Here is a 55,485-nt window from a genome sequence, read left to right as displayed (position 1 = left end):
GCCGTCTGCCGTGGCGCAAAGTTGAGCGATCTGTGAGGTGCCAACCGGTAGAACTGCTACGAATTCGGCCAGTCTGCCGCTGCTGTCGCATTGCACAAAGGCGGCGAGCAACTGCGCGGTCAACCCCTGATCACTGGCACTGGGACGCAACCAGTTGATATTGCCGGCCAGCAGACTTTCGAGTATTGCGCAGAACGCCAGTAACGGCGCATTGCCGGGGGTGATATGCACCACCAACCCTAATGGATGCCAGCTCTCGAAACATGGCTGTCGATAGTCGATACGTCGCAGCGAACGCGGTTGCAGGCCCAGCTCTCGCTCAAGTTTTGTGTCCAGGTTGCTGCGCTGGCAAAAATCGATCAGCCCCTGGCATTGCTCGTCGTCGAGGGACAGACCCAGGTCACGAGATTGCAACTTCGTGGCAAAGCGAGCGGCAGACTCGATAACGGTCTCACTATCGATCGGTGAAGAAAGCAGCCGAGACAATGGTTTCTGAAGGAGTTTGAGGGCGCTTTCCGGGGTGACGTCATCACGCAACTGGCCATTGATCAGATACATATCAAGCGCCTCCGATCAGTTCGGAAGCGGCCATGGCACAGCTGCGACTGGCGCTGGTGCCGGCACGGCCATGCAGCTCGAACCAATCGGTTGGCAGACCGCATCCGCAACTGGCGCCCCGATGTAGTGTTGCCAGATCGCCCATGACCACGGCATGGGCAGGGCTCGACGAAATGTACGGCGAGACGAATTCCAGCAAGCCGCGCTGGCCGTATGGCTGAACAGTGAAATCGGATGGGTTACGCACGAAAACCTTCGAATAGATCGGTACATGAAAATGATGGTGGGCGCACTGGATATAAGGCACTGCATGCTCTACGGCGCCATAGCCGTCCCGGCATCGGGGCAGGTCGATACCCAATTGCCGATTGATTCGGGCATACAACTGATGCAGGGGAATTTCCTGTGCCGCGTGGGTTTTCCAGCCCCCACCCAGAAACACCAATGACTGGGCAGGCAACTGCAAATCGGCCACGCAGGTGTCTTCCATGCACTGAAGGGCATGGGAAAGGAACGCCGGAAAACCGAGAATGCGAGCGGGCAATCCTTCCTCGGCAAACTCTTGCAAGGCTCGAATCACACCAAAAAGATCGAACTCGTGACCTTTGCCGGTAAGGCGCAAGCCATAAGCGACACGATTGACAGGGGCGTAGCTGCAAAGAAACTGATCGGTATAGGCAGTGCCCAAGGTGATGGCCACCTCCGGCTCATAGCTCAGGAGCAGATAATTGCAGGGGCTGTCCGGTGTATCCCAGCCGTAATGCCGGAAAATGTGGTTCACCATGCCTTGTGCCGCGGCCATGCTGCGATGGTCGTAGCGCATGCGACTCTTTTGGCCGCTGGTGCCGGATGATGTCAGTTCCAACGCGCCTTCGCCTGTGGGACCGAACACCAAATGACGTTTGAAGTAATTGGCGAAAATCGGCGGCAGCCTTGACCAGTCATCCAGTGTCTCGAGGGCGTTGGCGTCAAGATCATTAGCGTTCAACCAGCGTTCGTAGCCGGGCGTGTGATGACAATGAAACAGGCTGATTTCGCTCATGGCCTGGTCGAACAGGCCGTCCGGCACGGAATCCAGGCAATAGGGTTGCGTTAACGCACAAAGCGCATCGGTATGGGGTAGTTGAATCATCAAAAAACCTACTGGTTGGTATCAGATCGCAAGCGGGATGTGAGAACGACGCAGAAACAATCTCAAGGGCGCCAGGCACAATAGCCCCATGAGACAGGCCATCAGAGCGAAAGCCTCAAGGCTGTCACCGGCACCCAGGGCAGCGATAATCGAGCCCCCACCACCCATGACAGCGATGGAGATCATGCCGATCGCGGCTGAGACCAACCCTTTACTGTCATCGCTGGAAAACAGCGCGAGCCGGTACAGCGCGGCGTTGCTCATGCCAAGGCCGATGGCGTAAAGCGACAGGCAACTGACCAACAGGAGCGTCGAAGCACCGGTCAAAGTGATGGCGGCCAACGCGATAAGCCCACCGCAAAACGGCCAGAGCGCGTATCGAATCAGTTGCGGCAGTTCAGTGTTGGCAATCAATCGGTTGAGTATCAGATTACCGAGAATGACTGCCGCAAATACCGGGATCTGCCACAGGCCGTACTGCAAGGTGGAAAGTCCCTGGTTCTGGATCAGCAAGAGCGGCGCCAGCCCGATCCAGGCAATCAACGGCAGACTCATCAGTCCCAAGGCGACGGTAGCGCGCAGGAACTGCATGTTGGTGAGCAAAGCAGCGTAGCGGCGCACCGTGCCGCCCCATTCAAAGGGCACGGCAGCCAGGCGTTGACCGTCCTGACGCAAGGCGCCCACGGTTTCCGGCATGTACCAATAAAGCCCCAACCAGACCATCGTGCCGCCGACACCTAACAGTAGAAACAGCTCACGCCAGGAGAGCCACTCCAGCATCAGACTGCCGAGCAAGGGGCCCAGCAGTGGGGAGAGCAGCGCCACGTTGCCCAGCAATGCCATGATCTTTACTGCGTCGGCTTCACAGAAGACTTCTTGCAGGGCTGGATAACTGACCGCGATGACAAATCCCAATCCCATGCCCTGAATCAGGCGCAAACCATTGAAGACAAAGATGCTCTGCACGTAAAACGCCGCAACACAGGCTAGAGCGAATAGCGCACAGCCGATGAGCAGCATCCTGCGACGACCAAAATGATCGGACAGCGGACCGATAAGCCATTGCAAAAGAATGCCCCCGACCAAATAAAGATTGAAGGCGTAGGGAACATGACTCGCACTGGCATTCAGTTGATGGGTTACGGCCAACATGGCCGGCATGATCATATCGCTGGCCATATAAGTCAGCAGTTCGAAAAGAGTGATTGCAAGGCAAAACCCAAGTAGTCGAGGCGAATTTATATCTATTAAAGGTTTGTGCATGATGTTCCTGTTGGTGCCGAAAATTGGATAAGGCGGCAGAGCAAGAATAGACATGGCCCCTGAGGAATTTCACGTGCTTATTTGAGGCAAAAAGCTTCAGCGCTTTTTCATTGTGTGTCTGACTGGAGTTTCTAGGGGGAAGGTAAATAAAATCCCAGCGGAATAAGAATTGTCCTACACGAAAAATGCCCGCTATAAAGCAGGCATTTGTACGGGGGGTTGTAGGATAAGTTTTTTGTGTTGGGGTGAATAAGTCGGTTATTTATCCAGCCAAAAAACTATTTAATGTTCGATGCTGATAATGGTCCGGTGCGCCATGGTCATAATGGTGATCGTCATGCCAGCCACCCTGGGGGAAAACGATGCAGCCACTCAGGGGCAAGAGAGCAAGCAAGGGAATCAGCAGTGTGATTCGACGGAACATTTCGAAATCCTCATGGGTTATCGCCGCAATGAAGTCAAAACTCTTCATCGGCTGTAACATGAGACCCCGTTCGCAGCCCCTCATTCCCGCAAAACGGTAAGGGTTTGGCACGCCATCGGATACAAACCGGATACATTTTTTTGGTTCAGGAACCCGCAATGACCCAGTCGCAACGTTTGAAATACTCGATTCTGATTTCCCTGGTGGTACTGGGGATCATGTTCGGCCTGTCCTGGCTGCAAAACGCAGGGATCATCACAGAGAAACTGTTCCAGTACATCGCCATTGGGGTGGCGGTGGTCGTGGTGGTGATCAACGGGGTGATGCGTCGCAAGGTCAAGCCTTGAGCGACGCCTCGGGTTGCTCGCTATATAGAACAGCGGTGGCGTGTGGATGCAGGCAGTAGGTTTTGTCCGGATTGAGGGCGATCACGCCTTCAACGCACAAGCGTTTCAACACTTCCCTGACACTGAGAAAGGACAGAGGAATGTCCAGGTCCAGCAAGTGGCTGTGTACGCCGCGAACCCCCAGGCTGCGGTCGCTTTCGGCGGCTGTCAGCAAGGCATCGATGACTTTCAGGCGAATCAGACTGGTTCGCAGGCCAAAACTCTTGAGTAGAAACCTGATCCGTTCGTTGCCGTGACGTTCGGCCTGTTGATTGAAAGCGCCGGAACCCGCAGGGGTGCCCTTTGGCGCATGGCTACCGTCCGTTGGCAGTTGCGGGTTGTACATGCAAAAACTCCTTTACAGAGCCTGATCAGGAAAATGTGATGGGTGCTCTCAGTCAATACGACGAACGAGCAGGCAAATAATGAAGACCGCTATGTAGAAAATTCGTCGCCATTGCGTCAGTGGGCCGTGATCTGGGTGCGGGAACGATTTCTGGGGCCGTGCCTTGCGGCAAACGCAAGCAGCCAGCCAGAGCAGGTGATCGCTGACATTCGCCGGACAAGTTTGGAAAAAGTATCAACTGGAAATGGGAATTGATACTATTCATATAAATTCCCGCCGGACTCCTGATGTCCCGGTATCTTCTAAGGTTTGTATGTTGATGCGTCGAACTCTCGTTTCTCTGTGTGTGATCCAAGCCATCTCCCAGGCTGCCTGGGGTGAACAAGCATCGACCGGTCCTGCGTCATTGGAATTGCAAGCGATCGACATCAACGGCACATACGATGAACCGGCCCAAGGGCCGGTTCAGGGGTATCGAGCAACCCGTTCGGCCAGTGCGACGCGCACCGACACGCCGATTCATGAAACCCCACAATCCATCAGCGTTGTCACCAAGGATGTCGTGGAAGACCTCGGTGCCACCCGGTTGCAAGATGCTCTCGATTACGCCGGTGGCGTGGGCCGTGCGAACAATTTCGGCGGCCAGGGCCTGACCACTTTCACCGTGCGTGGCTTTACCACCGGTGAGTTCTACCGCAACGGTTTCCCGATCAACCGTGGTTATCCGAACATGCCTGATGCCAATACCATCGAGCGCCTGGAGGTCCTGCGCGGGCCGGCCACCACGCTGTATGGCCGTGGCGACCCGGGCGGCACCTTCAACGTGGTATCCAAACAACCCCTGGCCGAGCGCACGGTCACCTTGGGCAGTCAGCTCAACGATCAAGGCATGCGTCGCGGCACGCTGGATGCCTCAGGGCCGCTGGATGACGAAGGGCGCCTGGCCTATCGGCTGAACGTGATAGGCGAGGGTGGCGATACCTTCCGTGATCACGTCGAAAACGAGCGTTATGGTGTGGCGCCGGTGCTCGGTTGGCAGGTCAACGACACCACCCGTATCACCTTCGAAGGCGATTTCATGCGCAACAACGCGCCGCTCGATCGGGGTGTGACCCGCTATCGCAATCAGACAGGCGTCGCGTCGCGAGATACTTTTTTCGGTGAAAAGGATATCGGCAAGCTGCACAACGACAACAACATGGCGCAGGTGCGTTTCGAGCATTTCCTGAACGACGACTGGACCTTGGGCGGCGGCGGCCAGTGGCTCGACGGCAGCATGCAAGGCAATGCCATCGAAGGCAACGGTGTCGCTGCCGACGGCCGCACGCTGGGACGCAACTTCAACTACCGCAAGCTGGAGTGGCGCGACCGGGATGTGCAGTTGAACCTGACCGGGCATTTTTCCACGGCCGGATTCGACCACACGTTGCTGACGGGCATCGAATATGAGGATTACGACTACAAGTCGATCATCCGTCGCTCCAGTGGGGCGGTGGGTGCCTACCCCATCGATATTTTTGATCCGGTCTACGGCCAGCCGCGTCCGGCGCTGACTCGCACCACCACCCACGATCAGGAAAACCTCAAGACCTACGCCGCTTTCGTGCAAGACCAGGTGACCCTGACCGAGCGCTTGAAAGCCTTGGCAGGCGTACGTTTCGAACGCTTCGAACAGGATTACGACAGTTACCTCGTCAACGGTACAAGCTGGACCAACAGCGACAACGCAGTCACCCCGCGCCTGGGGTTGATCTACGACGTGACCCCGACCGTGGCGATTTATGCCGATACGGCACGGTCCTTCAAGCCCAACAGCGGTGCCAGTCGAACCGGTGGCGGCTTCAAACCTGAAGAAGGCAAATCCTACGAGGTGGGTGTCAAGTGGGAGGCCTTCGATCGCCAGTTGAGCGTGGATGCCGCGGTGTATCAGATCGAAAAACGCAACGTCCTGACGACAGACCCGGTGGACTCGACCTTCAGCGTGGCGGCGGGCGAAGTTCGTAGCCGTGGCTTAGATCTGAATGTGGCCGGCAACCTCACGCCGCAGTGGCGCATGATCGGTGGCTACGCCTATGTGGATGCTGAAGTCACCCAGGACAACGTGCTGAAGTCAGGCACGCGCCTGGTGAACATTCCGCGCAACAGTTTCAGCCTGCTGAACGTCTATGAGTTTCAGGACGGCGACCTCAAAGGGCTGGGCCTGGGGCTTGGCGCCAAGTACGTCGACGAGCGCGCCGGCCAGACCGCGGCCACTGCCTTCTCCATGGACAGCTACACGGTGGTCGACCTGCTCAGCTATTACAAAGTCAACGAGCACCTGCGGCTGAACCTTGACCTGAAGAACCTGTTCGACAGCCACTACGACGAAGGCGCCTTTGGCAATGTCTACGCCTATCCGGGCGCGCCGAGAACCGTGCAGGCGGGAATTTCATACACCTTGTAGAGAGGAAATTCCTGGGGCACGGGTGCATGGCGTGAGTGCGCAGGAGTCTCAAGACCGGGGCATGTAAGGCGAACGCGTCGGTGGCGACCGCCGAGGCATGGCACAACGTATCGTCATCGGCTTTTTTGATTTCGCCATTGCACTGTTCATCACGCGGGCTTGCTCGCGATAACGGTGTATCAGTCAACATCAAAGCTGAATGACACACACCGAATTCGCGAGCAAGCCCGGCCCCAGGTGGACTGCGCCATGTTGTGTTTCTCAGAGCTGCACCCGTCGCAGTCTGCCGCTCAACGGGACAACGTTGTTGTCTGGCGTGGGCAGTGGCCGGCCGATTAATCCCATGCCTTCGCTCACCAGTGCCGCATCCGGCAACAGGCACAGGTTGGACGGGGTATCCAGGCCTCGGGCGAGCACGGCGACCTGGGCGGTTTGCAGGTTGCAGCTCAGTAGCCGCCCGCTGAAACGGGTAAAGCCGCCATGCAGCGGTTCGCCGTTCCAGTCCGGCGGCAAGGGTTGCTGCAGGCGGTCGCAGAGTTCCAGGACCAGCACGTTGCCCTTCGGACACAGTGCCAGTCCGGTGGGCAGTTGCAGGCCGCGAATCAGGGGCTCGATCTGCCCGCTGGCGGGCGAGACCCGAATCACCTGGCCTGCCTTGTCGGCAAAGTCGATGCCCTTGCGCGTCGGGTCGCCATGTAATTCTCCAGAGAACAGACTGATCAGCACGGCGTCGGTCGCCGGTTCGTACACCAGGGTCACGGGAACGGCTTCCTGGCCTTGATCCAGTTCGGGCAACTGGACCAGCACGCGCTCACCGTGTTCGCTGCTGAATTCCACCAACTGATTGGTATCGGGTTTGACCGCCAGCCAACTGCGGCGAGTCGGGTGGTAACACAGCGTATTCAGATTGCCACGGCTGTGAAACACCGGCTCGGGCGGGGTGTATTGCAGGTCCAGCAGTTTGGAGCCCTCGACGTAATCGGTCTGGCTGACCAGGCAGCGCCCGTCACCGCAGGCGATGTCCGACAAGCCCATGATTTCATCGCGCAGCATGCGGGTCTGCATGTTCATGGCGCGAAAACCTTGCACCAGTGTTTCGCGGGGCAGGTAGGCGCCGGGTCTGTGCGGATCCGGTCGCAGTCGGCTGATGCGGCCGCTGAAGGGCTGGTCCGGCAGGCCTGAACCGGCTTCAGTCAGCAGCAGGCTGCCATCGGCCTGGATACAAAGGCCCCGAGGGTTCAGCAGGCCCTCGGCGATGATGGTGCTCGGGCACAACGTTTCAGTCGGTTGTGCCGGAATATGAACGGGAATGGACATAGGGTCTCTCTCCATGGACAAGGGGCACGATTACTGCGGCGGCTGCCACGGTTCACCAGTGAGGTAGGCCCGGAGCAGCGCCCGCTGGCAGGGCGACATCGAGCGCACCACGGGCATGAACAGGGTGGTGCCTTTGTAGGCGTCCGAGGTGCGGGCGAGGATGGGGTTCTTGGCGCCCTTGACCGCGTCGGGCTGATTGAGCGGGATGTAGCGCGACATGGCGGGGAAGGCCAGGTAGTGAAAACGCAAGACGTTCGGGTACATCCGCTCCCAGGTAATGGTGGTGCCCGCGGGGATGCCGAAGTCGGTCTGTGCGTATTTGCGAAAGCTGGTGAAGTAGCCACTGCTCGGAAGGCCATTGGCCGTACAGGTCAGGGCGACAAAACCCGCTTGGGCGGCGCTACCCGGTTTGACGGTGACGGGGACACTGATTTCGAGCTGGCCGGTGTTGACGGTCAGCGAGGAAGGAAAATCGAGGAAGTCCCAGTATTGCGGTTGATCGTACGCAGCAGGCGCAGCGGCCTGCAGGTCGATTTCGGTAGCGCTGGGGACCGGGCCGCCCAGATACCTCACCTGCAAAGTGATCGACAGGCCATTGGGGTAGTCCTCCAGGTAGACATTGCGCTGATCGGCATAGATTCGATAGGTCGATTCGGTGGCTTGAAGCGAGGTCCCGGCGACCTTGTTGGGTGCGTTGATGGCCAGCGCAGTGGTCCGCACCGCCTGCAGTTTATTGGCGGTCAGAGGCAGGTCGACGATGCCGCCATACACGTAGTAGTCGAGTAAAAAGCGGCTGGTCGGCTCCAGGGTGGTCAGTTCGGTGGTGCCTGCACTGAAGGTGACGGGGCCGTAGTTCGCGTTGGGTCCGATAGGGCTGGTGATGTCGTCCCTGACGGCCCTGAAGGTTTCCTTCGGAATGACGTTCACCATGTCGATGCTCAGGTAACCGTTGTTTTCGCCCAACTCTGCATAACCGGCATTGCCCGTACTCTGGTTGACCAGTTGCCGGCCCGCCTGGCAGTTCAGCGGCTCGTCGGCGAAGGCCGGGGCCAGTGTACCGATGACCCTGCCGATGCTCGGGTTGGGCGTGTACCTGCCGGCGGCGTAGTCGGCATCCAGTTGTTCGGTGGTCATCATGGGGCACATTTCGAACATGACGAAACGCAGGACGATGCCTGTCGCACCCGGCGCGTTGATGATCGAGCGCAGGCCACTGCTGTTCTGGTTCCAGCTGACGATGCTGCTCAAAGGGAAGGTCAGTTGAAACGTACCGCTGGCGTGGAAAGATCCCGGCGCATCCATTTTCGCGGGCAACAGCACACGTCCCGCCACGTCGAAACTGCTGCACACGGTATTACTGCGAATCAGCAATTGGATGTCGCTGTTACCGCCAATTTGCAGACCGCCGACGAAAATCTGGGTGGTCGTTGAGGAGGTGGGGTCCAGGTCTACCATCATCGGGCCGGAAACGGGCCCCTGTCCGGTCACCGGGTCCACCGAACCGAGCAGATAGACCGGCTGGCCCACCATATCGCCGGTGGTGTTGATGCTGCCCGGACTACCCTGCGAACTGATCAAGGCGTTCTGCATGTCGACGACGTGCTGCCCGTAGTGATTCCAGCCGCCGGCGGTGTAGTAGTCGCCGTCGGGCGCGTTGATCATGTTGTTCAACTGATCATCGGTGTAAGACTGGGCGCCCGGTGCCAGGGTCGAGGTGGTCAGGTCGAAGAGCGGCCATTCGTCATTGCCGTCGTATGGGATGGTGGGGGAGTTGTTCGGCAGGCTGACGTCCGTGCGTATGCCGCCCCAGAAATTCAGTCGTGGTCCATTGAGAATGCTCATGATCTATTCCTCGTCCTTGGTGGTTTTGCCGACGGGCGCATTGGCGAATTTGAACAGGTAGGAAAAATCGGCCTTGTAGGGGCTCTTGACCGGTGTCGCCATGGAGTGGCAATTCATGCAACTGCTGTTGGGCTGGATGTAGCTCTCCATGGTCACGTTGGCCGACAGGGCCGGTGTCGGCTGGCCCAGTGGGTTACTGGGGTTGTCCGGCATCAGCGGGCGTTGGGTGGTGATGAGCTGGTAGTACTTCAGTACGCTTCTTTGCAGGTCCGGATCGGTGCGGTATTGATTGTTGACTCCGTTGGTGACCTCGGCGATCGGGGTGTACCGGTTCAGCGGGTTCGGGGTCTGGAACGTGGTGCCGGGTTTGGGCACGCAGACCAGATGTGCGCCCTGAGTCTGCCAGTCGCAGGGGGACTGGTTAAGGCTGACGGCGGGGGCGGCGGGGTTGAAGTAGGAATAGGCCGTGCCGGATGTCGGCTGGTCGACCCATTTGCCGTTCACCAGCGCCTTGGGCGGAACGTTGTCGATCTGCTCGAACGTGGACCAGATCCACTGTGGGTAACCGTTCGCCTTGGTAATGATGTGCAGGCCCACCAGGCCCAGGTACGCCTCGGTGACACCGATGCGCTGGCCTTGGTCGTCGAACTTGGCCACGCGCGCGAGCATGGTCAGGTAGTGACTGGCATTGTCAGAGGTCGTGAGGATGCGCCAGCTCGATTTGACCTCGATGACCCCGTTGGGGAAGTTGATGTTGCTGGCTCTGGACACGACATCGGCGTTATAGAAGTTGTTGGCGACAATGTAGTTGTAAGAGGTCTCGTTGGCTGAGATGTCGTAGTAGGTCGGGTTGCCGGCCTGGTCGATCAGCCAGCCGCCGACGGCCTGGTCGACGGCATTCACCTGACTGCTGTTCTTCAGCGCGGCGATGTTGATGATGCCCAGGCTTTTTGCGGTCTGCGGGGTATTCCACGGACCAGGGTTGGCCCCTTGCGGCAGAAAGATTTCCTCCACGGTCTTGTAGGTCTGCCAGACGGTGTAGCCGGGATCCCCAGGCTGTTTGCTACAGTCGGGATCACCTCGCTGCCCGTTCTGTGCGGGCCAGTTCAAGGCGATGAACATCTGCCAGCTGTACTGATCGAACTGGTCCTGACTGGCCGAGGCGGCCGGCGCGGTGCCGGGAGGCTGGCAGTTCAGGCTGGTGGCCTGCGTCGACGGCATGGCCTGGTCCAGGGGCTGCTCCAGGGCTTGGGCCGGCAGGCTGGCCAGGCCGAGCAGCAGGGTTAGCAGCAACAATCGGTTCAAGATGCTGGCTTTCATATGACACTCCTGTGAAGTGCCGGGTGACAGGCTCGTCACCCGGTGGTCCTGAGTGAAGCGTTGTTGTTTTAGCCTTGTTCGTAATCGCTCATGTTGAGCGGGACGGGTGGGTAATTGCGTTTCACCAGCGACTGTGCCCAGAGCTCCAGCACAGCGCGTCGGCTTTGTGACATGTCGCGGGTGATGGGCATGGCGAGGGTGCTTTCCTCTTGGTACTCCTTGCTGATCAACACAATCAGTTGGTCGATGGCGCCTTCGATTCGCTCCAGGGAATTGAGTGGCATGTATTTGCTCATGATCGGGTACAGGTAATAGAAGGGCTGCAGGATGCGTGGATAGATGAAGCTTTCCCAGATCAGGACCCGGGCCTCGGTTTTCGAGTAGATCTTGTTCCACTCATTGACAAAGTCCACCTGCAGTTTCGGTTCCAGCGGCAGCACACGCAAAGGCGCCAGGAAGTCGGTATAGGCGTCGGTGTAGTTGAAACTGAAAGGGATTTCGGGAGGCTGTTCACCCTCCTGCACGAAGAAGCGCAGGGTCGGAAAGCCAGGGGCCCGACCTTTGACGGTCAATTGCGCGATGCCCTTGGCGTCAGTCTGTATCTGCGTCACGCAATAGTTCACGGTGCTGTTCTGCAGATCCTGCAGTTTTCCTTCCATGGCGATGGGATTGCTGAAGCCCAGGCTGGGGGCCAGGGAGACCGAGGCGGGTGTCGACAGGTATTGTTGATAGGTGACCGGGATCGGCACCTCGAAGGGAGCCTCGGCGTGCAACGCCATGAGCCGGCGGCCACTGCCCGTGCTTGCCTGGCTGTGTTCGCTGGGGGTATCGATAAATTGCGGCAGATTGGATTTGTTGCTTTGGCGGTTCAACGGATAGTCGTAGAACAGCGTGAAGTCGGCTTTGTTGCTGAACGCCAGGTAGTAGTTGCTGGTACTCAGCATGAAGGCGTTGTCGTACTCCGCCACCCAGAGCACGGTGCCGGCCGGAGCCGGAAGGCCGTCGTATTGCACCATGATCTGCAGGGTTCTGCTGTCGCCGACATCGATGAAGCTGGCGCTTTCGACAACCTCGGCGGTCCACATTTGCTGGGTGGCGGCTTGCACCGGAGTCGTGCCTTGCAGTTGCAATTCAAGCGATCCGGTTTGCAGCTTTTTCCGGGCTCCGGGGCTGAGCGTCAAGTCCAGGATGCCGGAGCGTTTGTCGAAGGCTGCCTGTCGATACTGTTCGAAGCCGAAACTGGCCAAGGGGCTGAACTGGCCTGCGTCGTTTATCCCCAGCACGTAATCGCCTGCCTGAAATTTTTCCGCCACTGGAATATCCGCCTTGCTGTCGAGCGGATAGAACGGGAAGGCAGTCGAGAGATCCAGCGACAGGGTATCGCTGTCGGGTTGGAGCTGGGTCGAGATCACTCCCAGTTGTATTTCCACACCCGGAGGAAGGTGGGTATCGCCCGGCGTTTTTTGGTAGATGCTGATGGCGGAGGCGGGGGCCAGGCGTCGTCCCGCCGGCGCGGTCGGGAACTCATCCTCAAACCACAAACCCAGGGTGCCGGCGGTGCGGCTGTAGGCCGGGTTGAAGAAAATATCGGCAACGTTATCCAGGCCTTTTTGATACATCGCCTGCACGTTGGCCTGTATTTGCGGGTCTGTGGAGTGGGTGTTGATGGGAGGGTAGTTGTTGAAAATGCCATTTTTGTCGTAGCAGGTCAGGTAGGTGGAGAACCTGAACATCAGCCCCTTGGCGTGTTGTTGCTCCATCTGTTCCTGGAGGTTTTTCAGCAGTTGCGAGTTGCCGATCACCCACTGCAGGTTCTCTTTGGGAAAGCAGGTCTGCCAGGTCGTGGTGACATAGATCAGGCCACCCAACGCCCCCCAGTTGAAGTTCAGGAAACGATCGAGCATCCGGTGTTGACGCTTGAGCGTCACGCCGCACTGATCGTCACCCAGCACCAGCTTGTCGAAGTACAACGCGGTGAAGGTGTTCTGCCAGGGGCTGACGTCGACGAAACGGGCGGGGGTGGGATTCGTGCTGCCAAGGGGGCTGCCGAACAGTTGATAACCCTTGTCGATCAGCGCGTCCTGGTCGACGTAACCACCGCCAGGAAGCTCGCCGCCAATGATCACGGAGCGGGTCTGGTCATAGCTGACAGTGCCGCAGGCGTTGTCACCGAACAGGTCCCATTCGGCGGGAATCATCGGGTAGTTACCCGGATTGGCATTGCCCGGTACTTGCTGGGCATAGGCCGGTACGTCGCTTAGCGGCAAAGGCGCGATGGTCCAGGGCATCAAGGTGCTGGCGGCATTCTCGGGATCGATGCCGTATTCAGCGAGAAACCGCCAGTTCATCTGCATCTTGACCGCGTCGTAGAGCGGCAGCACATCGTTGTTGTTGGCCGTCGGCGGGTTCCAGAACATATGGCCGTTGAGGTAGATGCGGGGGAAGTTCAATACGCTCATGTCATGCTCCTTAGCGTTGCCACTGGGCGCGTTTAAGCGACCAGACAAAGTCCAGTTTGTTGTAACCGGCAAAGGCCGAGTCCGGCAGAGGGGCGGTGGGGTAGACGATGCCGCCCTGTTCTTTCATGGCGAAGTTGAAATAGCCCTTTTGCGCCGAATACGCGGCGGTGTCGTGGCAGGCAAAGCAGGACGACTGGCTCTGGAAGGCTGACTCCAGCTGAGAGTTGGCCAGCAAGGTCGGGTTGGTCCTGGACTGGACGGCGATCAGTTCGTACTGCGACAACCCGGGATATTGGGCCTGGAATTGGCTGTTGACGGGCTTGGCAGCGGCTATCGGCCCGGTACTGTTGGTCATCGGGGTGGGCGGGATGGCGTTGGTGACGGTGTACTTGCTGTTGTTAATGTTTTCGAAAGTGGTCCAGACCCAGCCGGGATTCAGTTTGTTGATGATGTGCAAGCCGCTCAGCGCTGCGTAGCCGACCTGGTATTTGCCGTCTTGCAGGTAATAGGCCTGGGCGATGTAGTAACCGTCGTGTTCCAGTGTCTGTTTGTAGATCGCGTCGGAGCCGATCCACAGCCAGGCGGACTTCAATTCCCAGGCGATGGACGGGAACTCCAGGTTGCTGGTCAAGGCGGCCTGACCATTCATGTTGTAGACCTGGCGTTGAACGACGTAATCGAAAGTGCCTTCGCCCATCAGCAGCTGAAAGCGCACGGGTTTGCCTGTTTCTGCTGCCGGCACCGCACCGCCCATTTCCAGAATCATGCCATCCACCTGTTGCGTGGCATTGAGGCTATGGAAGATTCGGGACAGGTCCATTCCTTGCGCCTTGGCTTGCGTCAGCACCGCGTCCGGGGGCGGCACGGGCGTGCCATAAGGGGCGGGTTTGGCGCCATTGATCAGGAAGACCTGGTCGGAGGGCTTCATGGATTCCCACTCGCGGTTGGGGCTCCCCGCGGCGGCAGGCTGGTTCAAACAGACGAACCAGTTCCAGGCCAGGGTTTCGGGACTCTGGACAAACGCCGTCCGGGTCTTGTTGATGTCTCCTCCAAACTGCAGAAAGTTGCTGCAGTCGAAGGTGTTCGGGCTCTGAGCCTGAGCCAAACCGGCCAGGGTACTCAGAACTGTTATAGAAATGGCGCGCCGCATGGAAGCTCCTTGGCATTGGCCAGGTCGGTGTGTGGGTGCCCCAGGAAATGCTGCAGGAGCAGTTGTTTCACCGCCGTGGCCGCAAGGTGCTGCGGCAACGGCAGATCGCAATTGGTGATGAGCAGTGGGCCGGTCTGCTCGCTGGTGGGCAGGCGGCCATGGCTGCCGCGGATCAATCCGGTGTCCAGCGGAATCAGGTCCATGTAGTAGCGAAAACCGAGCTTCTTCTGCAGCAGACGGCGCGCCACTTTCAGCTTGGGGAAACGAATGGCCGGGTCGATGAACAGCTCCAGCGGGTCGTAGCCGGGCTTGCGATGGATGTCCACGGTGCGGGCGAAGTCGGGTGCCTGGCGATCGTCAAGCCAGTAGTAGTAATCGAACCAGTAACCCGGTGCCGCTACGGTCACCAGCTCGCCACTGCGGGGATGATCCAGCTGCCAGGCCCGTTGTTCGGTTTTATCCAGCACCTGCTCGATGCCGGGCTGGCGCTGCAACAGTGCTTTGACGCGCGGGACGTCTTGCGCCTGCTTCACGTAGACATGCGCGATCTGATGATCGGCCACGGCAAAGGCCGCGCTGGCGCCGGGGTCGAGCAACTCCCAGGTCAGCGATTGGCGCACCTGCAGCAACCCTTCCGAGCGTAACAGCCGGTTGATGGAGACCGATTGCTGTACCGCTTCGATCCCGTATTCGGACAGCAGCATCACCGCTGCGCCTTGTTCCTGGGCAAAGTCCAGCAGACGACCCACTTCACTGTCGATGGCCCGCACCTCGACGGCAATCGATGGATGATCGGGGCCCAGGCGCTGCAGGCTGTAATCCAGATGGGGCAGGTAGACCAATTGCAGGTCGGGTCGGTCGAGCTGGAATTCGGCGATGGCGCAGTCGACGATCCAGCGGCTCGACGCGATGCCGGCCGCCGGGCCCCAGAAACTCGGAAACGGGAATTCGCCAATCTGCTGCTCGATGCGCTCGTGCAACGAGGCCGGTGATGAATACAGACCGAACATTTTGCGGCCGTCGGCCGGGTAGTGAGGGCGTGGGGTGATGGCGGCGTCCACGTCCGCATACATGTTGTACCACCAGAACAGCTGGCTGCAGCGAAACCCCGGGATCTCACACTTGAGTTGCTGCCAGACCTTTTCTCCCTGGATCAATGCGTTGGGTTGCAGCCAGAAACGCACTTCAGCCTGGTCGCGAAAATACCAGCCATTGCCGACGATGCCGTGTTCCGACGGCGGCAGACCGGTGAGGATCGAGGCCTGCACCGTAGACGTGACGGCTGGAAACACCGGATGCAGGCTGGCCATTTTTGCCGTTTTCAACAGGGCATTGATGTGAGGCGTCGCCGCCCCCAGAAGCGCCGGTGTCAGTCCTACCACGTTGATCAGTAGCAGCGGTTGGCGCGGTTGATCAGAAGGCATCGGCGTATGCCTCCCGTGTTTGGGGTTGCAGCAATCGCCGCTGCCGCAGTTGATCTTCGACCCAGTGCAGTTCAGCGGCGATCCCGTGGAGTTGGGCGTGCTCGGTCGTGGGCCGCAGTGGGACGGGCAAGACACCCCAACTGTAGGTTTCCACTTCCAGTACAGGACGAAAATCCCCATGGTCTGCCAGGAAATCGAAAGTCTGCGACAGGGCAATCTGACTGCCGCTGAGTTCGGGCAGCAGCAAGTGTTCGCTGAACAGTGGAATGTGGAAATGAATCCTCAGTTCGGGGTAGTGTCCCGGGCGCTTCGCGCAATCGATGAGCGCGGCGGGAAGGTCCGCCCAGGCCAATAAGCGCTCCTGCGCATCGCGGGCTTTCACTTGATGCAGGTAGGTGGTTTCGGCAAAGTCGCTCAAGGTCTTGAGGACGTGTTCGCGCCGGTTGTCGTCATCAGGGGGCAGGCGACAAATCAAGGCGTTGGACAGCTGGATCTTGCCGACGGGCACCCGGGCCTGACGCAACCTTTTCAGCGATTGATAGCAGTCTTCGAACATCACTGCCTGGTGGCAGACATCAAAACACAGCGCCAAGTATTCATGGTGCGGGTCCGTGGCTTGGTAGCGGTGGAAGAAGGCGATGGTCTGCTCGGTGTTTTCCAGCACGCAGTCGGGCTCCATCTCCAGGCAGAACACGATCTTCTTGCCCGTCTCCAGATGCAGCCTGGCCAGTGCGGCCGTGAGCTGGCGCAGTAGATGCTCGGCACGCTGCTGTAAGGCTGGGTTCCAGCTGGCGGCATAGCCCAGCGGCACAGTGGAAATTACCCCCTGGCGACAGTCCGGCGGCAGGGCGTCCGCGAGGATCCGCGCCAGATTCAGGCTGTATGCCAGCCGTTCCGGATCGGCCCAACTGGGCAAATACACCTCGGCTTTCACCGCGCCCTGATGAAATTGGCCATAGGGAAAGCCGTTAAGCGAGGTCAGGCGCAGGCCGCTGCGTTGCAGCAGGCTCAGGAACTCCGCGCGAGCTGACGCCCGTTGTAATTCGGACGCGGCGAGGGCGCTGATCCACAGTCCACTGTCCTGCTCGTTCAACCCGCGCAGGGTTCGCACGCCCTGAAAATGCTGTTCGATGGAGGACCGTAGCCCAGCCAGGTCACGGGTCGGGTGCACATTGCTGCAATAACCGACCTGCGCGGCAGCCCAACCCGTGCCGGCACTCATTTGATCACCGGTTCCTGGCCCCGCAGGGCGGAGTTTTCCTGCCACTGCCGACGCTGATCTATGGGCAGTGGGGTGCTGACCAGGGCTTTGTCCAGTTGGCCGCTTTGGGCAAAAAAGTCCACCGGGTTGTGGAACAGCACCTGTTCGACCTGGGCTTCGGTGAATCCGGCAGCCAGCATCGCCTCGCCCGTTTTGGGCACCTTGAGCGGGTCGCTGATCCCCCAGTCGGCGGCGCTGTTGACCACCATTTTTTCGGTGCCGTACTCCTTCAACAGGGCGACCATGCGCTGTTCCGACATTTTGGTGTTGGGGTAGATGGAATGGCCGCGCCAGCAGTCGCTGTCCAGCACCAGCGGCAGGGTCAGTTCGTTGAGGTGGTCGATGATCACCAGGTGCTCGGCAATGCCCACTTCGCGAATCACCGCCAGGGTGCGTTTGGTGCCACCGATCTTGTCGCGGTGCGGGGTGTGCACCAGCACCGGCAAGTTGAACTGTTTGGCCAGTTCCAGCTGAGCGGCGAGAAAGCGATCCTCCTCGGGGGTGATGTCGTCGTAGCCGATTTCGCCCACCGCCACGACGCCGTCTTTCACCAGGTAGCGCGGCAATATCTCCAGCACTTCATTGGCCACCGAGAGGTCATTGGCCTCCTTGGGGTTGAGGCCGATGGTGCAGAAGTGATGGATGCCGAACATGCTGGCGCGAAAGCGCTCCCAGCCCAACAGGGTGTCGAAGTAGTCGATGAAACTGCCGACACTGGTCCTGGCCTGGCCCTGCCAGAAGGCCGGCTCGATCACTCCGGTGATGCCGGCGGCCGCCATGTTCTGGTAGTCATCGGTGGTGCGGCTGACCATATGAATATGCGGGTCGAAGTACTTGAGCATGGTGAATCCTCGTCAAGGGGAGGGAGCCGTTGAGCATCAGTTCAGAGAGGTGCGGTCAGGTGTTCTCGCCATTCCGGCGGCAAGCGTTGCTGCTGACTCAGGCCGACCAGGCGCTGGTGTTGCGCCGGGCTGAGCAGGTCGAAGGCAATCACCCGGGGTAGCCCGGCGGACACCGTTCGTTCGGCAGCGAGCTGTTCGTCCAGCAGGTCGAGGGCCAGCTGGTTGAGGGTGACGCTTTGTCGTTGCGTAAGGCCATGCAGGCGTCGTACGTCGAGCCCCATGCCCAGTGCCTTCAGCACCAGTTGATGGAAGGCCCGTTCGCTGTAATGACGCGACGGGTAGAGGGTGTCCAGGGCGAGGGCGGCAAACACCTGGCTGTTGCTGGTACGCCCGGCCTGCAGCGCCAACTCGACGCAGAGCCCACGGCTATCGAGCCAGTCGAGGGCCTTCAAGGTGGCGATCTTTTCCTGATCGTCGCCCCACAGAAACAGCTGGCGCAGCAAGGGCAACTGCCCGGCGAGGGGTTGTTGCTCCAGGACCTCAGCCAGCAGCAACGCCCGCGCCAGTTGGACAGTGCTCCAGCCGCAATTGTCGGGCAGCGCATGCTCCTTGAGGCTGCGCTTGCACTGGCTGCTCAAGAGCGCCGCCGTGTTGGCGTCCGGGCGTTGGGCAAGCCGCTCCTGTGCCTGACGCCACCACTGCAGCTCGGTGTCATCGAGCTGTTGGGTAAAGGCCTGGCGTTGTTCGGCGAGGCAGTCGTGGCGCATTTCGAGGGCCGCCGATGGCGGCGCTGTGACGTCCATGTTCATGTCGGTTTGATCCAGCGCTGGAAGTGTGGAAGCAGGAAAAACACCAGAACACATAACAAGCTGCCCAATGGCTGGTTGGCCACGGCCAGCACCAGCGCGTCGAACAACGGCAGGGCCGCCAGGCCAGCGCCGATAAAGGCGCGGACCTGGCGTTGCCGTGGGTTGGCCAGGTGGCGCCAGTAGTGCCAGCCCAGCCAGCCAAGCCAGAGCAGCAACACCGGCCAAAACCAGACGTTGTCGGCATAGATCGCCAGGGCCAACGGGCTCAGCATCAGGATCAGGGGGAGGCGACTGAGCAATTGATTGCGGTGTTCCTGACGGGCCAGGTAGGTCAGGCCGCTGATGTAGACGCCTAGCAAAATGGCGCAGAGCCAGATCGGCTCCGGTGGCACCGCCAGGCTGGCCGCCGCCGTGAGGTAGAGGGCCGAGCGGCAGGCGCCCATCAGCCAGACGCTGTGGGCGTATTTCTTGTGCAGCAGGTTGTAGCCGAGGATGCAGCCCACCAGCAGAGTGGCGCTGCCCAGCAGCCAGAGCGGCTGGTCGATCAGTCGGCTCAGGCCCAGTACCGAAGCTGCGGCCAGCACCAGCAACAGCCCAGTGGCCAGGCCCACTTGCTGTCGACTGACCAGACCCAAAGTGATAGGGCGGGGATTATGGTGCTGTTGGTCCCAGTCGGCGTCGAGCAGGTCGTTCAACAACATGCCGGCCAGATACAGCGACGACAGTGCGGCCAGCAGCAGAATCCACACCAGGGACGACGGCGGCGCCAGGGCACCGGCGCTACTGGCCAGCAGGGCGGCGGCCAAGGTGTTGGTCCACACAGTGGGCAGGTTGGACACCCGGCCCAGGGTCATCCAGGTCTTCAGGTTCAGCGGTGTCTGGCTCATTGCGCGCAACCCTCGCTCAAGGTGAGCGCCGGGCCGCTGTAAGTGGACAGTCGCTGCAGCGCCTGCTCCATCCTTGCGGCATCGATCTCATGCAGGTCCACCGACTCGCCGATCCGGCTGAGCATGGGGATGGAGAGTTGCCCGCCCAAGTGCTGGCGGAATTCCTCCAGTCCGAGCAGAGCCATCGAGCGTCCCTGTGCATCTTTCAAGGACAGTTCTGGTGGGTTCAGGCAGAAACCGAGTTTGAGCAGCAGGTTCAGAACCCGTTCGGTGTCGGCATCGCTCAACAGTCCCATGGCATTGGCATAGAGTCCATCCAGGGCCATGCCCACCGCCACGGCTTCACCATGGCGCAGTCGGTGCTGGCTGAGGTTTTCCAGTTTGTGCGCGGCCCAGTGCCCATAATCCAGTGGCCGTCCGTTACCGCGTTCGAAGGGATCACCGGCACCGGTGATGTGCGCCAGGTGCAGTTCGGCGCAGCGGCGAATGGCATAGCGGCTGGCCGAGTGATCGAAGTGGGCGAGGGCGTCGACCTGTTGCTCCATCCATTGGAAAAACGCCTGGTCCTTGATCAGTGCCACCTTGACCGCCTCGGCCAACCCGGCGATCTGGTCGCGACGGGTTAGGCTGGTCAGCAGCTGGAAGTCGTTGATCACCGCGGTGGCCGGGTAGAAGGCCCCCAGCAAGTTCTTCTGGCCGAAAGCATTGATGCCGTTTTTTACACCGATGCCGGCGTCGTTCTGGCCCAGTACCGTGCTCGGAATACGGATCAGGCGAATGCCGCGATGGAAGGTGGCGCAGGCGTAGCCCACCGCATCCAGCACCGCGCCACCCCCCAGGGCCAGAACATAACAATGCCGGTCCAGCCCATGTTGCAACATGTCGCTGTACAGCTGCTGCAACACGTGTGAATCCTTGCTCAGTTCGCCGGCCGGAACCGCAATCGGCGCGGCTTGCAAATGCAGCTCCGCCGCATGGGCGGCAAAGTAGGCATCGATCTGTTCCAGCAGTTGTGGGGCGCTGTGCAACAGGTGTTCATCAGCGAACACCAGCACCGTCACAGGGCCTATGTGCTGTGGGGTGAGTCGTGCAGTGAGCTGGCGGTGCAGGCAGGGGTTGGACAACTCGAACAGGTGATCGGTAAACACCACCGGGTAGTCATAACTGACCTCGAATCGGCCATGCAGTGGTTGCTCCACGTCGTGCCTGCGCAAGGTCTTGAGCAGGCTGTACCCGGCGATAAACAGCCCGGGCAACACCATGCTGGCGAGAAGGGTCACCAGCAACGCGTTCTGCTCGACGAGGAAGGTGCCGATGGCGCTATAGGCCAGTGCCAGGCCGGCATTGGCCAGGGTGGTGACCAGTAGAAACGCGCGCAATGGATAACGTTGCATGCCGGCGGCTACCACCGAGGTTTCCGCCAATACCGGTACGCCACGCAGGCAGATCAACGACAGCGTGCTCAGCCGATATGCCAGCTGTCCCGGTTGGCGTTGATGCAGGCCCAAGCGGCCGGACAGCAGACGAAAATAGCCGGCCCCTAGCGCATAACCCAGCCCCGCACCCAGGCACAGGCCAATGAAAATCACCAGATAGCCGCCGAGACTGCCCAGCATGGCCACGGCCAACAGCGCGACCATGCTCGAAGGCACCGGCAGCACCACGTCCAGCGCCAGCAGGGCGATCAGCAACATTGCCAAGTTGAGTTTCTGGGAGGGGGTAGTGGGCAGGTACAGATTGAGATGGGTCAGGAAGTCCTGGATCTGTTGTTCGAACAACAGAAAGCTGGCGATCACCAGGCCCGAGAAGCAAAGCAATGAAATCCAGAAATGTCCGGCTGGCCCTCTTTTCGAGAGCGCACGATACCCACGGCTGCGCTTCATCAAGCATCCCTCTTGATTTTTATGACTGATTCCGTGTCAGCAATTAAAAGCAGCGTCTAGTTTTTTTCAGGTCAATAGACTCTCTCGCCTGAGGGGCTGGTTAGGTACGGTTGATTGCGCTTGTGAAGATAGTCTTGAACTTAGACGGTCGCGGTGTTTTTGCAAGCTCGCCTGATGGCAATTTGATCTTTTCAACGCGCCCCCCGCCCCCCGCCCCCCGCCGTCCGCTGGGCATCGAGCACGTCGACGATGTTGCGCGTCCCCACCTGCGCCCATCATTCATTGACGCAACAGCTTGCAGAGCCGGCCGCTACGCAGCCCGGCGCGAGCAAGTTCGCTCGCCATAGTGAACGGGAAGACTATGCCGACATCGTGCAGCAGGCCGCATTCGCCGGGCGTCTGGTCGGCCATTCCATGGGCGGACTGACTGCACTGATGCGCCCGGACCGGATACTGAGCTTCGTCGACATCGAGGGCAATATTGCCCCGGAGGACTGTTTTCTCAGCCGGCAGATCGTCGATTACCCGGCGGACGATCCGGAGGTATCGCGATGTGGCAGCAGATCGCCGATTTTCAGGCGAGCGGCCATCGCGGATGAGCCCTGCACACAATGCACAGCACCGTTGTGAACTATTCTTTTCAAGTGGCCCCTGCAATGCCTTATTCAAGGATTTGATATAAATCAACGCTTAAGAGGCTTTAGTGGCGGAGTCGGGGCCTGATGCTGGATTCTCGAGCCGGCGTCGAGGATCTACCTGTCTGGAGTCAGATCATGAGCCAGTATCAAAGGTTATTACTGATCATCAACCCGCTGCTGCGTCATTCGCCTGCGATAAACCATGCCGCTGCCGTGGCCAAGGCCAGCGGGGCGAGTTTGCACATTGCAGCGCTGATTCCGTCGTTGGACATTCTGTCGCTGCTCGAAGAAGGCGACCGCAAAATGGCTCGAGCGAGCTACCTGCAGGAGCATCGCGACTGGCTCGATGAGCAGGCGGTAAAGATGCAAGGCCGGGGGATCGAGGTGACAACCGAAGTCGCCTGGGCCGACAACCTGCGCCAGGACATTCTTGACCACGTCACGCAAATGCAGCCCGATCTGTTGATCAAGCAAGTGCAGCATGAGCCCATGCTCAAGCGCGCGTTCTTCACGCCGCTGGATTGGCGTTTGTTGCGCCATTGTCCGGTCCCGGTTTATCTGGTGGGGGGTGAGTGCCATGCCTTGCCGCAGAAGGTGGTGGCCGCGGTTGACGTGTCAGACACCGAGCCCTCGAACAATGAGCTGAATGACCGGATCATCTTGCAGGCGTCGAGCCTTGCGCTGCAGTGCAATGCCGAGCTGCATCTGCTGTACGCGTGTGACATTTCGGCCGCTTTTCTGGCGGATATGGACGGCGGTCTGACGCTCGCGGAGCTTACCCGGGAGTTGCGTAGCGACCTGGAAAAGTCTTTTCTCCAGTTGGCCGCTCGGTTCGGTGTGACCGCTGACTGTCGGCATTTCATCATGGGGCACCCGGTCTCGGTACTGAGCGAATTCACCCATGAGCATCAAGTGGATGTGATCGTGATGGGCAGAGCTCAATACCGTGGCCTGGAGCGGCTGCTAGGCAGCACAACCGAACATATTCTGTATCAGGTGCCTTGCAGCATTCTGGCGGTCTAGGGGCGCACGCCCGGATTGGAATGATGGCCGCCGTCAAACGAACGCCCGTTTTTGGGGCTCCCGCCCCAGGGAGGTTTTCAAATGACCAGTCCTTCATTACAAACCATCTTGCATGACCGGGTGGATGCCGGCCGAGGCCTGGTGGAGCCGTTGCTTAAATACGCTAAAAGAGCTGACGTCATCGTCCTTGCCTTACCCCGTGGCGGCGTTCCGGTTGCCTATGAAGTGGCCACGGCCCTGGAGGTGCGCCTGGACCTGATGCTGGTGCGTAAACTGGGGGTGCCATTCCATCAGGAGTTCGCCATGGGCGCCATCGCCAGCGGCGGCATAAAAATCGTCAATGACGATGCGCTACGGGCTAACGGTATTGATCAGCGCACGCTCGATGGCGTGGTTGCAAAGGAAACGCAGGAATTGTCGCGTCGCGAGCGAGCATACCGGGCATCCCGCGCACCTCTGGCGCTCAAGGATCAGGTGGTCATTCTGATCGATGACGGCCTGGCGACAGGGGCTACGATGATGGCGGCGATACAGGCCGTGCGCCTGCAAGCGCCGTCGCGCACCGTCGTTGCCGTGCCGGTGGCACCGCTTGAGACGGCCGAGGCGTTGCGCGACGAAGTGGACGAGCTGATTTGCCCGCTGATCCCCGATTGGCTGATTTCGATCGGCCATTGGTACACGGATTTTTCGCAGACATCCGACGAAGAAGTCATCGATCTTCTGCACCGGGCCTGGCAGAGAGAGTCCGGTTCGGGCGACTCATTTCAGAACGGTTCCGGTATTTGAGCCGTTGCCTGGCGTGGAATAAACCACGTCAGGCCTTCAAGTAATCCTGACGTTCACGAATTGCCACGGATCGGATTCATCGGTCTGCTCGGGCATCAGCGAGTGACGTCCGGTAAGGGGCGTCCAGTCGGAATAAATGCCTTCTACATTCCCGAGGTAGGGCATGCAAATCTGCAAAATCTCCCTGAAGGGCAATTCATCCGGCTCGAGGATGCCGCGTTGAGGATTGCGAATGGCCCAGATCACGCCGGCCAGCACTCCCGCCGTCACTTGCAGGCTAGTAGCGCTGTTACAGGGGCACAGCGCTCGGGCTTGCTGGATCGATAAGCGTGAGCCGTACCAATAACTGTTTCTGGCATGCCCCATCAGCAGAACGCCGAGTTCATCATCGCCGTCCTGGATGTCGTCATCGAGCAGGCGCTCGCCCATTTGGGGCTTCCAGTTGCGCTCGGCAAGTTCATGCACCGAGAGCAACGCATCGTCACAGGGTCGATAGGCGTAGTGGACGGTCGGCCGGTAGATCGGCTGCCTTCCCTGGCCGAGGGTCAGGTAATCGGCAATCGACAGGGCTTCGTTGTGAGTCACGAGCAACCCGTGGGTTGGCCCCGTCGAGGGTGTCCAGGTACGAACCGGCGTGGAGGCACCGGGGCGTTGCAGGTAGATCCCGGCCTGACACCCGAAGGCATGGAAATAGCCATCCTCGGGAAGCACTTTCTCATGGCTGCCCCAACCCAACTCCGCCGGTTGGCTGCCCTCGCTGATGAAACCGTCCACGGACCAGGTATTGACGAACTCATCGGCGATTTTGTGTTGCGATGAATACTGCGAATCGCGCTCGGCAATGTGGATGCAGCGGATGTTCAGCCGGCTGGCCAGCCGCGCCCATTCTTCGCGAGTGACGGGCAGGGGCGTCGTATCGCCCAAATCCTCGGCGAGGTTGACCAATGCCTGCTTGACCAGGTGCGAGACCAGCCCCGGATTGGCACCATGGGTCAAGATGGCCGTGGGTAGACCTTGCGCACTGTTAACCCGAAGTTCAAGCGCCGCCTCTCTTAATGCATAGTTGGATCGTTCGGAAAGGGATTTTTCGGGGTCGGTATAACCGCCTTCCCACGGCTCGATACAGGTGTCCAGATACAGCACGCCTTTACGATGGGCGAACTGAATCAGGGACAGGCTGCAGACCCCCACCGAGAGATTGAGCAGGAAGTCGCCAGCGCTCAAAAGAGGGTCCAGCAACGCCTCGTAATTGTCCTGGTCCAGTTGCTCGGTTCGGTGGGTGACGCCCAATTGCTGCGCGAGCAAGCGTCCATCTTCATCAGGGCTGAGGATCAGCATTCGCTGCGGTTCAAGCTCAATATGGCGCAATAGCAGCGGCAGTACGCCTTTTCCTATGCAGCCAAAGCCGATCATCACCAGCCTCGCATTAAAGGGCTGAATGACATGCTCAAGGTCGGACATCGATTGCCTCCACCGCCTGACTGCGCGTTCGCCAGATGACCTGTCGATAACCACGACGCTCTCAACTAGAGACTGCAACGGTCACTTAAAACTCAAAAAAGTTTCGGACATCCTCAAGATGGATCTGTTGCACCCATAGAGACCGAAAAAAACTCATGGGAATGAGGCGAACTGCTGGCCCCCCGATGTCCGTTTGGTTGTCAAACTTGCTTTCTTTTCAGAAGGTTAGGCATTGGCGATATGCGGACTTTGGTATGGATGGCTGCAACGTTTGTCCTGGTGACTCTTTCGCTTGAGGTTCAGGCAAAGGATCTGAGCAAGAACAGTCGTTTCGTCTGCAGCTGGGGCTCGGACATAGCCGCAGACGCGCAAGCGTCGAAGCTTTCTGGATTCACGCTTTACGGGGCACGCAAGAAACTGCAGTCGCGAAAATTCCCCCGGCCGTGGATGCGCATGACGGCCATGGGGATCACGGAGCAAACCTATAACAGTTCTTCGCGCCTCAAGCCTGCCGGCATCAAGCAAACATATTACGAGCAATGCATCCGGCATGAGTTGGCGCGACGGTAGGGGCTTGGCTGCCGGTGGTATTTGGGCACGAAGGTGTACGCTCCGAACACGCGACAGCTGCCCCTTCGCGCCTGGAGCCGACGGGTATCAGAGGCGAAGGCTATAGAAGCGGATCATATTTTATCGGGGGCAAGAAACCGCTGCTCAATGGCCTCCGCAAACGGGTAGAGCGAAAACCAGGGCCTGGCTTCGTCAATCACCCGCTGAAATGACGGCCTTTGTACCAACCTGTCGAAATAGGCGCTCAAGTGGCCGTAGTCGTCGGGGAACGGCACGAGTGTGCTGGCATAGAAAAGTGCTGGGGCAGCGGCGCAATCGGCCATGCTGAACTCCGGGCTGGCCACCCAGATCCTCGACGCCATCCGGCGATCGAGCATGCCGTACGCGGTCTCCAGCGTAGACCGCTCTCGGGTCAAATCACCGTTGGTCGCGTGTAGCCGATCACTGACAATCTGTTGCATCGGCACTTGTACATAATGGTCGAAGAAACGATCCCATAACCGGACCTCCAGCGCGCTGTCCCAATCGTCTGGAACCAGTCTGTGCTTGCCTGGATGCAGTCGATCAAGGTACTCGATGATGATACTGGATTCCGGCAGATTCCGCTGCCGGGCATGGTCGTGAATTATTGGGAACTTTCCGATTGGCCACAATGCCTGAAGTTCTGCGCGGTCGGCAGCGTCCCCGAGATCGATGATTCTTCTCTCGAATTCGGTGCCGTTTTCATAGAGCGCGATGAGTACTTTGTGGCAGAACGACGCCAGCGGATGGTAGTAGAGCGTCAGCGACATCTTTCAACTCCTCATTTGATGTGAGGGGGGAGAGCTCTGGAACTGATGAGGGTGGGGCCAATGATCAAGCATAGGCGGATGGTGGCGAAGCGTCAGGCAGTCATTTTTAAGCTTGCGTGCTTGCACACGGGAAAATCCCTGCTTAACTGTGAGCCACCGGTCGGTTTGTGACTTATTGGTCATGGTGTTCATCTCAGCGCCCTTGTACCGTTGTCGCTGGTTTGTGCTGTCAGGCTTGCCCGGAGGAAGCCGGATAGTCAATCAAGCTGTGTGCCTGGTCCAATTTGTTCAAGGAAGAGAATGACATGACGCTGAAAACTGCGATCGTCGAGATTGGTGAGAAGTACAAGGTTTATACCGAGCATTATCTCAACGCGGCCGCTGACAAGACCATTATTCTGGTCAACGGCTCGCTGGCAACGACAGCATCTTTTGCTCAAACGGTGCGCTATCTGCGGCCACGCTTCAATGTGGTCCTCTACGATCAGCCCTATGCCGGTCAATCGAAACAACACAACCTGCACGATCAGCCGATCCGCAAGGAAGACGAGGCCGCCATCCTGCTCGAGTTGATCGAGCACTTTCGCGCGCAGCATGTGTTGTCCTTTTCCTGGGGCGGTGCGGCGACCTTGCTGGCCCTGGCGCAGCGGCCGCGACTCATCGAAAAGGCCGTGATCAGTTCGTTTGCCGCGCGGATCAACACGCCGATGCGCGATTATCTGGAGAGCGGCCGGCATTTTCTTCAGGCCTGCGATCGGAGCAATGTCGGGCGCTTGATCAACGGCACCATCGGCAAGCACCTGCCGTCGCTGTTCAAGCGTTTCAATGAACGCCATGTCAGTAGCCTGGACGAACACGAATATCGGCAGATGCATTTTCACGTCAATGAGGTGCTGACCCAGGACACGCACTGCTACGTTTCCTGTGCCGATGCCATCGACGTCCCGCTGTTGTTCATCAATGGCGAGTGGGATGAATACACGTCGGTGGAAGATGCCCGTCTTTTTGCGACTCATACCCGTCAGGCTCAATTTCATACCATCAAGGACACCGGGCACTTCCTCGATATGGAGCACCCGACAGCCTGGCATGATACCCAGCAGGCCTTGCTGGGCTTTCTGCAGCCGACAGCCAAAATACCGAGCCAGCCGCGTGACCTGACTTTCGGTAGCAAAGCGTCAGTGATCCCGCCCCTTCGGTCAGCTAACTGGGTGCGGCTTTAACCGGCGCAACAAATCGATCCGGTCTGCCGGGACCAAAGTGCGTAAGGCTTTATACAGCGCGCGGGTTTCAAGCAGGTTCCAGACGCGCAGCATGGTTTCCAGGGCGTCCAGTGGCTTGCTGATGAAGTCTTTGGCGCCCAGGGCCAGTGCGCGCAGTCGGGTCTCGCGGGTGGCGTCGGCGGTGAGCACGAGGATCGGCAGGTATTCGCCCGTCGGGATGCGCCGGTTGAGTTGTTCCAGCACTGCAAAGCCGTCGAAGTCAGGCATGTGCAGGTCAAGAATCACCAGGTCAGGCTCGAAGCTGTTGAACAGGTCCAGGGTTCGCAGCGGCTGAGTGCTGCTCAGCACGTTGGTCAGTCCTTCGCGAATCAGCAGCTGCTCCATCAAATCGAGGTTGGGCCGTTGGTCGTCGATGATCAGAATGCGCAGGTCGGTGTTCACACGGGCTCCGGTAGATGCTGGTCAAGGCGGGCGAGGAATGAAGGAATGTGAATCGGCTTGGTCAGCACCGCCGTCGCTCCCGCTTCCAGCAACGCCAGATGAGTGAGATCGCTGGCATCGGCGGTGATCATCAGCACTGGAGTGGCACGGGTGATGGAAGACTGGCGCAAGCGTTGCAGAACCTTGAAACCATCAAGATCCGGCAGTGCCACGTCCAGCAGAATCAGCTGCGGCGCATGTTGACGGGCCAGGTCCAGGCCCATTTGCCCCTGCATGCTTGAGAGCAATTGGATGTGCGGTCGTCGCTGCAGCAGGGTTTCGATCAGGGCCAGGCTCGAAAGATTGTCTTCGATGCACAGCACTTTGCCTTGGTAATCGTGGGCGGTGAGGGTGGTCGTAATTGTTGGGTGGCTGATTCGTGCAGCAGGTGGCTCGGTGACTGACAGCAGGCGCACGAAGGGCAGCTCCAGGGTGAAACTGGAACCTGCGCCGGGCTGGCTTTTGACGGTCAGGCTGCCGTTCATCATTTCCAGCAGGCTTTTGCTCAAGGCCAGGCCAAGACCGGTGCCTTCCACGTTCGGATCGGTCTCCAGGCGCTCGAACGGCTTGAACAGTTGCTCCAGCCGATCGGCCGCGATGCCTTTGCCGGTATCGCAGACCGACACGGCAATTCGCTGTTGAATAATCCTGATTTCGATATGCACCTGGCCTTGGGGCCGGTTGTATTTGATGGCATTGGATAACAAGTTCAGCAGCACCTGCACCAGGCGTTGCCGATCGGCGACGATTCCGCTGTCGGCCGCCAGCGTCGGCAGCTCAACCAGCTCGATGCCGGCGTCGCAGGCCATGGGGGACACCAGTGTCAGGGCTTCTTGCAGAACCAGCGCCAAGGGCACTGCCTCCACGTTGAGTGGCAGGCGCCCGGCCTCGATCTTGGCGATGTCCAGCACTTCGTTGATCAGGGTCAGCAGGTGTTGTCCGGCGCGCAGGATGTGCCCGATCTGCACCCGCTGCCCTTTGGGCGAGTCCATGTCCAGCAGTTGCGCGAAGCCTAGAATGGAATTGAGCGGGGTACGCAATTCGTGGCTCATGCGCGACAGGAATTCACTTTTGGCGCGGCTGGCGCGTTCGGCTTCTTCCCGTGCGGTGCTCAGCGCGATCTCGGCGGCACGGCGATCGGTGATGTCGCGGGTGATCTTGGAAAAACCGCGCAGGGCACCACTGCTGTCGTATTGCGCAGTAATCACCACGCTGGCCCAGAAGCGGCTGCCATCCTTGCGGCAACGCCAGGCCTCTTCCATGTAGTGACCGTCGCGAGTGGCCTCGCGCAGCGCCATGTCGGGATGTTGCGGGCATTCTTGCGACAGATAAAACACCGAGAAATGCTGGCCGACGATTTCCTGTTCCGTGTAGCCCTTGATCCGTTCGGCGCCCGCATTCCAACTGGTGACGAAGCCCTGTGTGTCGAGGGCGAAAATACCGTAGTCCTTCACCCCGTCGATGATCAGCCGCAAGCGCTCTTCGTTGTCGCGCAAGGCCCGTTCACGTTCGGCCAACAACAGTCCGGCCTCGACCAGACGTGTGCCCAATTGACCAATCTCATCGTTCTCCGGCGGTTGCGGCAGTAATGGCTGACCGAGTGCCAGCCGTTGTGCGTTGCCCTGGACCTGCTTGACCCGGGCGACGATGCCCTTGGACAGGAACAGCACCGCCACAATGGCGCCAAACAGTCCGCAAGCGGCGGCCAGCAGGGTGGAGAACAACAAACGCTGTCGAGTGGAGGCGGCCGCTGCGGTGCGCTCGGCCAGCAGCGTGTCTTCAAGCGTGCGCATGGCGCTGATGCGTTCGCGTAATTCGTCCAGGACGTGCTTGTTGTTGATCAGGATCGTGGTGATGGACTCGGGTGTGGCGTTGCGTTCATCGAGCAGTTCAACCAGGCCCTCGACCTTGGTTTCGATCAACGGAGTAATCACCTCCAGATGTTTGCGCACCCGTTCATCACGAACGTTGCTGTCGAGCCGGCGCAGGGCCGATTCGATCAAGGGTTTGGCTTGCCGATAACCCGGCAGGAAATCCTCGCGGCGGGTCAGCAGATAGCCGCGCACGCTGGCGGCGGCCTCCGCGAGCAGGGTGTGCACGGCCTGAATGTCGCCTTGCACCAGCAGCACGCGGCGTACATCCTCTTCCGCGCGTGCGGTCTGACGCTCGGTGGTATAGATCAGCACCAGCGAGAGCAACAGGATCACCAGCGGCAGGGAAATCACCACGAGGGCTTTGCCACGTAACGGCAGATCGGCCCAGCGTCGAGCGTTTGAAACCTTCATGCCTGGGTCACCAGACCCAGGGCGATGCCACGGACGGCGGCCTGGGTTCGGTCGGCGGCGCCGAGTTTACCGATAACCCGTTCCACGTGGGCCTTGGCCGTGCCCGTCGTGATGCCGAGTTCTTCGCCGATTTCACGATTGCTGCAACCGCCGGCCACCAGCCCGAGGACCTGGCGTTCGCGGGCGGTCAGGGTTTCGGCAGGCGCGGCGCCACTGGTGTTGCGCTCGGTCATGCGCCGTAGCAGACGGGCGCTGACCGCACTGTTGAGGGCTTCCTCACCCGCGGCGACGCGTTGCAGGGCGTTGATCACTTCATCGCGGCTGGCGTCTTTGAGCAGATAACCCACGGCACCGGCATTCATTGCCGCTTCCAGGTGATCCGGGCTGTCGTCCATGGTGAATATCACCACTTTCAGGGCCGGCAGGCGTTGCTGAAGCATTCGCGCCGCGCCCAACCCATTGAGCACGGGCATGCGAATGTCGAGGATGACGATGTCGGGCCGCAGGCGTTCGCACACGTCCACCGCTTCCTGGCCATCGCGGGCCTGGCCGACCACTTCGAATTGCGGATGGCCCGCCAGCAGCGCGACGAAGCCGGTTCGGGTGACCTCATGATCGTCCGCCAGAACCAGACGTAAAACTTCAGTCATTGAGCTGTTCCATTGAGGTCGGAGGGCACGGTGGCACGCAGTTGCGTTCCGCCGTGCGCGTGGCTGACGCAGGTGAAATCACCGCCCAGCAGGTTCGCGCGTTCCTGCATCGCCGCGAGCCCCAGGTGCCGGGCGCCGCAGGTGTCGAGGCGTTGCTCCATGGTAAAACCGTTGCCGTTATCGTCTACCCGCAGCGAGGCTTGCCCTTCGTGCAGTTCCAGCGCCAGGATGACGTGGCTGGCCTGTGCATGTTTGAGAATGTTGTTGATGCCTTCCTGGGCAATCCGGAACAGGGCAATTTCAACCTGGCTGGGAAAACGTGCTTCGCAACGCGTGCTCCAGTTCACTTTGATCCCGGCGTCGCGCAGGCGATCGGCCTCTTTGTCGACTGCCTTCAGCAAGCCAAAATCGTCGAGTACCGTCGGGCGCAGGCCGCTGATCAATTGCCGGCCTTCACCCACGCAATGTTGGGCCAATGCAAGAATCGTCTGTAAGTCCGCGCCGAGTTCGTCGGGCAGTGGCGGGCAGCGGCCGGCAAAACCTTGCAGGCGCTGATGCAGGCCGGCGAGGGTTTGCGTCAGGCCGTCGTGCAGGTCGTAAGCCATGCGTTTGCGTTCGTCTTCCTGGGCCCTGAACAGCCGATGCACCAGATCGGACATGGTGCGCTCGCGCGCGACCAGTGCATCCAGCAGACGCTGGTTTTCCAGGTGCGCCGCCAGCAGGGTGGCGAGCAATTGCAGGGATTCGATGTCCTCGGTGTCCGGTGCACTGATGCTGACGCTGTTGGCCAGCACCAACGCACCGAAGGCCACGCCATCGCCCCCGCGCAAGGGCACCCGCAGCACATTGGGCAGGACCTCGCTCGCCTGTTCCTGCCATTGCGGGATGCGCATCGCGGTATTGGCGAGTCGCTCGAGGCTGCTTAAACGATCGCGGCTGCCATGGCTGGCGGTGGTTCTGACTTGCGCATCCACGTCCCATTCCAGCAGCAGGGCGTGGTCCATCGCGAGGAAGGCGCAGGCCCGTTGCAGCACGCGTTCGCGCATGGCCTCGGGGGGCAGTTGCGTCAGTTCCTGGCCGGTATCCACCAGCAGTCGCAGCCGCGCGGCACGACTCTGCGATTGCCGATACTGGGTGCGAATGGCCAGGGCGCTACCGGGGTCATGATCAGGCGTTTGCATGGGTGGGGTCTGGCGCCGGCACGCCCGTTCGGGCTGGGGCGTCATTAAACCGTGTTAATGGGGCAGGGCGCTATCTGCCGAATGGCATAGGCAAATGACTCCGGTTGGCCGATGGCAGAGAGCGTTTCGAGCGGCACAGTGTGGCCATCGACCATCATTGGAATAGCGCAATGAAATTCAAGACCTCAGCCATCGTTCTGTTGCTCGCTCTGACCGCCCCGTTGGCCCAGGCGTTGGAGGCAGTGCCTTACGTTTACAGCAGCGTGGCCGAACAGCCTGCTAACGCGAAGGATCGCGAAATCGCCGCACTGTTCGACCATTGGAATAGCGCGTTGAAGAGCGGCAATGTTCAGAGCGTGGTTGACCTGTACGCGCCGAACGCTGTGCTGCAACCGACGGTTTCCAATCGGGTGCGCACCACGCCGGCGCAGATCAAGGACTACTTCGATCACTTCATGGCGCTCAAACCGGTGGGGCAGATCAACTACCGTGAGATCCGTCCATTGGGCGCCAACGTGGCCATGGACAGCGGCGTCTACACCTTTTTCCTGACCGAAGCCGATGGCAAGACCCGTCAGGTGCAGGCGCGTTACACCTTTGTTTACGAGCAAGTAGGCGGTCAGTGGAAAATTCTCAACCACCACTCTTCGGCGATGCCGCAAGCGCAGGTGCTGCACGCCGGGAAATAACCGCGTTTTCGAGTAACCCGCTTTTCGTACATGTGCTCAGTTCAACGCCAGGTCGTCCACTGGCTGCTGCCCACGGGCCTGCGCCGCGCGTTGCAACTGGCTGGCGATCAGGGTGTTTTTCAGCAGATAGGCAATGGTCATCGGCCCGACACCACCAGGCACCGGGGTGATCGCGCGGGCGACGGTGCGGGCGCTGGCGTAATCGACATCACCTACCAAACGGTCGCCGGACTCACTGGCGATGCGGTTGATGCCGACATCGATCACCACCGCACCGGGCTTGAGCCAACTGGCGTCGATCAACCCTGGTCGACCCACTGCAGCGACCACGATATCCGCCAACCGGCACAACGCCGGGGCATCGACGCTGCGCGAGTGCACCACGCTGACCGAGCAGTCCGCCTGCAACAGCAAGGTCGCCATCGGTTTGCCGACAATGTTCGAACGGCCGATCACCACCGCGTGCAAGCCGCTGAGGTCATCACCGCAGGTCTCGTACAACAGACGCATGCAGCCGCTGGGCGTGCACGGGGTCAATACCTCCATGCCTTGCACCAGCCCACCGACGTTTTCCCGATGAAAACCGTCCACGTCCTTGATCGGGTCGATGGCCTGAATCACCGCCTGTTCATCGATAGTGTCCGGCAAGGGCAGTTGAACCAGAATGCCGTTCACCGTGGGGTCGGCGTTGAGTTGCGCAATCAGTTCCAGGACCTGGGCCTGGCTGGCGGTTTCCGGCAGGCGGTGTTCAAGGGAGCGGATGCCGACTTCCTTGGCGCGCAGCAGTTTGTTGCGCACATAAACGTGGCTGGCCGGGTCGTCGCCCACCAACAGAACCGCCAGGGCGGGATAGATCTGCTGGCCGGCCAGGGCCAGTACCTCTTCCCGGACCTCGTCGAGAACCTGGGCGGAGATGGCTTTGCCGTCGATATCGCGGGCCAGTGCTGGGGTACTGCTGATCAAATGCGTCACCGTCGTCATTGAAAGAGCAGGCTGCAGATTACCAGTCGATGCCCATCGTGTACCACCCACAGCAGATGGGCAGGATACCGCGGGCCATGGTAGGAGCTGCCGCTGGCTGCGATCTTTTGATCTTGATCTTCGTGATCGCCAAAAAGATCGCAATCTGCGGCAGCTCTACAGGGATCGCATTCGATCTTTCTCAGACGATTCTTTCCGATTCATGATCAGGCTCAACAGCACCGAAGTCAGAATGATCCCGCAGACAACGACCAGCGACCATTCAACCGGCATGTGAAGCCATGGCATCAGCGTCATCTTGGTGCCGATGAACACCAGCACGAACGCCACACCGTATTTGAGCAGGTGGAAGCGGTCAGCCATGTTGGCCAGCAGGAAGTACAGCGCCCGCAGGCCCATGATCGCGAAGATGTTCGACGTGAACACAATGAACGGATCGGTGGTGACGGCGAAGATCGCCGGGATGCTGTCGACCGCAAACATCAGGTCGCTGGCCTCGATCAGCACCAGCACCAGAAACATCGGCGTCGCCCAGTGCCGACTGTTTTTGACCACAAAAAAACGCTCGCCATGAAACCCGTCGGTGACGCGCAGATGGCCGTGTATCCAACGCAATATGGGGTTGTTATCGAGGTCAGGCCGCTGATGGGCGAATACCAGCATCTTGAACCCGGTGATGATCAGGAACACACCGAACGCATACAGCAGCCACGCGAACTGCGACACCAGCCACACGCCGGCGAAAATCATCGCCCCACGCATCACGATTGCCCCGAGCACGCCGTATAGCAACATCCGGCGCTGCAACTCCGGCGGTACGGCGAAGTAGCCGAAAATCATCACGAACACGAACATGTTGTCGATCGACAGTGACTGCTCGATCAAATAGCCCGTGAGGAACTCGAAGGTTTTGCGCTGGGCGATCTCGGGCCCGAACTCGCCATTCAAGTACCACCAGAGCAATCCCGCGAAGGCCAGCGCCAGCGCCCACCAGGCAAACACCCAGCACGACGCCTCGCGCACCGATACCCGATGTGCCTTGCGCCCGCCGAAGACAAACAGATCCATAGCCAGCATGGCGATGACGAAGAGGATGAAGGCGACCCACATCCAGAGTTCGCCGATGTTCAGGGGTTGCATGTCGTTCTCCCTGTCTGGACTTGTTCTGGAGCCGACAGAGTCATGCTAGCGGGGAGATTGCAGTGAAGAAAAATCGATTATTCTTCACCGACAGTTCGTTATTTACGAAGTGTTGCTGACAATTCCTCAGCAACGCTCTCAATGCATCTTGCTGTGGTCCTGCATGCCGAGCGCCCGCGCCTCGGCGTCAACCTTGATCGTCTCTTTTTCACCTTTGGCGTTTTCCACGGTCAGGGTCAGGGGCACTTTATCGCCTTCCTTAACCTGGGCCGTCAGGTCCATCAGCATGATGTGGTAGCCATGAGGATCAAAACTCACCGGTTTACCGGCTGGCAGCGCGACGGATTCGACCTGGCTCATGCTCATCACGTCGTCTTTCATGCTGGATTGGTGAACTTGCACGGTGTTCGCTACCGGCGACTGCACGCTGAGCAGTTTGCTGTCGCTGTTGGCCTGCAGGGTCATGAAGGCACCGGTCGAATGCTGGCCGGCCACCGTTGCGCGGACCCAGGCATCATTCACTTGGGTTTGAGCGGACACCTGCCAGGCCATGCCGATCAGGGAAAGGCCCAGGGTCAGTTGTTTGATACGTTTTGTGCAGAACGAAGTCATCAGCAGACCTCCATGACGGTGAGCAGGTCTTCTGCACACTCTTGAGCGTTAAGGGATGCGGACAGCCCCAGGCGCAAATTGCCTCGGGAGTCGAAAATGAAGCTGGTCGCGGTATGGGAGAGCGTATAGGTCGAACCGCTCGGGACCTTTTCATAAAACACGCCGAACTCCTTGGCGGTGGCGGCGGTTTCTTCCAGCGTGCCGTACAGCGCCTCGAAACTTGGATCGAAGGCTTTGACGTAGGCGTCGAGCATTGGCGGCGTATCGCGTTCGGGGTCCAGGGTGATGAAGATCACTTGCAGGCGCTCGCCATCGCGGCCCATCAGTTTTTTCGCCTGTGCCGCACGGGCCAGCGTCGTCGGGCAGACCGCCGGGCACTGGGTGAAGCCGAAGAAGATCATCGGCATCAGGCCACGGTAGCTGCCCAGCATCCGGGTTTCGCCCTGCGTGTCCTTGAGCTTGAAGGTACGCCCCATGATCTTGTCGCTCAGATCCTTGCCGTACTTGAACGACAGCTTGCTGCTGTCATCGCAGCCGGCGAGCAGGCCAAGGCTCAACAGGCTCATGCCTTGCAGGACCGTGCGACGGGTATACAACGTACTCATGGAAAAAAGCATCCTGTGTAGCGACCGGGAATCTACAGTGGCTGATCAATCAGACGAAAAAAAGCGCACGGATGTTAACAAACTGTTGCCCTGTGGCGCCCAATCGATGGCCAGTCGGCATGCGCCAAAAGGTCGCGGCCAGAGCAAGCACCGAGAAACCTGTGGCGAGGGAGCTTGCTCTCGCTGGGCCGCGCAGCGGCCCCAAAAAAGGAACCGCTGCACAACCCTGCGTCAGTGACTCACTCACCATTACTCAGGCGTATTAATGTGATCCAGCACCCGGTTCGCCGTGATCTCCGCGACCATGATGCTGTTCGAAATACCCAGCAGGGCGTGACGCGACTCACCCTCCAGATGATCGACCAACTGATGGACCATCACATCGACCGAGGCCAGCGTCTCGACCAGAAAAATCGCCAGGGTTTCGCTAGTCGCTTCCGGGTCCACGGCAAATAGCTTGCTGGGTTTACGCGCGGTGGCTTTGATGTCGGCAATCGAGTTGAGGTGATAATCGAGGGCGCGTTCGGCGGCCTCGTTGAGTTTTTTTGAACCGGGTTCGTAGGGGGATATCGGATCGGTGTCCGGTGGGTTTGGCGTAACCTTGAACATAAGCTGGCTTCTCTGATTGGGTGCCAACCCTTCTGCTGCTAAACGAGAGGGAGGCAGCTGTACGCAGGTTAGCAGACCGGGGAAGCTAGCAAAGCCGGCGCGCCCGAAGGCGCCCTGCGCACAACCACCATCAAGTGCAGGCATGGTAATGCCTGACTGACAAGAGCTTGTGCACCTTGCTTGTAACCCCAGGCTGCTAAACCCGATCACTGATGGGCAGTGACACGAATCAAGTTACCGAGCAACCCCAAGGCGCACAAGCCGGCGGATTCTGGCGTAAGCGTAGGCAGCGGCGCAAGATCTTGTAGCTTGCAGGAAGTAACCTTGAGGACGCTTAAACAGGATCCTTTAATCAATGTTGAATGATCTGACGCGCACGTCCTACAAGCGGTGAAAGCCTCGAAAAAACCGCTACATGCACTTTTATAAAGCGCGATGCCATAAAAACGTGCACCTGCCGCGATCGGTTCCCTGAGTTTTCCCCTCTGTCAGTACCCACTCCTCTGTTGCCAATGATCCGCGCAACCACGTCTGAAATCCTGTCAAAACACGTCTGTTCTGGGTCGCCAGCCTGTTTCCCGATTGTTCAATCGCAAGTTTTGCAACGCGGATGAAGTATCGACCCACCGGCTGGCACAAAGGCTGCATTGATCCCCTCAGGTCCATCGAAAACAGATGGGCAGCCCACTCGATCAACGAAGATCGACCGGCCGAGCAGGTCGTGGGCAACATCGGTGGATCCGGCGAAGGCGCCAGGTCGAACACCGCGAAGAACAGGCAAAGACGCCTGAAACCGAGAGGTTTCAGGCGTTTTTTTTGCTTTTTTTAACCGTGATTGGCTTTGGCTGGGTGCTTACTATGAATTCCAATGTTGCCGCGTTGAACAAACTGCAAACACTGATCGTGATCGGCAATGGCATGGTCGGCCACCATTGTGTCGAGCAGCTCATCGAGCGCGGCGCCCTCGACCATTACCGCCTGCATGTCTTCAGCGAAGAGCCGATGCGCGCCTACGACCGGGTGCATCTGTCCGAGTATTTCGGCGGGCGCGATGCCGAGTCGCTGGCCCTGGGCGAAGCCTCTCTGTACCAGACGCCGGGCGTCACCTTGCATCTGGGCGTGCCGGTGCTGGAAATCGACCGCAACCGCCGTCAGGTGATCACCGCACAAGGTTGCGTCTCGTACGACAAACTGGTTCTGGCCACCGGCTCTTATCCTTTCGTGCCGCCTATTGAAGGTGCGGAAGGTGACTCGCGCCTGGTCTATCGCACCCTCGAAGACCTCGACGCGATTCGTGCCGCGGCAGCCAATGCCCGGCGTGGTGTGGTGGTCGGCGGTGGCCTGCTCGGCCTGGAAGCGGCCAACGCTCTGAAAAGCCTGGGCCTGGAAGCGCATGTGGTGGAATTTGCCCCCCGCCTGATGCCGGTGCAGCTGGACGAGCAGGGTGGCTTGGCGCTGAAAGCGCAAATCGAGCGACTCGGCGTGGGTGTTCATCTGTCCCGTGGCACGCAGTCGATCAGTGCTGGCGAGCAGTACCGCTACCGGATGAATTTTGCCAATGACGAATTCCTCGAAGCCGACCTGATCGTGTTCTCCGCCGGCATCCGCGCGCAAGACGCGCTGGCCCGCCAATGTGCGCTGGACATCGGTCCACGTGGCGGCGTGGTGATCGACGATCAATGCCTGACCAGCGACCCGAACATCTATGCCATCGGCGAGTGCGCCGCCTGGAATGGCAGCCTCTTCGGTCTGGTCGCCCCCGGTTACCAGATGGCCCGTGGCGTCGCGTCGCTGCTGTGCAATCAAGCCACCGAGCCGTTCCAGGGCGCCGACATGTCGACCAAGCTCAAACTGCTCGGCGTCGATGTCGGTTCCATCGGCGATGCTCACGCCCAGACGCCGGGTGCGCGCAGCTATCAGTTCATCGATGAAGCGACAGCCAGCTACCGCCGCCTGGTGGTGGATGCTGACAGCAAGCGCGTGCTCGGCGCGGTGCTGGTCGGCGACAACAGCTATTACGACACCCTGCTGCAATACATGCAGAACGGCATTGCCTTGCCGTCGGAACCGGCCAGCCTGATTCTGCCATCGTCCTCCGGCGCACCAACCCTGGGCCCGGGCGCGTTGCCCGAGTCAGCGACCGTGTGCTCGTGCCATAACGTCACCAAGGGCTCGATCTGCTCGGCCATCGACGGTGGCTGCACCGACCTCGGCCTGCTCAAGTCGCAGACCAAGGCTTGCACCGGTTGCGGTGGATGCGCAGGGCTGCTCAAGCAAGTGTTCGAGCATGAATTGATTGCTCGCGGCGTCAGTGTCGACAAAAGCCTGTGCGAACACTTCGCCTACACCCGTCAGGAACTTTATGCGCTGGTGCGGGTAGAGGGGGTGATCACCTTCGAAGAACTGCTGGCCAAGCACGGCCGCGGCCACACCGGTTGCGACGTGTGCAAACCGGCGGTGGGTTCGATTCTCGCCTCGTGCTGGAACCAGCCGATCATGGACGTCTCGCTGGTACCGTTGCAGGACACCAACGACACCTTCATGGCCAACATGCAGAAAAACGGCACCTATTCGGTGGTGCCGCGCATCGCCGGGGGCGAGATCACCGCCGACAAGCTGATCGCAATCGGCGTGGTGGCGAAGAAATACGACCTCTACACCAAAATCACCGGCGGTCAGCGCATCGACTTGTTCGGCGCGCAGCTGCATCAGTTGCCGGACATCTGGTCCGAGCTGATTGAGGCCGGTTTCGAAACCGGGCACGCCTACGGCAAATCGACCCGCACGGTGAAGTCGTGCGTCGGCAGCACCTGGTGCCGTTATGGCGTGCAGGACAGCGTGAAAATGGCCCTGACCCTCGAGGACCGCTACAAAGGCCTGCGCTCGCCGCACAAGCTCAAATTCGCGGTCTCTGGCTGCACCCGCGAGTGCGCCGAAGCGCAGAGCAAGGACGTGGGCGTGATCGCCACCGAAAACGGCTGGAACCTCTATGTAGCCGGTAACGGCGGCATGCGCCCGCGCCACGCCGAGCTGTTCGCCACCGACCTGGACGATGAAACCCTGATCCGTTACATCGACCGCTTCCTGATGTTCTACATCCGCACCGCCGACAAATTGCAGCGCACCTCGGTCTGGCGCGAAAGCCTGGAGGGCGGCCTGGATTACCTCAAGGACGTGGTCATCAACGACAGCCTGGGCCTCGGCGCGGAACTCGAATCGCAGATGCAACGGGTGGTCAATCGCTACGAATGCGAATGGGCGAATGCCCTCAAAGACCCGGAAAAACTCAAGCGCTTCCGCACCTTCGTCAACGATCAACGCCCGGACCCGGACATCCATTTTGTTCAGGAACGCGGTCAACGCCGGCCGATCATGGCCGCCGAACTCAACCTTATCCCTGTCACCGAGGAGAATGCCTGATGAGCCAGTCCACTACCCAGCGTGTCGAAGCCCCTGCAACCGCGGCCAATGCTCAGGCCTGGCAGGCGGTGTGCAGCCAACAGGATCTGGTCAGCAACTCCGGCGTCGTCGTCTGGCTCGACGGCGCGCAGGTGGCGCTGTTCTACCTGCCGCAGGCTGAGGGTCGCACCCTCTACGCCATCGACAACCATGATCCGCAATCCGGCGCGAACGTCATCGGCCGTGGATTGATCGGCAGTCTCAAGGGCGATCTGGTGGTGGCGTCGCCGATCTACAAACAGCATTTCCGTCTTGAAGACGGCAGTTGCCTGGAGTATCCGGAGCAGCGCTTGCGGGTCTGGCCGGTGCGCCTGAATGCCGGCATCGTGGAAGTCGCGGCGGCTTGACTGCCGCCCTGAACCGTATCGGAGAACGTTGATGAAGACAGCCGCACAGTTGCTCAAACTGAAAGTTGTGCAAAACCAGCAGGTGCACAGCATCGCACCGGACCAGATGGTCCTCGACGCCCTGAAAATGATGGCCGAGAAAAACGTAGGTGCGTTGCCCGTCATCGAAGACGGGCAGGTGGTCGGCGTCATCAGCGAGCGCGACTATGCGCGCAAGGTGGTTCTACAGGGGCGATCTTCGGTCGGTACGTCGGTGCGCGAAATCATGAGCGCGCCGGTGGTGACCGCCGACAGTCAGCAGAGCATCGAGCGCTGCATGGCGGTCATGACCGACAGTCATTTGCGCCATCTGCCCGTGCTGGAGAGCGGCGAACTGATCGGGCTGTTGTCGATTGGCGATCTGGTCAAGGAAGCCATCGTCGAGCAGGCCGATTTGATTCGGCAACTGGAGCACTACATTCGCGGGCACTGAGCACTTTGCGTTGCCGAATCACAAGATCAAAACGCGATAAGGCATACCGCAGGTCGCTTAAAAACGGTTTGATTGGATATAGGCCTAAGTAACTGGTTGCAACAGTCGATAAACCCAGGAGCAAAGCACGTCAGCCGAGCATGCAGATGCCGTCAGGGGAATCATCAAATGTCCATAAAGTTGCGTTTGTTTTTGTTGATCGGCACCAGTTTGCTCACCGCTCTGATCGTGAGTCTGGTCAGCTATCTGGGTAATGCCCGGATGGCTGAAGCGGTGAGTGATAACGACGTCAGCATGACCGCGCTGCGCAACCACCTCGAAGCCGACATGATGCACGATGCGCTACGTGCGGATGTGCTGTCGGCAATGCTGGTCGGGCTGGGTAAAAGCGACAGTAGCAAAGCGCAAGTGCGCAGCTCCCTCGATGAGCATGCGGGGCATTTTCGGGAAATGCTCGGTGACAACCTCAAGTTGCCGGTCAACGACACCCTCAAGGCAACGCTGGACAAGATCAAGCCCAGCCTGGATTCATACATCGGTGCTGCCGAACACATTGTCGTGCTGGCGCTGGATAATCCGGATACTGCACAACAGCAACTGGGCACGTTTAATACCGCGTTCAGCCAGCTGGAAGGCCAGATGGCCGCCCTCAGTGAACTGATCGAAACCAACACCCGGCAGACCAGCGCCGGCACTCAGCAAGCCATCAGCAGTGCCAATTTCACGCTCGGCACCGTACTGATCGCCAGTTTGTTGCTGCTGCTCGCTCAGGGGCGCTGGGTCATCCTGAGCATCATGGGGCCGTTGCAGATCGCCAGTCGTATTGCCGAGAGCATCGCCCATGGCAACTTGAGCGAACCTATTGTCGCGCCCACTCGCAAGGACGAAGCCAGCACCTTGATTCGGAGCCTGGCGACCATGCAGCGCGACTTGCGCGGCATGATCGAGGTGGTTCGCAGCAACGCCCATGGCGTCAGTGGCATGAGCCAGCAATTGAGCAGCGGCTGCCATCAGGTCGCGGGCAGCAGCCAGCAACAAAGCGTCGCCGCCAGCACCATGGCTGCGGCGGCCAGCGAGATGACCGCGAGCATCGAGGAAATCACCCGGCATGCCGAGCGAGCATTGAACATGGCCAATCAGGCCGAGGAACTGGCCAAGAATGGCGGTCGCGTGATCCATCAGGTGGTCAGCGACATGGACGGTATTGCGCGTTCGGCGCAGCAGTCGGCCCAGGTGATCCGCACCCTGGACAAGGAGTCCGAGGGGATTTTCAGTATCATTCAGGTGATCAAGGGCATCGCCGATCAAACCAACCTGCTGGCGCTCAACGCTGCCATCGAGGCTGCTCGCGCCGGTGAGCAGGGCCGTGGTTTTGCCGTGGTGGCCGATGAGGTGCGCAGCCTGGCGGGCCGCACCAGCGCCTCCACCCAGGAAATCGCCGCGATGGTCGCGCGCATCCAGCAAAGCACCCGTGAGGCGGTCAGCAGCATGGAGGCGGGCGTTGCGCAGGTCGACAAAGGCATGGCGGTGACCGCCGACGTCGAGCGCGCCATCCGAGACATCCTCCAGGCCACCCTCAGCACCACTGAGCTGGTCAATGACATCAGCCGTACGATCGGTGAACAGAGCCTGGCCAGCAACGAAATCGCCCATCAGGTGGAAATGATTGCCGGCATGTCCGAAGGCAACAGCAAGGTCATCCACCAGACCGCCTCGACCACTGATGAGCTGTCCACTTTGGCGGGCCAGCTTTCGCAATCGGTGGATCGGTTTCGTCTTTGAGGCAGTGGCGGACCCTCTGGAGGACAGCATTTTGATATGCAGGGCGACGTAAGAAGGCCATGTCTACCGTGCAGTAGACATGGCCTGTGCGCTACGGGCTTCAAGTCGGGTGCTTCGCAGATAACCAGCGCGTTTCATCTCGCGTTCGGTGGTTTGCGTGGGTGCCGCGACGAAGCCGACGTTGTCAGCCACTTTGCTTTGGGTTGTCGGTGATGAAAGAGCCCGCGACACTGGCATCGACCCAGATCGCGCACTTTGCGCTGTTGAACAGGGCCGCCGTCTTGTTGAAGCCATTGCTCGAAACACCCGGTGGACCGTACTGCTTGAAGGTGCGGCGCAGGGCCTTGAATTTCACGGCGTTACCCGCAAGAAAGCGGCCCGACTGCTGGAAGAGATCGGTCAGTGCCACGGGCGGCACTTCCGTCATGAAATGCACGAGACACCCAGCGAGTATCGGCAGCGGTTGCAACGTGCGGTGACGGCAGGTCATTGACGGAATGACCTTGAATTATTTTCCTCCAGTTCTTGACATGCCTTTCGAACCAGTCCAGAATTGCGTCCATTCCTGCTTCGGGAACACGAAAACCCCTTAGATTTCAAAGGGTTGGAAGCTAGATTAGAATCTTGTTTCCAGATACGAGTTTACACGTTTGATGTTGTGCTACTGACATCAGATGTTTGAGGCCGAATAGCAAAATGGTTATGCAGTGGATTGCAAATCCACCTACGCCGGTTCGATTCCGACTTCGGCCTCCACTTTAAACGAGCTCCGTAGATCAATGATCTACGGAGCTTTTTTATTTTCGCAGTCCTGCAAGATTTAGTCTTGAAAAGGATCTTTGCGAACTTGCTTCACCGGGGCGGGATGTATATATTTCCCCCTCTGTTGCACAAGCGTCAGAACGGCCAGGTTGTTATTGGTCAGGCTTCAGACTGCTTTACCGCGCTACCGCCCGAATGGCGAAACTGGTAGACGCATGGGACTTAAAATCCCCCGCTCGTAAGGGCGTGCCGGTTCGATTCCGGCTTCGGGCACCATCTAAAATCAAGGGTTTGCGGGCGAAAGCTGATGCAAACCCTTGTTTGTTTCTGGGTCGCAATTCTGGCTTTGGGTCGCAATTCACTTGGTAGGCGAGACTTTCTTGCCTTTGCGATTGCGGATGTATTGCTCGGTCATGACAACGGTAGTATGCCCAAGTTGATCTCTGGCCTGCATGATGTCGCCACTCGATTCAGCCTTGTCCGTACCGGCTTTAGCGCGTAAATCACGCATTTGAAACTCGGACTTCGGGACTCCCGCCGCCTCCCTGGCCAGATCAAACCTTCCCCGCAACATCGCCACTGTCATTGGTGTGCCATCCTCCGAAACGATCAGCCGTGTCGAGCGGACTTTATGTTCTTTTTTTCGGGACATGATTCGATCAATCAAAACCTTCAGTTCGCCACTTATCTCAATCCGACGTTTTGCATCAGTCTTGCCTTGAAGCACCCAGATTTGGTCGTCTCGGACGTCCCGTTCGTCCAGTAATCTGGTATCGGTCACGCGCTGACCGGTTAGATAGGCAAGGTCCATCGCATCTCGCAGACCAGCATCTGCTTTCTCGTATACACGCTGGAACAGCGCGTCCTCGATGTAGACGTCCCGGCCGGTTTCCTTGTTGCCCTTGATCCCGGCACACGGGTTGGCCAAGGCTGTATAGCCAACGTCCCTCGCAAAGTTCCAGATTGCACTGAGCAACGCCTTCTCGCGGTTGGCCCTTACAGGTGCAGCCTTGCGCCAGGTCAAATACTGGCGGACATGCAGGGGTTGGATTGTTTCGAGCGGTGCCGGCGGGTCGTCAAAAAAAGACATCAGGTTTTTCAGCTCTCTGACGTTGTCCTTCTGTGTGGCGGGTTTTTTCGTTGGCACGACGTCGACCATGTACTTTTCGGCCACGTACCGGAACGTGATCACCTTGGCGACCAGCGCAGTCGCGGTGCGGTCCCGCTCAAGCTTGGCGTATTCCATGATTGCCAGGCCGTAGTCGCTGCCCAGCGCGATTTCTTTGCGGTCCTTGCCGCCCATCTCGTAGTAGTAGAAAACCCGGCCGCTGGCTTTCTTGCGCTCTCGCAGCCGTGCTATTGAGCCGGATTTACTCGGTCGTCGTCCCATTTTCAGCTAGCCTTGCGTGGTTTCCATTCGGTTTTTTCTGCTTCAAACATACCGACCGCCGTCACGGCCATGGCCGTGACACTTGGCCAACCATTCACCTTGATGGTGTGTCTGACGCCATTCTTCTTCAGGTTGAGGATCTGTCCTGCCTTGGTCCGCGCGCCGGTCAGCTCGCAAACCTCCTGGTGCGATAAAAATTGAATGCTCATGAGCTGTTCCATGCCGCGCGTGGCGGCAGAAGGTGGTTAGTTGGCGAACTTGGAGAGTGCGGCGTCTGCAATCTTCATTGCTGCCTGGGCATCGTTCACATAGGCTGGGTCGAAACCACCGCACAGGTGGATGGTTGCTTGGCAGGCGCGCAGGTTCTCGCGGGTGAGTTTCAATGCCGCGACCAGCTCTTCGCACGACGCACGTTCTTCTCGGCCGATATCCCAAAAGCGCTGGCCCCAGTGCCCGGCCGGCGGCGGGTTGCGGTTTTGCACGCCGAAAGCCATCGCTCCCACCGCCGAATCAAGCAAGTCGCGCTTGTAGGCGTTGTCGCCATCGATGCTCAGGCCGCGCCGGCGCAGTGTGCTGACAACCTCGTCGTCAACCAAGCCTTGATCCTTGAGGACGATGTCTTCCCCTGGCTTGCCGTGGGTGTAGATAACCAGCGCGATCTTGGCGCCAGGCCAGAGTTGCTCGCTGATCTTGACCAGAGCGTCGTTCGCGACCTGGTGGAAGCGTTCAAGAATTGCGGCCATAGAAATTCCTCGCCCGCCGTTCACCGGCAGGCTGTTGAGTTGGGGTAGGGGTTAGGAGAGGGTGCTTGGTTCGAGTCTCGAAAGACATCCATCTGTGCCGCGCCGTCGAGCCAGGCCGCAGCAATCCGGCGTTCAGCCATTGCGGCATAGTCCTGATTGAGCTCGCACAGGATTGACTTTCGACCTTCCTGCATGGCGACCACTGCTGTGGTACCGGCACCGCCGAATGGGTCCAGTACCACGCCGCCGCGTGGAGCGCCGGCCAAAATGCATGGCCGGATCAGGTCAGGTGGAAAGGTGGCGAAGTGGGCGCCCTTGAAACTGTGCGTCGGTACCGTCCAAACGGTTCGCTTGTTTCGTTCGCTAGGCATCACCGCCAGGGCGGAGTTCATCGATTCGTTGTCCTTGATCCTGCCGCGGCAACGCTCTTTGTCATCCGTACCATGCCCCCAGCCGACGCCGTTCGGCTTCCTGGCCACAGCCTTCATGTTGCCGTTGCTCTTGGCTCCACCGTTGGCACGATCGCTGCCGATCTGCGCGAGAACGTCTTGCGAGAGTCGGTTATGGGTGTTGGGTGAGCAGGGCTCGAGGATTGCTGATTGGTCGTAGTAGTACTTCGGCGACTTGCTGAGCAAGAAAATGTATTCGTGCGCCTTGGTGCAGCGGTCCCGGACACTCTCAGGCATCGGGTTCGGCTTGTGCCAGATGATGTCCTGACGCAGATACCAGCCATCGTCCTGCAGGGCGAAAGCCAGCCGCCACGGCATTCCCATCATGTCCTTGACCTTGATCCCTTCAGTCAGAGGTACGCGATCTGGCGAGATGGCAGCTCTATCGCGGCGGAACGTCAAATTTCCGGTTGAGCGCACTGCGTAGCTGTCACCCATGTTCACCCAGGCTGTGCCGTCGTCGCGGAGTACTCGACGCACTTCGCGGAACACTTCGACCAGGCGCTCGATGAATTCGGCCGGTGTTTGCTCGAGGCCGATTTGACCGTCGACGCCATAATCCCGCAACCCGAAGTAGGGCGGACTGGTTACACACATTTGAACTGATTGATCTGGCAGGGTCCGCATCATGTCGATGCAATCACCAACCAGAATGCGGTGTTCTGTCATCGCCGTGGCCCCGTGTAGATGAGCCAGGCCATGTAGGCGAGGGCGGGGAGGATCATGGCTTCACCTGCGCTATGTTTGATTCGACCCATTTGCGCATGCGCTGCCAGCGCTGCTCCGGTGTTTCAGCCTGCCAGCTACCTTCGTCGTTCATGAAAACGATTTCTGAAGCCATGGCGGGGCTGATACCAAACGCCTCACCTACGGCCTCTCGGTCATCCGGATCGAGCGACGCCATATCCACGCCGCGCTTCGCCCCAACTACGCCGATGGTGCAGAACTCACCTTCAGCCTGCAGGGAGTCGGCGATCAGGCGCTTGCCCGGCATGGCGTCCAGTGCATCGCGCAGCTCAATCAGGAAGGCTTGACCTCGCTTCCCTCTGAGCGCGGACTTGACGGCACCTCTCCAGCAGATCAGATCCCATCCGCCACAGTCATCGCTGTATCCGCTGCGGCTCATGACGTCACCTCGCGGCGAGCCCACCAGCAAACCGGGCCGTCATCGGTATCGTTGATCGACAAGCAGAACCAGCCTTCGCCTTCTGGCTTGGCCGGCTCCCAGTAACTGCAATCAGGCTCGCCGGCTTCGAAGTAGCGATTGGCGATCGCCTCATCGGCGTACTCCAGGCTGACCATCCCCACGGTCAGGCCTTGGCTGGCGATCCACTGCTTGCTCTTTTCTTCGTCGCCTTCTTCAAAGGGCGGAAGGTCCGGGTGCCAGAACATGCCGTCTGCATCGCGGACAACAGGGACTGGCTGGATCAAAACAGTTTCTTCAGACATGACTGTTCCTTTGCCGCTATAGCGGCTGACTTTGAATAGATGACGAATGGGGCTGGTGAGACGTTTTGCTTCTGGTCGGATCTCTAATCCAGGAAGCAGTTGCCTCTTTAGGGGGATTACGGTGCCCCAAAATAGCTTTCGGCTAGAGGCAGCAATTGGACAAAATGGTGGTATTGACTAGCATTGTTAGGACTTCTACAGAATTGGGTGTATTGATCTCGGTCTGTAGGGGGGGGCATGTTTTTTATGGGTGGTTTTCGCGCTCGATACGAAAGATTCCCGGTAAAATAAAAGCCTTAAAGAGTGTTGTTAAATGTTGTGTTGTGGGCGCCTAGTCTTGTGCTGGGCTTGGAGATGAGGTATGAAACTTCGTTTATTAAGGGTTGTGTTTTTCGCGTTTTATTTCTATGCGGTATTGTTTGTGCTTTTTGAGTCTTTATTGATATTTACAGACGCGGATGAGCGAGACTTTTATGATCGCGTAAACGCTGCAATGCCAGTAGGAACTTATAAAACCCAAAATCCGGAGGTGGATAAAGTATATGGCATAATTCTTAGGAACTACGCTGAGGGTGAGTCGCCGAGATTTGTGCTTTTGAATGTGAGGCTTCTTGAAGTGCTGTACTATATGATGATTCCGTTTTCCTTGATAATAATGTTGCAGTATATATTGGTTGGGAGATTTAATATGTTTTATTCGCTAAGACGTAATAATAAGGTTTAAGGTTTTGTATGGTTTGACACGCTATTTTTAAACTCACGATACATAGTGAGAATGCCGAGCCACTATGTGAAGCGGCCGTCGCTAACTGAGTAGGCAATGGGTAGTAATTGAGTGAAAGCCTGGGAAGTTCAGATCGGTATGCCGGGTCATTGGCCCGCTGAGATAAATGCGCTTCATGCGGCCATTTTCTGCTGTCCATGGCCGAGGGCCTGTTGCACCGCTGCAATGATGCGGCACAGGTAATGCCAATCTGGGTTGGGCTCTACGGCCTTCTCGTCTACCAGATGCCACCACTCGGGGCCTAACAGGTCGGTCAACAGTTCGTTCCGGCAGTGCGCCGCCATGATCGACTCGATATCCCGCAACTCGTCAATCTGGTCGTAGAGGTCGCGGGCATCTTCGAGGTTCAGGCTGTCGCCAAACTCCCAGTAGCCCTTCGTCATCCGGCGCCTGGAAATAACCGACTTACGTGCCAAGGCCAGCAGAGAGTCATTGCAGAACCGCTTCGACCTCAGGCCCTGCTGGAAGTATCCGATGATGTAGGCCTCATCGAGGCGGCAGAAGAATTGCGCGATGGTGTGACCATCCCACATGCCGCCCCAGTAGGCGTGCCAGCTCTTGTCCCAGCAACTGACGGTGATCTTGCCTTTGCACGGTGCCAGGTCTTCGAGGAAGACGGTGATCGGGTCGAGATTCGACGCGCCGGTGATCACCAACTTCGTGACTGTCGAGCGCTCAACCTGCAGCGGCTGGGCCGGTTTGTTTTCTGTGGGCATGGGGCGTCCTATGCCGGGTCATGCCCGGGCGGTGGAGGGTGAGAGCTGGTGTTGTGGTTTAATCAGCGGTAATGGATCTAAACCTCAGAGAGCGACAAATGGTTTCCGCTAAATTCATCTTCACGGTTCTTGTAGCGTTGTTCTCGCTGGGCTCCTGTTACCTTTGGTTTAAATCGGCAACTGTCGAGATTTTCCACGATGAGAGCGCCGATAGTTGGACTGGCGTTTTGTTAACCAGGAGCACAAAGAAAGGCACGGTCGACATACTCCAAACCGCAGAAGAACAAACCAAATGGAACAAGCTGGCGGCAGGCTGTGCCGCTGCTGCAGCTATCTGCCAAGTGGTTTTGATGTGGGTGACTTACTAAAGATCAATCGCCACAGAAACAGTCAATGTCTTCGGCGAGATAGTCGAAATCGAAGTCGGTCTGCCGGGATCGTTGCTCGGCAGACCAGCCCATCGTCTTGTAGTTAGCTCGATCCTGCCGGAAGACCTGGCCGAATCGCTCTTCAGTTCCTGACCACCAGATAACCCGCGACGGGTCTTTTATGATGGTCTTGATCAGCTTTCCTTCGTTCTTCTTCCAGCACAGGTCGCAGTTGCCGAAGTCGGAATCCATATCAAGATCGAATGGCTGAGCCTTCCAGAATTCGGCTACGTTTTCCTTTGTGATACCCGCGGTATAGGAGGGGCAAAGATTGTCCCAGCGGGTGCCTCCTCGATCATTGGCGGCCATCATGCGGTGATAGCGCTTCGGCTCGTCGTAGCGGATGCCGACGACGCAATCCCACTCTGTGTAGCCCAGGGCGCGCATGTGTTTCTCGCCGATCTTCACCTTCAAGTAGGCGGTGCACATGTTGTTTGAGAAGTTCGGCAGCACCGGCGGGAGGTTCTTTTCGGCCTTCCTGTACGCGGCGTAGTACTCGAGCATCAAGGTGAACGGTTCGCCATTACGGCTGGCGGTTTCGAAATTCACCAGCCGGTACCAGGCCACGTCGTCCGGCTGGCCGTACACGCGACACCACTCCATCCAAACGATGTTCACGTTCCAGCGCTTGGCAATCTGATCGATGAAGATCAGCGTTTCTTCGCGCTCCTTGCCGGTGTTCTGGAAGAACAGGTGCACGTCTGGTGGCAGAGACCCGCCGTGGGCTTCGAGAATTTTGTAGACCATGTGCCCGCTGGTACGACCACCGCTGATGCCGATCTGGGCGGGCCCTGTGATCAGGTAGGGATTCATAACTGCTCCAGACAGCCGATTGCCTCGCCGGCTGGCGTGATTCGTTGAAGTGGGGTATTTATTTAGGTCGAACTCAGCCTGGAGGGAGGCCGACATGAGACTGCAAAGCGATATCGATGCACTCGCGGCAATCGAAGAAGACGCTCAAATGATGCTCAAACGAATAGGGATTCCCGACGACAAGCAGAAACTGGAAGTCGTCATTTGCTTGCGTCAGATAATTGATCTTGCAACCTACCGGAAAGAGATCGACCGATTTACAGAACCATCAGCGCAATAGGTGAGGGTGGGTCATGCTGCCACCTGCTGCTGTTCCTGGCGCAAAGCTGTCTGCACCGCTTCGACGACTCGGCGCAGGTATGTGAACTTGTGATTTTCCTCTTTGGCGTGGTCACCGACGGGGTAGTGCCACTCTTCGCCGAACAACTCGGTGAGCAGCTCGCTTTGATGCCAGCACTCGTTGGTGGATTCGATGTTGCGAAGTTCGTCGACTCGATTGAACAGGCGGCGCGCGTCTTCCGCATCGAGGCTGCCTTCCTCCCAATCTGACTTGTTGCGGCCGCGCCGCCGTTCAAGGATGCACTTGCGGGCCAATGCCTCGAGCGCATCACCGGTGAACTGTGTATCGCTGATCCCTCTGTCCAGGCAGTTCAAAACATAGTGCCAGTCGCAGTCGGCAACGAACTCAGCAACAGTGCGCGGCCCCATGCCACCCCAGTAAGCGTTCCAGCTGTTGTCCCAGCAGTTGATGGTGATCTTGCCCTGAGCAGTCTGGTAGTTCGGGTTGGATTCGGTAGGACAGTCACGACGACCGAAGTCCTCGAGGAACACGGTGATCGGGTCAAGTCGCGGGGCGCCGGTGATAACCAGCTTCGTGACGGTGGACCGCTCAACCTTCAGCGGCTCAGCGATTACGTTTTGAGTGGTCATGCAATCTCCTTCGGCGTGTAGGTCAGCGTGCCATCGAGGATCGCTGCTTTGATGGCTTCGAACTCCCAGGCGTAATACTGCGATTCGACGTAGACGCGCATCTCGCCGTAGTCGTGCTTTTTCCGGCGGATGAATGCCTCGGCGGCGTCCTTGGTGAAGTGGCTGTTCACGATCTCCCAGCGCTTGTTCCAGCCGGTGACGGTGTGGCTATCGCACTCGGCGAGGTATTCCCACTGATCGTCCTCATCCAGATCCATGAATGCGCACTCGCGGTCGGCCATCAAGGCTTCGTCGATTTCTGCGCGCTCCTCGTCGTCCAGGTCGTCCCAGTAGTCCTTCGGGCTGAACCACGACCGATCTTCCAGGCAAACAACCCGCCCTTCGGCGTAGTCAATCTCGAAGCCGTAATCGATACGCTTGGTTTGCACGGTGAACAGCGCCGCTGCGGTGTGGTGCCACTTAACGCCGGCGCCGTTGCAGTGATAGCGGAGGCGCTGGACAAAGTCGGCCCAGGTCGCGGCGTCGAGGTTGTGGCCGGTCGCCAGGCTCGGTGCCGGTTCAGCGATTTTGTTTTCTGTGGGCATGGGAGGTCCTTGCGGTCTATGCTCGGCCGCTAATCAATAAGGAGTGTTAATGTCTGATCAAAAGGCAGTTTTGGAGATGATTTTGACTGCAGAAGTACTCGCATTAGCTGCCGCGCTAAAAGCCGAGAAACTCGCAAAATCGAATGTGATGGGGTATGACGGGATAAGCGATGCTGTAAGGCTCATAAAGAACAAGCGGGCCTCAATCCTTGAGGAACTCTCTCGTCCGTAGTTTCACGCAGCTACTGCTTGGTGTTCCGCTATTCGCCATGGGTCATTGGCCCTTGCCAGTGCAGCCATAGGCGGTGGGCTGACGCTGTTCCCGCACATGTGGACTTGCTGAGTCTTGGTGAACGGTTTGCCGTCGGCTCCGTGGCTGATGATGTAGTCGGCGGGGAAGCCTTGAGCCTTGTACAGCTCGGCCGGTTGCAGCATCCGCAGGCAGATGTCGACGATCACGTACGGCGTGCCCTTGATGGTGACGGTGACCAGGCCGAGTCGATCCTTGGTAGTGATCGTTGGCGCTGGTGCGTCGGCGGCGCTCATGTTCTCGGTGCCGTAGTAGCTGATCAGGAATGCCGCGACGCGCAGTGCATCGGCTTCAACCTCTGGCGAAAGCTGGAACTCAACCAATGAGCTCTTTCCGCCACCGCCTGCCGTGATGGTTGGTGCAGGCTCATCCACCGCCTGGCCAACGCTGGCGCCGAACTGACGCTCCATGAATGCGGTGACCAGTCCATGGTGGGTGCCGCCGGCGCTGATGGTGTGCAGTGGATCGGCAGTGTCCCGCGCATCGCAGTTGCCGCGCAGGTGCACCAGGTTGGCTGTCACCAACTGCTGCTGGCTGCCGGTGTTGGTCACCGTCGTCATCGGGTCTTCGATACTCTTGGCGTCGGTGGTGTTGAAGCCACCATTCATCTGGGCCATGAACACCGTCGAGATTCCCATTGCGTGGGCAGCACCGGCCGGGCGCTGGTAGTTGCCACCGCTGGTGATGGTCGGCAATGGTTCATCGAGCGCCTTGCTCTCATCAGCAAATCGGAACTTCACCAAGTGCGCCGCGGCGATCGCGCGATGGTTCTGGGTCATCAGGGTCCCGGCCGGCTGATCGATTGCGACCGGCTTGCCTGAGTATTCAGGTCCACCGGCACCGACCAGCACCGGGCTGATCAACGTCAGTTCGCCGCGGTTGGCGCATGTCACCGTCGGCAGCGGTGCGTGTGGGTCATTGATGCGGTCGCTGCCCTGGTGCGTTGCTGGCGCGATGATCGGGCTGGCCATGGCGAACGAGCCGCCGCGTGGCCAAGATGTCACTGTGCGTAGAGGGTCGTGCGCTGACTGAACACTTTCACCGGACCAGTTCGCGATCGGCACGATAAACGGGTCAGCGGAATCGATGACGAATTTCTTCATGCCCTTAGCGATTCGCCGTAGGGTGGCTGGTGCCAGTGGCTTTGGCCGGTCGAAGATGCTTTTGCTCGGGATGGTCCAGTCTATGCACTCGGCGGCGGTGCGCCACTTCTGCTGTCCCTTCACCGGGTGTTTGGCATGGGTTGGCGCCGGCCAGACAATCGGTTCGCCGTCGCACCGGGCGATCATGAACAGGCGTTCGCGGCTGGTCGGTGCGCCGAAGTCGCAGGCCTTAATGACACGCCACTCGACGACATAGCCCAGGTGCTGCAGCTCGGCGACAAAGGTCGCCCATGTCTGGCCGCGCCGCTTCGGGTCAGGCACCAGGAACTGCTGGTGGACCGGGACGACTTCGCCCGGCTCGGCAATGGAGCCGCCCAGCTTCATTACGCGGCCAGTTGCCTTGCAGCGCTTAGCAATCAGCGGCCCCCACTGGAGGATCTGTTTCACGTTCTCCAGGCTGATGACGCGGGGCTTCTTCTTGCCGGCCCACTTCAGGCCGATCCACGACAAGTTGCGAATCTCACGCTTGCGTGGCTGGCCGCCGGCGGCCTGACTGTGATGCGTGCAGTCCGGAGACATGTGGAACCAGCCCACGGCCTTGCCGCCGCACTCTGTGTCCGGATCGCCCTCGAACACGTCGGTGGTGTAGTGCACGGCACCCGGGTGATTGACGGTGTGCATGCTGATCGCTTGAGGGCTGTGGTTCTTCGCGATATTCACTGCGCGGCCAAGGCCCATCTCCAGCCCGGTACCGGCGCCGCCGCCACCACAGAAGAAGTCGACAACGATCTCATCGTCCTGAGTGCTGAATCCGAGTCCGTATTGAGTTTTGAAATCGGTTATTCTTAAGTCGTGGCGGTTCATACATTCAACTCTCTTCGGACTGAATATGGAAAATTTTGAAGGCGCTCTGGCGAGGTCAAACCGTTTGATCAACAGTTCGTTGATAATTGGGATTTCGTTGTTAGGTGTTGTATTTGTGGTTAGCGTTGGCTTGTATTTGAAAACATTTAATGGCGCCTTATCGTCGCAATCTGGTGACTGGTCAGCGTTAGGTTCTTTTTTTGGAGGGGTATTTGGTCCGGCTATTTCGATTGTCACCCTCATAGCCCTGCTGAAAACTTTGAAGCTTCAACATCACACCTTGATGTCGCAAAAGGCGGACTCTGAGAGTGTCATTTCTTTGCAGAAAAAATCGTATGATGCTCAAGCTGAACAGCTTTTACTCGCTAAGGCAGAATTGAATAGCGCTAAAATTGCTGATTTCAAAAATTCAATTATTCGAGTTTTCGAACAGCGAATCACTTATTTTCAACACTCCCAAGCTGATGCCCTAAACAGGATGAGTGCTCTTAGTGCACTAGGTGAAACGCCTGAGATCATAGGGGCAATGAAAAAGATAGCGGAATCCACAGTTCTATATAAAAACGAATTAGAAAAACTTTTGAAGTGTTCCTTGAAATTGTCTTTTGAGGAGTTTAATTCTATACAAGA

General features: G+C 58.9%; 53 protein-coding genes, 2 tRNA genes and 3 pseudogenes (2 of these 58 running past the window's edge). 20 read left to right on the top strand and 38 right to left on the bottom strand.

Annotated features, from left to right (window positions below; all coding sequences use genetic code 11):
- The 3 genes in view from LOY56_RS14105 to LOY56_RS14095 are tightly spaced (at most 21 nt apart) and all read right to left on the bottom strand, a layout consistent with a single transcriptional unit that may run on beyond the window.
- Positions 1-558: the beginning of an aldehyde dehydrogenase family protein gene (locus LOY56_RS14105; protein ID WP_258614860.1), read on the bottom strand. It extends 1,845 nt beyond the left edge of the window; only the first 558 of its 2,403 coding nucleotides appear in the window; it begins with the start codon at positions 556-558; the stop codon falls past the left edge of the window.
- Position 559: 1 nt separating this feature from the next.
- Positions 560-1,690, bottom strand: coding sequence for an acyl-protein synthase (locus tag LOY56_RS14100; RefSeq protein WP_258614859.1), 1,131 nt, complete (start codon positions 1,688-1,690; stop codon positions 560-562).
- Between the two features lie 21 nt (positions 1,691-1,711).
- On the bottom strand, positions 1,712-2,953 hold the full coding sequence (locus LOY56_RS14095; RefSeq protein ID WP_258614856.1) for an MFS transporter: 1,242 nt from the start codon (positions 2,951-2,953) through the stop codon (positions 1,712-1,714).
- A gap of 337 nt (positions 2,954-3,290) precedes the next feature.
- Between LOY56_RS14095 and LOY56_RS14090 the strand changes: the two genes are divergently transcribed.
- Together LOY56_RS14090 and LOY56_RS14085 are read left to right on the top strand one after the other, a co-directional pair.
- Positions 3,291-3,434 (top strand): hypothetical protein, encoded by a 144-nt coding sequence (locus LOY56_RS14090; protein WP_258622930.1) that lies wholly within the window; start codon positions 3,291-3,293, stop codon positions 3,432-3,434.
- A 101-nt stretch (positions 3,435-3,535) separates the two neighbouring features.
- On the top strand, positions 3,536-3,724 hold the full coding sequence (locus LOY56_RS14085) for a hypothetical protein (RefSeq protein ID WP_223486845.1): 189 nt from the start codon (positions 3,536-3,538) through the stop codon (positions 3,722-3,724).
- On the opposite strand, the gene LOY56_RS14080 is transcribed toward LOY56_RS14085, so the two are convergent.
- The gene (locus LOY56_RS14080; RefSeq protein WP_258614855.1) at positions 3,714-4,109 is read right to left on the bottom strand and encodes a fe2+ zn2+ uptake regulation protein; all 396 of its coding nucleotides are present in this window, start codon (positions 4,107-4,109) and stop codon (positions 3,714-3,716) included. The two genes, LOY56_RS14085 and LOY56_RS14080, sit on opposite strands and share 11 nt — an antisense overlap.
- Before the next feature lie 319 nt (positions 4,110-4,428).
- On the opposite strand from LOY56_RS14080, the gene LOY56_RS14075 reads away from it, so the two are divergent.
- Positions 4,429-6,552: a TonB-dependent siderophore receptor gene (locus LOY56_RS14075; RefSeq protein WP_258614854.1), complete on the top strand. Its 2,124-nt coding sequence runs from the start codon at positions 4,429-4,431 to the stop codon at positions 6,550-6,552.
- A gap of 261 nt (positions 6,553-6,813) precedes the next feature.
- Here the strand turns inward: LOY56_RS14075 and LOY56_RS14070 are convergent, their stop codons facing one another.
- The 11 genes from LOY56_RS14070 to LOY56_RS14020 all read right to left on the bottom strand — a co-directional run bounded on the left by LOY56_RS14070 (position 6,814) and on the right by LOY56_RS14020 (position 21,746).
- The gene (locus LOY56_RS14070; RefSeq protein WP_258614853.1) at positions 6,814-7,869 is read right to left on the bottom strand and encodes a hypothetical protein; all 1,056 of its coding nucleotides are present in this window, start codon (positions 7,867-7,869) and stop codon (positions 6,814-6,816) included.
- Positions 7,870-7,899: 30 nt separating this feature from the next.
- Positions 7,900-9,711 carry a hypothetical protein gene (locus tag LOY56_RS14065; protein ID WP_258614852.1) on the bottom strand — a complete coding sequence of 604 codons (1,812 nt, stop codon included), beginning with the start codon at positions 9,709-9,711 and terminating at the stop codon, positions 7,900-7,902.
- A 3-nt stretch (positions 9,712-9,714) separates the two neighbouring features.
- On the bottom strand, positions 9,715-11,031 hold the full coding sequence (locus LOY56_RS14060) for a hypothetical protein (protein ID WP_258614851.1): 1,317 nt from the start codon (positions 11,029-11,031) through the stop codon (positions 9,715-9,717).
- A 68-nt stretch (positions 11,032-11,099) separates the two neighbouring features.
- Entirely contained in the window at positions 11,100-13,490 is a 2,391-nt protein-coding gene (locus LOY56_RS14055; RefSeq protein WP_258614850.1) for a hypothetical protein, read from the bottom strand.
- Between the two features lie 10 nt (positions 13,491-13,500).
- Complete coding sequence (locus LOY56_RS14050) at positions 13,501-14,640, bottom strand: hypothetical protein (protein WP_258614848.1); 1,140 nt, start codon at positions 14,638-14,640, stop codon at positions 13,501-13,503.
- The gene (locus LOY56_RS14045; RefSeq protein ID WP_258614846.1) at positions 14,619-16,064 is read right to left on the bottom strand and encodes an alkaline phosphatase family protein; all 1,446 of its coding nucleotides are present in this window, start codon (positions 16,062-16,064) and stop codon (positions 14,619-14,621) included. Before LOY56_RS14045 ends, LOY56_RS14050 begins: the two co-directional genes overlap by 22 nt.
- Positions 16,054-17,286 carry a metabolite traffic protein EboE gene (eboE, locus tag LOY56_RS14040; RefSeq protein WP_258614845.1) on the bottom strand — a complete coding sequence of 411 codons (1,233 nt, stop codon included), beginning with the start codon at positions 17,284-17,286 and terminating at the stop codon, positions 16,054-16,056. Before eboE ends, LOY56_RS14045 begins: the two co-directional genes overlap by 11 nt.
- Positions 17,283-18,167 (bottom strand): TatD family hydrolase, encoded by an 885-nt coding sequence (locus LOY56_RS14035; RefSeq protein WP_258614844.1) that lies wholly within the window; start codon positions 18,165-18,167, stop codon positions 17,283-17,285. Before LOY56_RS14035 ends, eboE begins: the two co-directional genes overlap by 4 nt.
- 41 nt (positions 18,168-18,208) lie before the next feature.
- Entirely contained in the window at positions 18,209-18,976 is a 768-nt protein-coding gene (locus LOY56_RS14030; protein WP_258614842.1) for an EboA domain-containing protein, read from the bottom strand.
- Positions 18,973-19,863 (bottom strand): UbiA family prenyltransferase, encoded by an 891-nt coding sequence (locus LOY56_RS14025; protein ID WP_258614841.1) that lies wholly within the window; start codon positions 19,861-19,863, stop codon positions 18,973-18,975. The genes LOY56_RS14030 and LOY56_RS14025 overlap by 4 nt, the downstream gene beginning before the upstream one ends.
- Positions 19,860-21,746, bottom strand: a complete 1,887-nt coding sequence (locus LOY56_RS14020; protein WP_258614840.1) for a 3-dehydroquinate synthase — start codon at positions 21,744-21,746, stop codon at positions 19,860-19,862. Before LOY56_RS14020 ends, LOY56_RS14025 begins: the two co-directional genes overlap by 4 nt.
- A gap of 345 nt (positions 21,747-22,091) precedes the next feature.
- Here LOY56_RS14020 and LOY56_RS14015 point away from each other — a divergent pair.
- The 3 genes and pseudogenes from LOY56_RS14015 to LOY56_RS14005 all read left to right on the top strand — a co-directional run.
- Positions 22,092-22,289, top strand: a pseudogene (locus tag LOY56_RS14015) (alpha/beta hydrolase); the annotation flags it as partial.
- A 230-nt stretch (positions 22,290-22,519) separates the two neighbouring features.
- Positions 22,520-23,407, top strand: coding sequence for a universal stress protein (locus LOY56_RS14010; RefSeq protein WP_258614838.1), 888 nt, complete (start codon positions 22,520-22,522; stop codon positions 23,405-23,407).
- Between the two features lie 81 nt (positions 23,408-23,488).
- Positions 23,489-24,193, top strand: coding sequence for a phosphoribosyltransferase (locus LOY56_RS14005; protein ID WP_258614837.1), 705 nt, complete (start codon positions 23,489-23,491; stop codon positions 24,191-24,193).
- Positions 24,194-24,229: 36 nt separating this feature from the next.
- Here the strand turns inward: LOY56_RS14005 and LOY56_RS14000 are convergent, their stop codons facing one another.
- Positions 24,230-25,654: a homospermidine synthase gene (locus LOY56_RS14000; RefSeq protein WP_258614836.1), complete on the bottom strand. Its 1,425-nt coding sequence runs from the start codon at positions 25,652-25,654 to the stop codon at positions 24,230-24,232.
- 240 nt (positions 25,655-25,894) lie between these two features.
- Between LOY56_RS14000 and LOY56_RS13995 the strand changes: the two genes are divergently transcribed.
- Positions 25,895-26,224, top strand: coding sequence for a hypothetical protein (locus LOY56_RS13995; RefSeq protein ID WP_258614835.1), 330 nt, complete (start codon positions 25,895-25,897; stop codon positions 26,222-26,224).
- Between the two features lie 113 nt (positions 26,225-26,337).
- On the opposite strand, the gene LOY56_RS13990 is transcribed toward LOY56_RS13995, so the two are convergent.
- Positions 26,338-27,015 carry a glutathione S-transferase family protein gene (locus LOY56_RS13990; RefSeq protein WP_258614834.1) on the bottom strand — a complete coding sequence of 226 codons (678 nt, stop codon included), beginning with the start codon at positions 27,013-27,015 and terminating at the stop codon, positions 26,338-26,340.
- Positions 27,016-27,320: 305 nt separating this feature from the next.
- On the opposite strand from LOY56_RS13990, the gene LOY56_RS13985 reads away from it, so the two are divergent.
- Positions 27,321-28,238, top strand: a complete 918-nt coding sequence (locus LOY56_RS13985) for an alpha/beta fold hydrolase (RefSeq protein WP_258614833.1) — start codon at positions 27,321-27,323, stop codon at positions 28,236-28,238.
- On the opposite strand, the gene LOY56_RS13980 is transcribed toward LOY56_RS13985, so the two are convergent.
- Genes LOY56_RS13980 through LOY56_RS13965 form a run of 4 tightly spaced genes read right to left on the bottom strand, consistent with a single transcriptional unit; the run spans position 28,215 to position 32,834 of the window.
- Entirely contained in the window at positions 28,215-28,679 is a 465-nt protein-coding gene (locus tag LOY56_RS13980; RefSeq protein ID WP_258614832.1) for a response regulator, read from the bottom strand. The two genes, LOY56_RS13985 and LOY56_RS13980, sit on opposite strands and share 24 nt — an antisense overlap.
- On the bottom strand, positions 28,676-31,003 hold the full coding sequence (locus LOY56_RS13975) for an ATP-binding protein (protein WP_258614831.1): 2,328 nt from the start codon (positions 31,001-31,003) through the stop codon (positions 28,676-28,678). The genes LOY56_RS13980 and LOY56_RS13975 overlap by 4 nt, the downstream gene beginning before the upstream one ends.
- Positions 31,000-31,653: a response regulator transcription factor gene (locus tag LOY56_RS13970; protein ID WP_258614829.1), complete on the bottom strand. Its 654-nt coding sequence runs from the start codon at positions 31,651-31,653 to the stop codon at positions 31,000-31,002. Before LOY56_RS13970 ends, LOY56_RS13975 begins: the two co-directional genes overlap by 4 nt.
- On the bottom strand, positions 31,650-32,834 hold the full coding sequence (locus LOY56_RS13965; RefSeq protein ID WP_258614828.1) for a sensor histidine kinase: 1,185 nt from the start codon (positions 32,832-32,834) through the stop codon (positions 31,650-31,652). Before LOY56_RS13965 ends, LOY56_RS13970 begins: the two co-directional genes overlap by 4 nt.
- Positions 32,835-33,004: 170 nt before the next feature.
- Here LOY56_RS13965 and LOY56_RS13960 point away from each other — a divergent pair, with 170 nt between their 5' ends.
- Positions 33,005-33,523, top strand: a complete 519-nt coding sequence (locus tag LOY56_RS13960; RefSeq protein ID WP_258614826.1) for an SgcJ/EcaC family oxidoreductase — start codon at positions 33,005-33,007, stop codon at positions 33,521-33,523.
- Between the two features lie 36 nt (positions 33,524-33,559).
- On the opposite strand, the gene LOY56_RS13955 is transcribed toward LOY56_RS13960, so the two are convergent.
- The 5 genes from LOY56_RS13955 to LOY56_RS13935 all read right to left on the bottom strand — a co-directional run bounded on the left by LOY56_RS13955 (position 33,560) and on the right by LOY56_RS13935 (position 37,470).
- Positions 33,560-34,504, bottom strand: a complete 945-nt coding sequence (locus LOY56_RS13955) for a bifunctional 5,10-methylenetetrahydrofolate dehydrogenase/5,10-methenyltetrahydrofolate cyclohydrolase (RefSeq protein ID WP_258614824.1) — start codon at positions 34,502-34,504, stop codon at positions 33,560-33,562.
- A gap of 156 nt (positions 34,505-34,660) precedes the next feature.
- Entirely contained in the window at positions 34,661-35,644 is a 984-nt protein-coding gene (locus tag LOY56_RS13950) for a TerC family protein (protein WP_309474856.1), read from the bottom strand.
- A 138-nt stretch (positions 35,645-35,782) separates the two neighbouring features.
- Positions 35,783-36,256, bottom strand: a complete 474-nt coding sequence (locus LOY56_RS13945; protein ID WP_258614823.1) for a copper chaperone PCu(A)C — start codon at positions 36,254-36,256, stop codon at positions 35,783-35,785.
- A complete protein-coding gene (locus LOY56_RS13940; RefSeq protein WP_258614822.1) occupies positions 36,256-36,861 on the bottom strand; it encodes an SCO family protein in 606 nt (201 codons plus the stop codon). The genes LOY56_RS13945 and LOY56_RS13940 overlap by 1 nt, the downstream gene beginning before the upstream one ends.
- Positions 36,862-37,110: 249 nt before the next feature.
- Positions 37,111-37,470: a DUF6124 family protein gene (locus LOY56_RS13935; protein WP_258614820.1), complete on the bottom strand. Its 360-nt coding sequence runs from the start codon at positions 37,468-37,470 to the stop codon at positions 37,111-37,113.
- Between the two features lie 858 nt (positions 37,471-38,328).
- On the opposite strand from LOY56_RS13935, the gene nirB reads away from it, so the two are divergent.
- The 5 genes and pseudogenes from nirB to LOY56_RS27025 all read left to right on the top strand — a co-directional run bounded on the left by nirB (position 38,329) and on the right by LOY56_RS27025 (position 43,530).
- A complete protein-coding gene (gene nirB / locus LOY56_RS13930) occupies positions 38,329-40,890 on the top strand; it encodes a nitrite reductase large subunit NirB (RefSeq protein WP_258614819.1) in 2,562 nt (853 codons plus the stop codon).
- On the top strand, positions 40,890-41,276 hold the full coding sequence (gene nirD / locus LOY56_RS13925; RefSeq protein WP_258614818.1) for a nitrite reductase small subunit NirD: 387 nt from the start codon (positions 40,890-40,892) through the stop codon (positions 41,274-41,276). Before nirB ends, nirD begins: the two co-directional genes overlap by 1 nt.
- 31 nt (positions 41,277-41,307) lie before the next feature.
- The gene (locus LOY56_RS13920) at positions 41,308-41,748 is read left to right on the top strand and encodes a CBS domain-containing protein (RefSeq protein WP_258614817.1); all 441 of its coding nucleotides are present in this window, start codon (positions 41,308-41,310) and stop codon (positions 41,746-41,748) included.
- A gap of 168 nt (positions 41,749-41,916) precedes the next feature.
- A pseudogene (locus LOY56_RS27030) lies at positions 41,917-42,672 on the top strand (MCP four helix bundle domain-containing protein); the annotation flags it as partial.
- Positions 42,667-43,530 carry a methyl-accepting chemotaxis protein gene (locus LOY56_RS27025; protein ID WP_408980385.1) on the top strand — a complete coding sequence of 288 codons (864 nt, stop codon included), beginning with the start codon at positions 42,667-42,669 and terminating at the stop codon, positions 43,528-43,530. The pseudogene LOY56_RS27030 and the gene LOY56_RS27025, both read left to right, overlap by 6 nt.
- Positions 43,531-43,671: 141 nt before the next feature.
- Here the strand turns inward: LOY56_RS27025 and LOY56_RS13910 are convergent.
- A pseudogene (locus tag LOY56_RS13910) lies at positions 43,672-43,861 on the bottom strand (sugar ABC transporter substrate-binding protein); the annotation flags it as partial.
- A 351-nt stretch (positions 43,862-44,212) separates the two neighbouring features.
- Here LOY56_RS13910 and LOY56_RS13905 point away from each other — a divergent pair.
- Positions 44,213-44,286 (top strand) — tRNA-Cys (locus LOY56_RS13905).
- A gap of 195 nt (positions 44,287-44,481) precedes the next feature.
- A tRNA-Leu gene (locus tag LOY56_RS13900) sits at positions 44,482-44,568 on the top strand.
- A gap of 82 nt (positions 44,569-44,650) precedes the next feature.
- On the opposite strand, the gene LOY56_RS13895 is transcribed toward LOY56_RS13900, so the two are convergent.
- The 7 genes from LOY56_RS13895 to LOY56_RS13865 all read right to left on the bottom strand — a co-directional run bounded on the left by LOY56_RS13895 (position 44,651) and on the right by LOY56_RS13865 (position 49,823).
- Entirely contained in the window at positions 44,651-45,682 is a 1,032-nt protein-coding gene (locus tag LOY56_RS13895) for a tyrosine-type recombinase/integrase (protein WP_258614814.1), read from the bottom strand.
- Between the two features lie 2 nt (positions 45,683-45,684).
- Entirely contained in the window at positions 45,685-45,891 is a 207-nt protein-coding gene (locus LOY56_RS13890) for a DUF4224 domain-containing protein (protein WP_258614812.1), read from the bottom strand.
- A 36-nt stretch (positions 45,892-45,927) separates the two neighbouring features.
- Positions 45,928-46,425 carry a hypothetical protein gene (locus LOY56_RS13885; protein WP_258614809.1) on the bottom strand — a complete coding sequence of 166 codons (498 nt, stop codon included), beginning with the start codon at positions 46,423-46,425 and terminating at the stop codon, positions 45,928-45,930.
- A gap of 20 nt (positions 46,426-46,445) precedes the next feature.
- A complete protein-coding gene (locus LOY56_RS13880) occupies positions 46,446-47,543 on the bottom strand; it encodes a site-specific DNA-methyltransferase (RefSeq protein WP_258614807.1) in 1,098 nt (365 codons plus the stop codon).
- Positions 47,544-47,595: 52 nt separating this feature from the next.
- Complete coding sequence (locus LOY56_RS13875; protein ID WP_258614805.1) at positions 47,596-48,000, bottom strand: hypothetical protein; 405 nt, start codon at positions 47,998-48,000, stop codon at positions 47,596-47,598.
- Positions 47,997-48,323, bottom strand: coding sequence for a hypothetical protein (locus tag LOY56_RS13870; RefSeq protein WP_258614800.1), 327 nt, complete (start codon positions 48,321-48,323; stop codon positions 47,997-47,999). Before LOY56_RS13870 ends, LOY56_RS13875 begins: the two co-directional genes overlap by 4 nt.
- A gap of 897 nt (positions 48,324-49,220) precedes the next feature.
- Positions 49,221-49,823, bottom strand: coding sequence for a hypothetical protein (locus LOY56_RS13865; RefSeq protein ID WP_258614799.1), 603 nt, complete (start codon positions 49,821-49,823; stop codon positions 49,221-49,223).
- A 98-nt stretch (positions 49,824-49,921) separates the two neighbouring features.
- On the opposite strand from LOY56_RS13865, the gene LOY56_RS13860 reads away from it, so the two are divergent.
- Positions 49,922-50,191 carry a hypothetical protein gene (locus LOY56_RS13860; protein ID WP_258614798.1) on the top strand — a complete coding sequence of 90 codons (270 nt, stop codon included), beginning with the start codon at positions 49,922-49,924 and terminating at the stop codon, positions 50,189-50,191.
- Between the two features lie 3 nt (positions 50,192-50,194).
- Here the strand turns inward: LOY56_RS13860 and LOY56_RS13855 are convergent, their stop codons facing one another.
- Positions 50,195-51,064, bottom strand: coding sequence for a hypothetical protein (locus tag LOY56_RS13855; RefSeq protein WP_258614797.1), 870 nt, complete (start codon positions 51,062-51,064; stop codon positions 50,195-50,197).
- Positions 51,065-51,158: 94 nt separating this feature from the next.
- On the opposite strand from LOY56_RS13855, the gene LOY56_RS13850 reads away from it, so the two are divergent.
- Positions 51,159-51,344 carry a hypothetical protein gene (locus LOY56_RS13850; protein WP_258614796.1) on the top strand — a complete coding sequence of 62 codons (186 nt, stop codon included), beginning with the start codon at positions 51,159-51,161 and terminating at the stop codon, positions 51,342-51,344.
- Positions 51,345-51,355: 11 nt separating this feature from the next.
- On the opposite strand, the gene LOY56_RS13845 is transcribed toward LOY56_RS13850, so the two are convergent.
- A complete protein-coding gene (locus LOY56_RS13845) occupies positions 51,356-51,994 on the bottom strand; it encodes a hypothetical protein (protein ID WP_258614794.1) in 639 nt (212 codons plus the stop codon).
- A complete protein-coding gene (locus LOY56_RS13840) occupies positions 51,991-52,578 on the bottom strand; it encodes a hypothetical protein (protein ID WP_258614793.1) in 588 nt (195 codons plus the stop codon). Before LOY56_RS13840 ends, LOY56_RS13845 begins: the two co-directional genes overlap by 4 nt.
- Positions 52,579-52,627: 49 nt before the next feature.
- Here LOY56_RS13840 and LOY56_RS13835 point away from each other — a divergent pair, with 49 nt between their 5' ends.
- Entirely contained in the window at positions 52,628-52,810 is a 183-nt protein-coding gene (locus LOY56_RS13835) for a hypothetical protein (RefSeq protein WP_258614792.1), read from the top strand.
- A gap of 2 nt (positions 52,811-52,812) precedes the next feature.
- On the opposite strand, the gene LOY56_RS13830 is transcribed toward LOY56_RS13835, so the two are convergent.
- Positions 52,813-54,855, bottom strand: a complete 2,043-nt coding sequence (locus LOY56_RS13830) for a DNA cytosine methyltransferase (protein ID WP_258614791.1) — start codon at positions 54,853-54,855, stop codon at positions 52,813-52,815.
- A gap of 25 nt (positions 54,856-54,880) precedes the next feature.
- Here LOY56_RS13830 and LOY56_RS13825 point away from each other — a divergent pair, with 25 nt between their 5' ends.
- Positions 54,881-55,485: the 5' portion of a hypothetical protein gene (locus LOY56_RS13825; protein ID WP_258614790.1), read on the top strand. The gene runs 49 nt beyond the window's last position; only the first 605 of its 654 coding nucleotides appear in the window; it begins with the start codon at positions 54,881-54,883; the stop codon falls past the right edge of the window.

The organism is Pseudomonas sp. B21-048 (genome assembly GCF_024748615.1).
Taxonomy (GTDB): Bacteria; Pseudomonadota; Gammaproteobacteria; order Pseudomonadales; family Pseudomonadaceae; genus Aquipseudomonas.
Note: the sequence above shows the minus strand (reverse complement) of the source record. Positions and strands in the feature narration are given on the sequence as shown.

What these genes read in the sequence shown, in the direction of transcription:
- LOY56_RS13985 (WP_258614833.1), top strand. Translation starts at nt 27,321, where the DNA reads ATGACGCTGAAAACTGCGATCGTCGAGATTGGTGAGAAGTACAAGGTT.
- LOY56_RS14050 (WP_258614848.1), bottom strand. Translation starts at nt 14,640, where the DNA reads ATGCGGCGCGCCATTTCTATAACAGTTCTGAGTACCCTGGCCGGTTTG.
- LOY56_RS13840 (WP_258614793.1), bottom strand. Translation starts at nt 52,578, where the DNA reads ATGCCCACAGAAAACAAAATCGCTGAACCGGCACCGAGCCTGGCGACC.
- LOY56_RS13875 (WP_258614805.1), bottom strand. Translation starts at nt 48,000, where the DNA reads ATGAGCCGCAGCGGATACAGCGATGACTGTGGCGGATGGGATCTGATC.
- LOY56_RS27025 (WP_408980385.1), top strand. Translation starts at nt 42,667, where the DNA reads ATGCAGCGCGACTTGCGCGGCATGATCGAGGTGGTTCGCAGCAACGCC.
- LOY56_RS13835 (WP_258614792.1), top strand. Translation starts at nt 52,628, where the DNA reads ATGTCTGATCAAAAGGCAGTTTTGGAGATGATTTTGACTGCAGAAGTA.
- LOY56_RS13960 (WP_258614826.1), top strand. Translation starts at nt 33,005, where the DNA reads ATGAAATTCAAGACCTCAGCCATCGTTCTGTTGCTCGCTCTGACCGCC.
- LOY56_RS14095 (WP_258614856.1), bottom strand. Translation starts at nt 2,953, where the DNA reads ATGCACAAACCTTTAATAGATATAAATTCGCCTCGACTACTTGGGTTT.
- LOY56_RS13935 (WP_258614820.1), bottom strand. Translation starts at nt 37,470, where the DNA reads ATGTTCAAGGTTACGCCAAACCCACCGGACACCGATCCGATATCCCCC.
- LOY56_RS13845 (WP_258614794.1), bottom strand. Translation starts at nt 51,994, where the DNA reads ATGACCACTCAAAACGTAATCGCTGAGCCGCTGAAGGTTGAGCGGTCC.
- LOY56_RS13885 (WP_258614809.1), bottom strand. Translation starts at nt 46,425, where the DNA reads ATGGCCGCAATTCTTGAACGCTTCCACCAGGTCGCGAACGACGCTCTG.
- LOY56_RS13920 (WP_258614817.1), top strand. Translation starts at nt 41,308, where the DNA reads ATGAAGACAGCCGCACAGTTGCTCAAACTGAAAGTTGTGCAAAACCAG.
- LOY56_RS13970 (WP_258614829.1), bottom strand. Translation starts at nt 31,653, where the DNA reads ATGACTGAAGTTTTACGTCTGGTTCTGGCGGACGATCATGAGGTCACC.
- LOY56_RS14100 (WP_258614859.1), bottom strand. Translation starts at nt 1,690, where the DNA reads ATGATTCAACTACCCCATACCGATGCGCTTTGTGCGTTAACGCAACCC.
- LOY56_RS14080 (WP_258614855.1), bottom strand. Translation starts at nt 4,109, where the DNA reads ATGTACAACCCGCAACTGCCAACGGACGGTAGCCATGCGCCAAAGGGC.
- nirD (WP_258614818.1), top strand. Translation starts at nt 40,890, where the DNA reads ATGAGCCAGTCCACTACCCAGCGTGTCGAAGCCCCTGCAACCGCGGCC.
- LOY56_RS14030 (WP_258614842.1), bottom strand. Translation starts at nt 18,976, where the DNA reads ATGAACATGGACGTCACAGCGCCGCCATCGGCGGCCCTCGAAATGCGC.
- LOY56_RS13965 (WP_258614828.1), bottom strand. Translation starts at nt 32,834, where the DNA reads ATGCAAACGCCTGATCATGACCCCGGTAGCGCCCTGGCCATTCGCACC.
- LOY56_RS14085 (WP_223486845.1), top strand. Translation starts at nt 3,536, where the DNA reads ATGACCCAGTCGCAACGTTTGAAATACTCGATTCTGATTTCCCTGGTG.
- LOY56_RS13830 (WP_258614791.1), bottom strand. Translation starts at nt 54,855, where the DNA reads ATGAACCGCCACGACTTAAGAATAACCGATTTCAAAACTCAATACGGA.
- LOY56_RS13955 (WP_258614824.1), bottom strand. Translation starts at nt 34,504, where the DNA reads ATGACGACGGTGACGCATTTGATCAGCAGTACCCCAGCACTGGCCCGC.
- LOY56_RS14090 (WP_258622930.1), top strand. Translation starts at nt 3,291, where the DNA reads ATGCCAGCCACCCTGGGGGAAAACGATGCAGCCACTCAGGGGCAAGAG.
- LOY56_RS13850 (WP_258614796.1), top strand. Translation starts at nt 51,159, where the DNA reads ATGAGACTGCAAAGCGATATCGATGCACTCGCGGCAATCGAAGAAGAC.
- LOY56_RS13865 (WP_258614799.1), bottom strand. Translation starts at nt 49,823, where the DNA reads ATGCCCACAGAAAACAAACCGGCCCAGCCGCTGCAGGTTGAGCGCTCG.
- LOY56_RS13895 (WP_258614814.1), bottom strand. Translation starts at nt 45,682, where the DNA reads ATGGGACGACGACCGAGTAAATCCGGCTCAATAGCACGGCTGCGAGAG.
- LOY56_RS14075 (WP_258614854.1), top strand. Translation starts at nt 4,429, where the DNA reads ATGCGTCGAACTCTCGTTTCTCTGTGTGTGATCCAAGCCATCTCCCAG.
- LOY56_RS13950 (WP_309474856.1), bottom strand. Translation starts at nt 35,644, where the DNA reads ATGCAACCCCTGAACATCGGCGAACTCTGGATGTGGGTCGCCTTCATC.
- LOY56_RS14055 (WP_258614850.1), bottom strand. Translation starts at nt 13,490, where the DNA reads ATGAGCGTATTGAACTTCCCCCGCATCTACCTCAACGGCCATATGTTC.
- LOY56_RS14010 (WP_258614838.1), top strand. Translation starts at nt 22,520, where the DNA reads ATGAGCCAGTATCAAAGGTTATTACTGATCATCAACCCGCTGCTGCGT.
- LOY56_RS13995 (WP_258614835.1), top strand. Translation starts at nt 25,895, where the DNA reads ATGCGGACTTTGGTATGGATGGCTGCAACGTTTGTCCTGGTGACTCTT.
- LOY56_RS13945 (WP_258614823.1), bottom strand. Translation starts at nt 36,256, where the DNA reads ATGACTTCGTTCTGCACAAAACGTATCAAACAACTGACCCTGGGCCTT.
- LOY56_RS13855 (WP_258614797.1), bottom strand. Translation starts at nt 51,064, where the DNA reads ATGAATCCCTACCTGATCACAGGGCCCGCCCAGATCGGCATCAGCGGT.
- LOY56_RS13990 (WP_258614834.1), bottom strand. Translation starts at nt 27,015, where the DNA reads ATGTCGCTGACGCTCTACTACCATCCGCTGGCGTCGTTCTGCCACAAA.
- LOY56_RS13860 (WP_258614798.1), top strand. Translation starts at nt 49,922, where the DNA reads ATGGTTTCCGCTAAATTCATCTTCACGGTTCTTGTAGCGTTGTTCTCG.
- LOY56_RS14025 (WP_258614841.1), bottom strand. Translation starts at nt 19,863, where the DNA reads ATGAGCCAGACACCGCTGAACCTGAAGACCTGGATGACCCTGGGCCGG.
- LOY56_RS14070 (WP_258614853.1), bottom strand. Translation starts at nt 7,869, where the DNA reads ATGTCCATTCCCGTTCATATTCCGGCACAACCGACTGAAACGTTGTGC.
- LOY56_RS13975 (WP_258614831.1), bottom strand. Translation starts at nt 31,003, where the DNA reads ATGAAGGTTTCAAACGCTCGACGCTGGGCCGATCTGCCGTTACGTGGC.
- LOY56_RS13940 (WP_258614822.1), bottom strand. Translation starts at nt 36,861, where the DNA reads ATGAGTACGTTGTATACCCGTCGCACGGTCCTGCAAGGCATGAGCCTG.
- LOY56_RS14060 (WP_258614851.1), bottom strand. Translation starts at nt 11,031, where the DNA reads ATGAAAGCCAGCATCTTGAACCGATTGTTGCTGCTAACCCTGCTGCTC.
- LOY56_RS13890 (WP_258614812.1), bottom strand. Translation starts at nt 45,891, where the DNA reads ATGAGCATTCAATTTTTATCGCACCAGGAGGTTTGCGAGCTGACCGGC.
- LOY56_RS14065 (WP_258614852.1), bottom strand. Translation starts at nt 9,711, where the DNA reads ATGAGCATTCTCAATGGACCACGACTGAATTTCTGGGGCGGCATACGC.
- LOY56_RS14045 (WP_258614846.1), bottom strand. Translation starts at nt 16,064, where the DNA reads ATGCCTTCTGATCAACCGCGCCAACCGCTGCTACTGATCAACGTGGTA.
- LOY56_RS14005 (WP_258614837.1), top strand. Translation starts at nt 23,489, where the DNA reads ATGACCAGTCCTTCATTACAAACCATCTTGCATGACCGGGTGGATGCC.
- LOY56_RS13870 (WP_258614800.1), bottom strand. Translation starts at nt 48,323, where the DNA reads ATGTCTGAAGAAACTGTTTTGATCCAGCCAGTCCCTGTTGTCCGCGAT.
- LOY56_RS14000 (WP_258614836.1), bottom strand. Translation starts at nt 25,654, where the DNA reads ATGTCCGACCTTGAGCATGTCATTCAGCCCTTTAATGCGAGGCTGGTG.
- LOY56_RS14020 (WP_258614840.1), bottom strand. Translation starts at nt 21,746, where the DNA reads ATGAAGCGCAGCCGTGGGTATCGTGCGCTCTCGAAAAGAGGGCCAGCC.
- LOY56_RS13880 (WP_258614807.1), bottom strand. Translation starts at nt 47,543, where the DNA reads ATGACAGAACACCGCATTCTGGTTGGTGATTGCATCGACATGATGCGG.
- eboE (WP_258614845.1), bottom strand. Translation starts at nt 17,286, where the DNA reads ATGAGTGCCGGCACGGGTTGGGCTGCCGCGCAGGTCGGTTATTGCAGC.
- nirB (WP_258614819.1), top strand. Translation starts at nt 38,329, where the DNA reads ATGAATTCCAATGTTGCCGCGTTGAACAAACTGCAAACACTGATCGTG.
- LOY56_RS14035 (WP_258614844.1), bottom strand. Translation starts at nt 18,167, where the DNA reads ATGCTCAAGTACTTCGACCCGCATATTCATATGGTCAGCCGCACCACC.